Genomic DNA, 40,433 nt, shown 5'->3' on the forward strand with positions numbered 1-40,433 from the left:
TTACAACAGATTATCCAAGTTTTACCTAGCCAATTACGCTTCTCAATTGAAGTTGATTACCAAGATAAAGACCAAAACATTAAACGTGGTTTAGAAAAAACCTATGTTTCTCATCTTAGTTTAAAAGCTTTTGAAGCTGCGCTCATCGCTCACTATTTTACCAAAGCCACCCCCATTGAGTCTCTTGCCGTCCAAACAACCGTGAGCTCAGCCATGATCAATAACACAGATGAAACTTTTATTCTTAAAATCAGCCAGATCCCTTAAATCTTGGCTTTGCACTTGACAAAGCTGTGTACATTCAATATATGTCCGCACATTATGAATGACACACACCGTTTGCGAGTCATTGTTTAATAAAACATTACTCAGGCCTTAGGTGCCTTTTTAAAAGGTTATTGGGTCAAACATGTAAAAAAAACATGTTTCTAAAACGGTGGAGGATTAACCTAAAACAAAGGAAGTGATATGTCTTTATCCGTTAAGGCCCTCTTAGAGGCAGGTGCGCATTACGGCCACCAAACCCGTCGTTGGAACCCAAAAATGAAAGATTATATTTTTGGAGCACGCAATGGCATTTACATCATCAATTTAGAAAAAACCGCCACCCAATGGAAACAAGCTCGTAAAGCAATTTTAGATACTGTTGCCAATGGTAAACATGTGATTTTTGTGGGTACCAAGCCACAAGCTCAAGAAATTATTCAAGAAGAAGCCACCCGTGCGGGTCAATATTTTGTCAATCGCAGATGGTTGGGTGGTATGTTAACCAACTTTGAAACCATTAAAACCAGAATTAAGCGCATGGATGAAATCCAAGAAATTCAAGCGTCTAAAACACAAGTATTAAGCAAAAAAGATCGTGTTGATCTAGATAAAGAATATCAAAAGCTTGAAAAAAGTTTAAGTGGCATCCGTGAAATGAAAAAAACACCTGGCTTGATGTTTGTTGTTGATCCAAAAAAAGAACACATTGCTATTAAAGAAGCCAATAACCTTAACATTCCGGTGATTGCAATCACTGACACAAATTGTGATCCAGCTGGCATTGATTATGTGGTTCCTTCTAATGACGATGCGTTAAAATCTATTCGTATCTTTTTAGAAGATGCTGCTAATGCATGTTTAGAAGGCAGTAAAAATCTTGAGAAAAACATTCAATCTTCAAGCGCAAAAAAAACTGAAGCTTCTACAAATACAGACGTAAAAAAAGAAACTACCCCAGTAGAACCTCTAAAAGCCAGTGCTCCTGCTAAGCAAGAGCCTACAAAAGAAGCTGCTGCAGATAAAAAGGAACCTGCAAAAAAAGCCAGTGCTAAAAAAACTACGGCAAAGAAAACAACTAAAAAAACAACTGCTAAAAAAACAACCAAAAAAGACGGAGAGTAAGACTATGAGTATCAACATGGAACAAATCAAAAATCTTAGAGAAATGACAGGTGCAGGCATTGCGGATTGTAAAAAAGCTTTGTCTGAATCAGAGGGTTCTATTGATAAAGCTGTGGACTATCTACGTAAAAAAGGTTTAGCAACCGCTGCAAAAAAAGCTAACAGAGCAGCCAAAGAAGGCCAAATCACATCCTATATTCACGGTGCTGGCAATATTGGCGTTTTGGTTGAAATCAACTGTGAAACTGATTTTGTTGCTAGAACAGATGACTTTCAAGCTTTATGCAAAGATGTTGCAATGCATATCGCAGCCGCAGCGCCAAGCCATGTTAAACGTGAGGAAGTTCCTAACGAGTGGGTTGAGCGTGAGAAAGAAGTAGTTGCCACTCAAGCTAAAAACTCTGGCAAACCAGAGCAGTTTATTGAAAAAATCATCACTGGTCGTATGGATAAGTTTTTTGCTGAGACCTGTCTTTTAGAACAGAGCTTTGTTAAAGATCCAGAGGTCACCATCAATGAGTTGTTACAACAGTCTATTGCCAAAATGGGTGAGAACATTACCATAGCTCGGTTTTCTCGCTTTGTTTTAGGTGAAACAGCAAAACCACAAACTGAAGAAGAAGAACAAGAATCTTAATTGGTTTATTTTTAGGTAGAAATCACAAAACGAACAATGCGAGCATGTAATGTAACTATAGCGGAAAAGAGGTTTTATACCGAATTTTCGCAGAGTGGGATGAATTTGGCCAAGACCGCGTCTTGGCCAAAGAAGGTGGGACCTATCCCCCCTTGCTTGAAAATAGTTATTGATTCTTGTTCTTGTATTGACCAATTGTTTTTGCCAGCGTAGTCTCTTGCCAATGAATCATCAATACAAAAGAGTGCTCTTAAAACTTAGCGGTGAAGCCTTATGCGATGAAAATGGCTATGGCATAAGTCCTTCTATTTTATCTCGTTTATCACAAGAAATAAAAGAAGTGATGTCTACTGGGGTTGAGTTAGCCATTGTTATTGGTGGCGGTAATATTTTTAGAGGCGTGGCTGGCGCATCTAAAGGCATGGATAGAGCTTCAGCTGATTATATGGGTATGCTAGCCACAACGATTAACGCACTTGCTCTACAAGATGCTTTAGAGGCGCAAAATGTAAAAACAAGAGTTTTAAGTGCTATTTCTATGCAACAAATTGCTGAACCCTATATTAGACGTAGAGCAACAAGACACTTAGAAAAAGGCCGTGTTGTTATTTTTGCAGCTGGGATTGGTAGCCCATTTTTTACAACCGATACAACTGCATCCTTAAGGGCTATGGAAATCAACGCCGATGTTATCTTAAAAGCAACGCGTGTAGATGGTGTGTTTGATAAAGATCCTTTAAAACACAGCGATGCAGAAAAATTTGATACCTTGAGCTACCTTGAGGTTTTACAAAAAGGTTTAAAGGTCATGGACTCAACAGCGACCTCATTGTGCATGGACAATAAAATGCCAATTATTGTGTTTAATATGATGAAAGAAGGGAATATCCTAAAAGCCATCGCCGGTGAAGATATTGGAACAACTGTATCAAATGCAAGTTAAGAGGAACAAGATATAAGGAGATTACAATGCAACAATTGATTCAGCAACTCAATGAAAAGTGGGACAAAGCTATATCTGCTTTTGAAAATGATTTAAGCAAAGTCAGAACTGGTCGCGCCAATCCTGGTATGCTTGATATTATTAAAGTGGATTACTACGGAACTCCCACCCCCATTGCACAAATGGCTTCGATTACCGCCCCTGATGCTAAAACACTTGTGGTTCAACCTTGGGACCAAAGTGCCTTGGCCATGATAGAGAAATCCATTCAATCATCCAACTTAGGCTTTACCCCGCAGAATGATGGTAAAATTATTCGTATCCCTATTCCTGCCTTAACAGAAGAGAGACGAAAAGAGTTTGTTAAATTGGTAGGAAAACATGCTGAAGATGCAAAAATTGCCATCAGAAACATTCGTCGCAATGGTATGGATGAACTGAAAAAAGCCGAAAAAGACAAAGAAATCTCAGAAGATGAGCATAAACGCTTTCAAGTTGACATTCAGGAAAAAACGGACTCCAATATCAAAAAAATTGATACCTTGGCTGAGGTCAAATCAAAAGAAATTTTGGCCATATAATTTATGATACTTTTGCCTTATGTGGCCTTTTAAAAAAAACTCTCTATCCAATAATGGTGAAACAGCACCTGATACAACGCACATTCAACACTTAGCTATCATTATGGATGGTAATGGTAGGTGGGCTAAAAAAAGAAGTCTGCCTAGAATTTTTGGCCACAGAAACAGTGTAGACACCACGGAGTCCATTATTGAAGCTTGTAGGTCGTTTAACATTCCCTACCTTACTTTGTATGCCTTTTCACAACAAAACTGGCAGCGTCCACAACAAGAGGTTAGTGGCCTTATGAACTTGTTGGAACAGTTTCTTAACAGCAAACTACAAAAAATGTTAGATAATGATATTGCCTTTAACACCATTGGTGACCAGCAGTTTTTACCTGAAAAAATTCAAACTTTGATTGAAAAAACCAAGCAAAAAACTCAAGAAAAAGCTAAGAACATTAAAATGACTTTAACACTTGCTTTAAGCTACGGTGGAAGAGAAGAGATTACGCGTGCGATTCAAAAATTGGGAAAAGATCTTCTTGAACAAAAAATTACTCTTAAGGATATTAACCAAAGCTGTATCGCAAGCTATTTGGATACGCATGATTTACCTGACCCAGATCTTATTATAAGAACCAGCGGTGAATACAGGAGTTCTAATTTTTTACCTTGGCAAAGTACTTACAGTGAATACTATTTTACTCCCACCCTGTGGCCGGATTTTTCGGTTGCAGAGCTGAAAAAAGCCATTGAAGCTTTTAATCAAAGAGAACGCAGATTTGGTGATAGCAAAGCTCATAAAACCCTGGAGGTTCAAGGATGAAGTCCATCTCTATTTTAGGTTCAACGGGGTCAGTGGGTGTATCCAGTCTTGACTTGATTGATAAAAACCCACACCAATTTAAAGTACTTGCTTTAGCTGGTGGCCATAATATTGATCTTCTTAGTCAACAATGCTTAAAATACAAACCCTTATTGGTTTCTTGTCTTGAAGAATCTGATTGTAAAACATTAAAACAACGTTGTTCAGATTTGAAACATACTGAATTTATGTCCGGTGAAGACGGTGCTTGCGCTGTTGCATCTATGAATCAAGCAGATTATGTTATCTCCGCTATTGTGGGTGCTGCTGGCCTCAAACCCACCATTGCCGCCATTAAATCCAATAAAACCGTTGCTTTAGCCAACAAAGAATCTTTAGTGGTTGCTGGAGCATATGTTAATGAAGTCTTAAAACAACACCCTAAAAGTAAACTTTTACCCGTTGACAGTGAACACAGTGCTATTTTTCAATGTTTGGAGAACAAAGAAGATCTATCATACAAAAATATTCGCAGAATTATTTTAACTGCTTCTGGAGGACCTTTCTTTTTACAAAAGAATAAAGATCTAAACACAGTAACTTTAGAAGAAGCTCTCAAACATCCCAACTGGTCCATGGGCAATAAAATTACCATAGATTCTGCCACTATGATGAATAAAGGTTTGGAAGCCATTGAAGCTTATTGGTTGTTTAATGTTCCAGCAGAAAAACTAGATATTGTTATTCATCCACAATCCATTGTTCACTCTATGGTAGAGTATATGGATGGCTCTATATTAGCACAATTGAGCAAGCCAGACATGAAAGGCCCTATTGCCTATGCTCTATCCTACCCAGATAGAATTGAACAGGCTGTAGAATATCTTGATTTTTCTAAATTATCTAAACTTGAGTTTTTTGCTCCTGACACAAAGCGTTTTCCGGCAACTGAGTTAGCCATGAATAGCCTTAAAGCTGGACCTGACTACCCTGCGGTACTCAATGGCGCCAATGAGGTGAGTGTTGACGCCTTTTTAAAGCAAAAAATTACATTTACTCAGATCACTGAAATCAACGAAACCGTTTTAAACTGTTATAATGGCCAGAAAGCTGTTAGTTTGGACGACTTCTTACAAGCGGATGCTTGGGGTAGACAAACTGCCCAAGCGTGTATAAATAGGATGTAGAAATTATATATAACCCTTGGAAGAAAGGCCATGTGCCGACTCTGACCTGGGTGGAAGGGCCGCAAGCGGCATAAGTTATACTAGATCATCGCAAGGCTTTGCCTTGCTCTTCACAAGTATAGCTTTAAATTGAACCAAAAGCGTATTTTGGTTAAAATAAAAAAGGGGGGAAGATCCCCCCTTAATCAAAAAGGAAGATGTATGTTTGCAAGTGTAGTCTTACCCATCGTTTTATTTGGTGGATTGGTTTTTTTCCATGAGCTTGGTCACTTCTTAGTGGCAAAAAAATGCGGTGTATATGTTGAACGTTTTGCCATTGGTTTTGGTCCAGCTATTTTCAAAAAGCAATGGGGTGAAACCGAATACGCATTATGTGCATTCCCTCTGGGTGGCTATGTTAAAATGCATGGTGAGGAAATGGAAGCCATTCAAGGCGATGTTAAAAAAGAATTGTCTGCAGATGATCCGCGCTCTTATATGAATCAACCGGTATGGAACCGCATTGCTATAGCATCCATGGGACCCATTTTTAATCTTATTTTACCTGTTTTTGTTTATGCTATTATTTTTTGGGTTGGAACAGATACTTTAAAACCTGTAATTGGTGATGTTGAGCCCGGTCAACCTGCTGCTGTTGCTGGTCTAAAAGCTGGTGATGAAATTGTTTCTATCAATGGTGAAGCCGTCAATACCTGGAATCACTTTGTTAATATTTTAAGAACTCAGGAAGCCGGAGATATTGATTTAACCTTTAAGCGCAATCAACGTCAGCAAAATATAACCGTCAAAGCTACGCGGTCAGAGGTTGAAAATGTATATGGAGAAAAAACACAAGCCTCACAAATTGGTGTGAGTTACTTACCCTTCTTACCTATTGTTGGTATTAGCAGTGAAGATAGCGCTGCTTACAAAGCTGGTTTGCGAACAGGTGATGAAATTACAAAAATTAATGAAAAAGATATTCAATATTGGTGGCAAGTAGAGCAGTTCTTTGATCAAGAGCTTAGTCAAAATATGACCTTGCAGGTTAAACGCTATAGCACTGAAGCTTTACAAAACAACAAGCTTGATCAAGCTGAAGAAAAAACCATTGCTTTGAATGGCAAATTTCTTTCTGCTGCACATGCTGGCATAGAAAATGGTCAGCTTTACATTAGATATGTATTGCCAGACAGTGTGGCTCAAGAAGCTGGTTTACAAGTGAATGATAAAGTTGTTAGCCTCAATGGTGAAGAGCTCAACACCTGGTCTCAATTTCATCAAGGCATTCAATCAGCAGAAGAAGCTTTAAAAATTGGTATTTTAAGAAATAATATTCCTCTTACTTTAACCGCACAACCACAAGTTGTTTCTGAAAAAGATGAACTCACCCAAGATAAAAAACAATTTAAACGCTTGGGTGTACAGTCAGCTGCTTTAACAGGTATGCCTGCTTTCTTTAAAGAGCGTTACACCAACCCCTTTAAAGCTTTGCATAAGGGGGTTGAGGAAACCATTAAGTTAACCGTTTTAACGGCTAAAGGTTTAGGTAAGCTATTTATGGGTAAATTGTCTATGAATTCATTGGGCGGCCCTATTTCTATTTTTTATCTTGCTGGAACTTCTTATAAAAAAGGCGGCTTTGACGCATTTTTTAGAATGATGGCCATGCTCAGCATCACTTTGGCTTTATTGAACTTACTTCCCATTCCCATGTTGGATGGTGGGCACTTGTTGTTCTTTTTCATTGAGGTGATCAAAGGTAGCCCAGTCTCAGAAAAAGTAGTACGCATTGGTCACACTTTAGGCTTTGCATTCATTATTGGTTTAATGATCTTAACCTTCTATGTTGACCTCAACCGCTTTTTATTTGATAGAATTAGAAGTTTGTTTAACTAGATAAATTTTTTAAGTTTAAGTTAAACATGTTGCATTTAATTCTTGATAGCAGCCAACCGTATACGCATTGGGTCTTAGCAAAAAACCAGGCTGTTCTAGGTGAAATTAAAAGTGAGCAGCGTTTTGATACTGCTGAACAAACCTTAATTTTACTGCAAAACTTGCTCAAAAAGCATGCTCTTGACTTAACTGATATTACTTCTTACGCTTATATTGCTGGCCCAGGCTCTTTTACAGGTCTTAGAATTGGTGCTGCCACCCTAAAAGCTTTATCCTTTTCAAACCATCAACAAAATATTGTTGCTCTAGATCCCTGTTATTTATTAGCGCAGCAATATGTATTGAATCAAGCAGAAAAACAAGACTGTTTATTGGTTCCTGTTATTGCTTCAAGAAAAAACCATTTTTACCATTGCACCTATGACTATACGCAGAAAAACTTAGCTTTAAAACAGGCTGTCTGTGAACAAGCAATGACTGAATTAAATAACGATTATTTTATGGAAGCTAAAAACAAACCTATCATTTTTTTAGGCCCTGACTGTACGCTTTTAAATGAACAGCCCTTTTTTCAACAGCATGATAATACTAACATGACTGCACAGACCTTAGCCTATTTTGCTTATCAAGAAATCATGGCAAACAACTTTGTTGATAAAGCCAGTTTTGGTCCAAATTATATTGTTCAAAGCGTTGCCAAACCCAAACACAACAGGTAAAAGGTGTCTATGTTGAACTCTTTTCGTGCCTTGATGTTTGCTTTATTTTTAGCCCTAGTTTTTAGATTCAGTGTAGCTTCACCATACAGAATTCCAACGGGTTCTATGATTCCCAGCTTGAAGATTGGTGATTTTTTGTTTGTCAGTAAATTAAGCTATGCCGTTAAAATTCCATTTACCAACGACAACTTAATTCAACTTTCAACACCCAAACGCGGTGATGTGATTGTTTTTCCTTTTCCTGATGACCCAAAAGTAGATTATATTAAACGCGTTGTAGGCATTGCTGGCGATATCATTGAAATCAATGACAAACAACTTTATATCAATGGTCAACCTATTCCTAAAACGGAGTTTCAATCACAAAAATATTTATTTGATCATTATTTCATTGCTGATCCCACCGACTATCATCTTTATAAAGAGGATCTTTTTGGAGTAGAGCACGTGATTATGGAAAGATCTAATACTCAGCCAGAGCTTAACTATTTTGGACCTTATAAAGTACCCAATGACCATGTTTTTGTAATTGGAGATAATCGTGACAATTCTCTGGATGGTCGCTATTGGCGAAATAAATCAATTCCAATAAAAAGTATTCGTGGGAAGGCCATGTTTGTCTGGTTATCTATAGACAGCAAAAATCCTTTATTTTACTTAGGAAACTTTGCTGTACCGTCAATTCGGTCACATCGTTTTGGGATGACCATCAAATAAGGCCTTGAGTAATTGGTACTTGCGATTGTAATGAATCTAATGATAAAATAAGGATACTGTGGGAAAAATGAATAAATCTAAGCAACCCGTGAACCATGACTTGGATCTGGACCTGATTGAAAAACCAAAAATTGAGTTTAATCGAAGAATCAAAGGCGATCGACTTGAAACTTTTTTTCCAATTTATATCACCTCTTTATCCGGTGACCTTATTCAAGGTTATGCTGAATCCATCAACTTAAGTTGGTCTGGGATACTGATTGAAACCAATATACTTTTAGAAAAAGAAGATGAAGTTTTTTTAGAGTTTACCCTTCCAGAAACCGATCAGACTTTAAAAATTAGAGCCAAAGTTGTGCGCATGCGTTGTGAAGATGATATGGAATATTATGTTGTTGGTTTTATTTTTAAAGAAATGGACGTCAATGTGCGCCGCATGCTCAATGGTTATATTTTAGAACACTTGGACAGCAACTAAATCTCAAAAGGTACGGCCTACCTTTTGAGAGGCATATTTTTTGATAATACTCCTATGAACTTCAAGCTCAAAAATTTTCAAAAAAATTTAATGTCATGGTACAAAAAATATGCTCGCGATTTACCTTGGCGTCGCACAAAAAACCCTTACTACATCTGGTTGTCCGAAGTCATGCTTCAACAAACTCAGGTCAAAACGGTGATTCCCTATTATGAAAAGTTTATTCAAACCTTTCCAACACTAAAAGATTTAGCATACGCCCCAGAAGATAAACTCATGCAATATTGGCAAGGCTTGGGCTATTACAGAAGAGCCAAACATTTGCATCAGGCCGCAAAACAAATTATTGCTGAACATAACGGTCACTTACCCAAAACAGCTCAAGAGCTAATAAAACTAAAAGGTTTTGGAGAATACACCAGTGCTTCAGTTGCTTCTATTGCTTTTGGTCAAGCTATAGCTTGTGTTGACGGTAATGTAAAACGTGTCATGGCCAGATTGTTTGCTGATGATACAAACCCTGCTGAAAAATCTCAATCTTTGTTGTATGAAAAAAACCCAGGGGACTACAATCAAGCCATCATGGAATTGGGGGCAACAGTATGCACCCCAAAAAACCCACAATGTTTGTTATGTCCCGTACAAACATTTTGTTGTGCGCAACAACAAGGTCAGGTTGACTTGTTTCCTAAAAAAACAAAAAAAATTAAACAGACACATATCTATGCTGCTATTGTTTTAATAGAACATAAAGATTGTTTCTTAATGGAAAAACGTACGCAAGCTGGTCGCTGGGAAAACTTATGGCAAAATCCAAGTTTAGAAAGCAAACAACTACTATCCTCCAAAATTATTAAGCAGTGGCTAGAAGATTTAACAGGGAAAATAACAGTAAACTTATGCCCCATTGCACACATTACCCATCAATTAACCCATCAAAAAATCAGTGCCCAAATTTTACATTTAAATTTAGAAAGTACTCTAAAAAGTAAAGATCTACACTCGCAGTCGTATCAATGGGTGAAAAAAGAAGACTTATCTACATTAGGCATTTCAACCTTTCAAAAAAAAGCTTTTCAACAGTTAAACTTAATCTTTTAACTCTGCCCTAATATAGCTTTTTACCAACTCTTTTAAGTCTTTTACCTATTTCAGAAAAGTCATTGGGTTGAGAAAAATAGACTCTGGTTATTTTATACTTTATTGCACTCTTTGGAATCGAGCCATATATTCTTGAATCCATAGCATTGGATCGATAATCTGAAACCAAATAAACCTCCCCTTCTGGAACCGTATCTTGTTCAAGAGGCTTACCATATCTCATAAAACCATCATCAGGTGTATATATAATATTAAAACCATGCCACGTGTTGATCTGAACTCGCTCAATACTCAGTTGTTGGCCATAACTTTCAATTTTTGGAAGATCAAAGTCTTGAGAACTGAATTCTAAAGGTTCAGAGCCAACAAGTTTATCATTAACCAACAATCTATTGTCTTGATTAAGTTCAACACTATCTCCTGGCAGCGCTACAACTCTACTAATGAACATCGTACCATCACGTTCATATGCAACAATATCATAACGTTTGATATGATCCTGATTAAGTTTACGACCCCAGACCCAATCACCCTTTATAACGGTTGGCGACATTGCCCCGGATGGTATACGGTAGGATACATAGTTTAATTTAAAATAAACGATAAAAATAAAACCTGCTACGAATAAGCCAATAGCAGAAAATTCAAAAATTTTTCTTGTGTTTTTCATTTTCACCTTCACTTTTGTTTACTAACAACAATACTGCATTAACTTTTTTAATCATGCTCGATTGCATTGAATGATTGTGCCTAAACGTTGAAGCAACTCTATTTTTTTTTCATAAAATATTTCAGCTGGACTCTGTGCAGAAAAATCAACAAAAAATAAATTGTGGTGAGCTACAACCCCATCTAAGACATCAGCAAGCTTATCTTTATCTATATTACGATGTGCAAGCAACATAATATCCTGAATATGATTTGTTGCCAACATATGGGCAAAAAAGTCTTTGCTTTCAAGAAAAGCTTCCTTGAACACATCGTCTTCTTCTAACACAAAGACCAAAATCTTTTGTTGATTTATGTCTGTATTGATGACCATCTGCCTTTCTATACCAATTCTTAATGCCAGAGGTAAAAAGAGATAAGAGTTTAAATATGAAAATTTCTCAGTACGGGTGATATCAAAATTATCTATTTTGTTTTTCATTTCAAACTGAGATCTTGAAGGAGAAAGCAGCCAATGCTGTGAAGGCTTATAATCATAATTATTAAAATCAATGACGGGGAACCCGTCTTCTTCTGGTACTTCTCTTTCTTCAAAAAAAACACCCCTGTAATCAAAATTTGCATGGTAGCTTCCAAACAAATGCTTGTTCTGACCATAATGATCTTGCTTGGTCAGCAGCCCAAAGATGTCTTTATCTAACTTTTTATACTGATTAAATAATGCTCTTAGTGTATTTAAACGTTGTCCGCCAATTTTTTCTTGCCAAACTTTTTTTGAAAAACCTTGTTGTAAAAGAACAGTACTGTAACAAGGTAAGTCCTGAGCAATAATTATTTTTTGAATACCCAAACCTAGAAAAAACAAAACAATAAATATTAATTTTATAAGCTTCTGTTTCATTTAAATTTCACCGAAAACAATATCATTAAAAAGCTGCGGCACGCTTTTCATAATGATCTTAAATTACCCATAGGTCATTAGACTAGGGTTTAAGACAGCAAACTCTTCCATCTTTTGGCTTAGGAGCCTGAGAAGTCTGAAGAGGTTTCTTTGGATCTTTTTTACACTGAGCTGACCATGTTTTGCTGAGGAGCTTTTTAGGATCTTTAACCTTAGAATAAACTTCTAAACCTTTGTCTGTTTTTAAAAAAGTTTTGTAGACTGTTAAAGGTCTGTCTTGATGATACACCTTACCTTTAAACGTTAACTCTTCTTGATCTAACTCTTGCCCCATAGCCACAGACCAGGCATGTTTAGAACTCAAACAGATCTGTCTATAGGTTTTTTCATTGGCAACATAATCATAATAACACTGATTCTGATAGGCTTTGTCATTGTTGTAACGCATAGAGACCCATGATTTTTCCATGTCGTAATCTATGGTCATGTGATCAACATAGTTTTTTTCATCTTGAATTTTACCCAATTTATTCACTTGCTCATCAGAGTTACAGGTCCATTGTCCCATTAAATTTTGAAAGAAATGATCTGCCTTATTTTTTGTACTTTCATTGGCAAATGCATTGATCGTAAAGGCAAATGAAAATGCTAAAAACCCTACACTCAAAAAAGAAATCTGTTTTTTCATCATGCTGATGACATACCATGTCGAAAAGCACTTTGTAAAGTCTTGTTTTTAATAATTCTTCTCAAAAGGTACGGCCTTACTTTTGAGATTTTGATTGGCTATTTACCGTGGATGGTCTATAAGAAGGGCTCAATTCTAAGTGCCTGGGTGGTGGAATTGGTAGACACGCTAGCTTGAGGGGCTAGTGGGAGCAATCTCGTGCTGGTTCGAGTCCAGTCTCAGGCACCAATCGTTTTCGCAGGGAAAAAACGCTTTTTCCCTCTTGGCGAAGACGCGGTCTCCGCCAATTCACCCTTTTGCGGTCGGAATCGATATAAAATCTCTCCTCCATGCTTTGTTACCAGAAAAAAACTGTTTCCCTCGCAAGCAGCCATATAAAATAGCTGCTTTAGTTATATCCCAATATTAACTAGTTCAATTCTTTTAGGGCGCATCTTTTCTTTAAAAATCCATAAACTTTTATTGGGAGAGGATTCCAAAGTCATGTTTCCCGGAAATTTGATTTGCCCAGACTCAACAGAGTACTTAGAAATGTATTGTCTTCCTATTGAATCTTGATAATAAATTTCAATATTAGCAACTTCACTTCCTTGTTCAGAGCCAACAAAGTTCACTGTTAACAATTCAAGACCAAGAGGATTTCCCCTTTTTTTATTTTCTTTATGATTTGGAAGAAACCCAAGTGTTAAGACTTTAATTTCTTGGCTAGCGTTATCTAACAACTTTATCTGTATACTCTGAGCTGTTTCTTCGCCCATATTTATTAAAGCAATTTGTTTTATAACTCTATCTATACAACTTGCACTTGCGTGTAAGATAGGTATTTCATTTTTACTTAATGTTGGAAAGTCGGATGCTATCGAACCTAACACATCAAAAAGTATATCTATAATACTCATATTTTTTATTCTATATTGTTTTATTAAACAATAATCTAATTTTTTATTTTACCGTCTTAAGCAACTTCATGCTCTGGCAAAAAGCCGCCGGCTTGCATGCTCCATAATTTGGCGTAATGACCATTCTGTTTCAGCAGCTCATCATGGCTGCCATCTTCAATGATCTTGCCATCATGAAAAACAATGATTCTATCCAAATTGGCAATAGTGGATAAACGATGCGCCACCACAACCACAGTTCTGCCTTGCATCAAGGTATCAAAAGATTCTTGAATGGCTTTTTCTGTTACTGAATCTAAACTGGACGTAGCTTCATCCAAAACCAAAATCCGAGCATTTTTTAAAATAGCTCTGGCAATGGCAATACGCTGACGTTGGCCACCAGAAAGTTTAACGCCACGCTCTCCTACCAAAGCCTGATAGCCTTCTGGCAGTTGCATAATAAAATCATGCGCTTTGGCCGCTTTAGCCGCTGCAATTACTTCTTCATCTGTAGCATCAAGTTTACCGTAACGAATGTTTTCCAATAAAGTTCTATGAAACAACATGGGTTCTTGCGGAATCATACTCACCTGCTCACGCAAACTGTCTTGCGTGCATTTTGCAATGTTTTGTCCATCCAATAAAATTTGCCCCGAGTTCACTTCATACATGCGCAAAAGCAGGTTAATGAAGGTTGTTTTTCCGGAACCTGAAAAGCCGACCAAACCCACGCGTTGCCCTGGCTTAATCTTTACAGTAAGCTGCTCAAATACTGGTTTATTTGGCGTATACGCAAAATTCACATGATCAAAATTAATCTCACCTTGTTTAACCTTAATGGGTTTTGCATCACTTGCATCTATGATTTCATGGTTTCTAACAATGATATTCACACCATCAGAAATGTTACCCATGTATTCAAAAAACTCTAAAAAGCGTCGGCTTAGGCCTCTGGCATCATTGATGACCAACAAAGCCAAGCTGGTAATCATGGCAAATTGTCCCACGGTTATTTCTTCTAATAACCAAAACCTCAAAGCCAAAACAATAACCCCTATTTGCAAAAGCATGGTGGATAAAAATTGAAACCAGCGCATGGCTTCCATAAACCAATAGGTTTTACGTGCCGCTTTGACTTCAAGTTCAAGGTAGTTGTCCAAGTAACTGCGTTCAAAACCAAGCTTGGCAAAAATTTTTGTGTTCAATGAATTGGTCACTGCATCAACTATTTTGCCACTGACCATGCTGCGTGTTGAAGCAAAAGCTTTGGCAAGCTTTTGGCAACGTTTGGCCAGCACAAATGAAACAACGATATAAATCAAGGTCCATAAACCAAATGCAATGGCCAAGAACCGATGCGTGTCTTGCATAAGATACATGGAAGTTGAAAAACTGACAATCACCGGCCAAAAATCAAACATTACGGTCCATGTGCTGTGATTTACAGCTTGTGACATTTCAGAAATCCTATTGGCCAATGAACCAGAAAAATTACTGATAAAGAAACGCTGGGAATGAAACTGCAAGTAATTAAACACTGTTCTTCTCACCCTGCGCCGCAGAGCGGGTCCAGCCATCACCAAAATACTGCCACTGGCACGGCTAAATAGCAATACGCCTAGACTTAAACCAATAAACAAAATTAAAGCGGGTTTTAGAATTTGTAATGCTGCGCTCAAATCACCGCTTACGCTTGTTCCCGTATCAATCAATTGTCGTATGGCATAAGGAACCAAAATCTGACACAAAGCTTGTCCAGTTTCAAACACAAACATAGCCACAAGAGGCCACTTGTAAAAGCCCAAAAAATACATCACAAAAGCCCACGGTGTGTTAGGCAAATGCGGTGCTTGTGGGTCATGTCTTAGTTCTTTTTTTAATGAATTTTTCATACGATACCTATCATCTCCCACAAAATGAAATGGGGAATACTCTACTATAAATTTACTGTTTCTATCTTCTATGCAAGAAAAGTCACAATCTTTCAATCAATTTGAACAACTCTTTTATTGATTAATCCAAAAATAATCAAAGTTATTCAGTGGGTAAATAACAATATATACATTAGGCATAGCTAAACTAAGCCTGATCTTATTCATATGTTAAAATTATACTTACTAGGGTTTAGGCCTAGTAAAATTGATATCAATATAAAAATTATCTGATTTTGAAATCTCGCACTCTCTTGCTTTTATCCATTCTCCATTGAGAAGCAATAGATTAACACCTTTTCCATATTCATCAAATACAAAGTCTGCGTAAACAATTGGCACTCTTCTTTTTAAATCTAAGTTTCTATTAATTTTTTTAATTGTATTATCATCTATCCTGGTACCAAATTCTTGCGATATATCACCATTTTTTAACTCACAAGCTATATCTGTTCCTTCTTCCGGTATATTTGCAAATACCGATAAACAATATCCAGAACTACAACAAGAGGTCTTAGCTATTTCTACTGTTAGCGAAAAACTAGTCTCATCTCTTTCTGATAAAATATTTGGCCATTCTACAATATTACAATTAGATAGAGCAAAGTATCTTGGAACACCATTTTGAGCATAAGAAATAGTTGTTATATATAAAGCAAAAAGAGTAAAAAAAACACCCCTGAAATTCATATTCATATAAAGAAGAGACGTAACATTAAAAACGCTTTGCGTCAATTTTAAAAAGTTTAAGCTATTAAGCTTTTCACACACAAATGCAATGGAATAAAACCATTTTGTTGTAAAATGTTTAAACTTTTTTCATTGTTTAATACCACGCCTGCTCCCATGGCATACTGTTCATTATCTTTTAAAATCTGTGTGATATGCGCATGAATGATTTTTCTCTCTTCTTTGGGTAAACTTTGCTCTATCCAGCGGTGTGGATCTAAGGCTTTGCCCCCAAACGGTGGCCAATCAAAAATATGCATTGAGTAATGACCAACAATCACATCATTTTTATAAAACAAATATTGCGTTTTTTCTGCATAGAACTCTAGACCTTTCATAAATTTTTCCAACTGTTGTTGTTTTACCTGCAAGGGATAATCTTTTAAAACGGTATCAATGTATTGTTCTTGCCACTTTTGTATTAAAAACTCCTTTTCAGGATCTCCTAAACGATGCACTTTTTTAAATTTTATTTTATTGAGCACTTGATTAGTCATATTGGCTTGCTCAGGAAAAACTGTATGCTTTAAACGCCCGCAACCATACCAAGCATAGTATTGATGAATATCCAATACTGGCGGCAATCTTCTTTGTTGCACATGATAATCATAAGAAAATACAAATCTAATCATATCATCTTGTGCACAAGACCAAGCTTTATCCATCAAACGTAAAAAATCTTCTGCGGTTTTTTCTCGTTTCAAATTAATAGATATCTTATCTTTGACAGCAAAAATTTCTTCATCATCGAGCTCTGTTGCATGAACGCCATCATAAACATAATACAGCTGATCCATTAACATTTGTTCAAAAACGCGCATACCCATTTAAACTTATAAACAATTTCACGTTTTTTTAAATAATTTCATGGCTTGGGTCGCTTTTTCTGGATTTCTTAATTAATCAGTTTTATAAGACAGGCATGAATCAACAAAATATTACCAATATTCTTTTATCTATTATTGCAGTTTTACTTTTGGTTTTGGTCCTACAAAATCAAAAGCCTGGCATGTCTTATGATAGATCTGCGCCACCTGCTTATCCACAAGAATCTGATTATGCGCAAGATCCACACACAGGACATAATCATGCGCCTGAGGCTTCTAATGACCCACATGGCGGAGAATTTAACCCTTCTGAAATGGTTTACGCTGCTTTAAAATGTCCCAGCGATGAAACATTGCCTCTGGCTTCTCCTTCTTGTTCAGACAAAATGGCCAATGAAAGAAGAAAAGCCGTGGACAATGCTTTTGCTCAGGGCTTAACCATTTCAAAAGTGTTTGATGCTATTATTGAAAAATACGGCATGAATGCTTTAACCTTGGAAGCACAAGAAATCATTAAAGCCCGCCAACAATAAGCCCTTATTGTTTTAAATTTTTATTTTATACCAATGCACACTCATTGTTCTGAGTGTGCATTTTTTTTGCAATTTATTACCCAGAATAAAACCAAGATTTTTAAAGCCTTGAAATCATTAGTACCGTTTTAATGCTTTCAACTTCATACATGCAATATTTGCATACTTGGGCTTGATATCGGCAGTTTTTTGGGGAAATGTATTGCAGCATTATTGGATAAAATTAAGCTTAATTCTTACCGTTATCAGCTTTCAAGCGTGTACGCTTGAAAACCAAAGTATTCATGCACTCAATCAAACCCATCTTAATGATTTTGGTCCTGGTCCAACTTTACCACAAGGGCAAGAGCTATTTCCCATCAACAATTTAAATGACAGTTGTGTGTGCGATTATACGATTGATCCGCAAATCCAATTCATGGATGCACAAACAATCAATCCAGGAAGCACTGTATGCTTTGATGCTCAAGTTGCAGATGTGAGGCAACCCATGACATTTGAACATTTAAACGGTACTCAACACCATCCTATCATTGTAAAAAACTGCAATGGCTCTGTAAAATTTTTATCTACTGGCAGCCAAGCTGCGATAAAAGTTATTTCAGGATCTTATTTTAGGCTGACGGGCATTCAAAGTACAGGCAGTCTTGGTATTGTATTAGATGCGCCAAGTTCACCCCATGCTCTAGCCATAGGCAAAGCCCATCATTATGAACTTGACAACATTCATATTCAATCGTCTTCTTTTGCCGGCATTATGGCTAAAGTTGATCCTTCCTCACAAGATTGTCGTATCAACGACCGCCGGTATGATAGCTATGTTATGGATACGGTTTATGTTCATGACAACTTGGTAGAAAATGTTGCTGGCGAAGGATTTTATTTTGGTAATAGTTTTTTTACAGGAGTAAGCGATCAATACTGCGCAAGAAATTCAGCTTGCGACTTATCTCGTTGTGAAGGTATTCAATATCCTCACTTGGTCAAAAACATTCATATCTTTAATAACCATATTGAAAATACTGGCTGGGACGGTATTCAAGTGGGTTCCGCTGTAGACAATTGTAGCATTAGCCATAATACAATTAACAATTGGTCTACTCAAAACAGAAGCAGTCAAAATCATGCCATACAAGTGGGTGATGGCTCTTCTTGCACTGTTGAAAATAACCTTCTAGATGGGGGTGGCATTGGAATTCATTTGGCAGGTATCGGTGACAGTTTGTTAAAAAATAATACCATTCAAAATTTTAATGAATACGGTATCATTGTTAATCCAAGGCCGGCACCGCTTGACTCAGATTTAAATGGAAGTTTTTACAAAGGTGGATTTTCAATTATAGATAATACCCTTGTATCCAACATCAACACTGGCCCTGCCATTAGGGATGTAAACATTCCCAGCAACCCGGTTCCTACTGATGAAAACTTAATTGAAAACAACACAATTACTTCTTTAGGTTCTGTTTTCCAACTCAACGCTCGTTACAATTGGCAAGAAATCAATAATCATACTTTTTAGCTTGTATTATTTTTCTAAGCTCCAATGGCTTTAAGGCGTTGAACGCTTCTTTCTTTACCAAGAATTTCTACAATCTCCATAATACCAGGACTATAGGGTGATCCTGTTAAGGCAATGCGTAAAGGCTGTCCTAAAAACTTAAATTTGATATCCAATTGCTCTAGTGTTTGATCAAAAATAGTTTTGATATGATCATGATCAAAGGTTTGTAATGCTTCTAACTTTTCTCTAAACACTTTCATAATGGCTACTGACTCTGGGGTGATAAATTTTTCTTTTACACCCTCAAAAAAAACCAACTCATCATGAAAATAAAACCTTGCTAGCTCTGCCAATTCTTTTGTGGTCTTAGCTCTATCTCTTAAAGCATTGATGGTGGTAAACGCTTGCTCGGTATTTTTTCTATCTTCTGGAATACCAATAAAATAATCCACCTGCTCCAATAAAACATCTTGATCAGCTTCTTTAATGTAATGCTGATTTAACCAAATTAATTTCTCTTCATTAAAGATACCAGCGGATTTACCAATGTTTTCTAAACTAAAAAGATCTTCTAATTCTTGCGCAGAAAAAATTTCTTTGTCTTCATAGGACCAGCCTAAGCGCACTAAAAAATTCACCATCGCATGCGGTAAATAACCCATATCACGGTACATTTGCACGGCCGTTGCTCCATGCCGTTTGGATAAACGTTTTTTATCCTGACCTAAAATCAAGGGAACATGCGCAAAAATAGGAAGTTTCTCACCTAAGGCTTGATAAAGCAAAATTTGTTTGGCGGTGTTGTTTAAATGATCGTCGCCACGAATTACATGACTGATATTCATATCAAGATCATCAACAACATTAACAAAATTATAGGTACAGGTCCCATCGGTTCTGGCCACCACAAAGTCTTCCAGTTCTTTGTTTTGATAAACTGTTCTACCTTTAACTTGGTCATCGATGACAGTTTCACCTTCAGGGACCTTAAAACGCCAGACAAAAGGTTTGTTTTGTTCTTGATTTTTTAATTGTTCTTCTCGCCCATCATACTTTGGTGTTTTTCCAGCTGCCTTCAAAGCTTCTCTTCTGGCATCCAATTCCTCTTTGGTTAAAAAGCATTTGTAGACTGCACCGGTTTTGATTAAACGCTGTAAATATTGATCATAAATTTCATTGCGCTCACTTTGAAAAAAGGGACCTTCATCCGCATGAATCCCCAACCAATCTAAGCCTTCTAAAATGGCAGCAATGGACTCTTGGCTTGAGCGTTCTCTATCTGTGTCTTCCACACGCAGGATAAATTGGCCTTTGTGCTTCTTAGCAAATAAATAATTGAATAGGGCTGTTCTGGCACCGCCTACATGCAGGTAACCAGACGGACTGGGGGCAAATCTAACTCTCACTGACATAATACTCTTTCTTTAAAAAATGCTTGCAACGGGGAGCAATAATCAAGGGTATGGTTGTCCCCTCTGCATAACTTATTGCAAGCAAATAAGAATAATTAAAATTATCCTTATTTGCGCGTTAAGTAATATTTACAACTACTTACCAAAAAAAATAAAGATTTTCTGTATATAACACAGCCTTTAAGGATCACCAACCCAAAATAAAATAGTTAAAATGTTAACTTTTGTTTTATATGGAAACTTTTTTTACTTTTATCTTGCTTTTCGGTTTTTTTACGCCTATAGTAAAAGTATAAAAGTTACAAAAAAATACTATTTTAAATAAAAGTAAATAATTTAAAATAGTTAGAAAAGGAGGAAATTTGCAAAATACACCAAAAATCCTCATTGTTGCTGCTCTAGCTCTTTTCCATGTCCCCGCTGCCTTTGCCACTTTGGTACAATTTTTAGACACGGCTCAAATGACCCAGTTGTCTAAAGAGATTTATACAGGCAAAATCACTCGCACCTATTCAAGCTGGGATCCTGACAATAAAATGATCTATACCTACGTTAAACTTAACATCGATCAAGCCATCAAAAGTGATAAAAACGCCGCAGAAGAAAGTAAAAAAGAAGTTTTAATCCGCATACCTGGTGGAGAAACCAACGGTGTTCAAATGCGTGTGTATGGTGTAGCACACTTTAAAAAAGGTGAAGAAACTTTGGTTTTTTTGCGCCATCACCAAGGCGCGCCAACCGTTGTTGGTATGGCTCAAGGAAAGTATGTCATTAGCACAGATCCAGATTCTGGCAAAAAAATGGTCTCTAGGCAGTTACCAAAATCATTGGAGTTTGTGCAAAGCAAAGCCAAACAGCAAATTCAAGGCTTAAAAGCAGGACATACAGCTTCACATAATCACAACCTTGATCATAGCCATGATCACGCCATAACAGCAGATAGTGCGCCCATAGAGTTATCTGAAATGGTCAATATCATCCAAGAGCACATGCAAAAGGAGGTTAAATAGCCTCATGCAAAGAACGCAATTTTACCTTATTGTTAGCATTGTTTTAAATAGCCCTTGGGCCCTTGCCTTTAAAATGATCTCTTTCAACGGTAATATTGCCCGCTGGCATAACAATGTTGTTAACTATGTTATGGATTCTAGAGGCAGTGATGATTTCACCAATGGTTGCGATAGTCATGGTGCATGTGAAAGTGAGCGCCAAGCCATTGCTAAAGCCTTTGCAACTTGGGAAAATGTCGAAAATATCAACTTAAAGTTTAACGAACAAAACCCAAAAAAAATTAATACAACGGGTTATAACAATGAAAACTCCATCAAATGGATAGAGCGTAATTGGACCAGTCAATCCTTTGCTCCTGAAAGATATGCCATAGCTGTTACAGTCCAAACCTTTAAAACATCTAACAATGAAATTTTAGATATGGATATTTACGCCAATGGACAATATTTTAAATGGGCCGTTATTAATAGCATAACTGAAAACAATTTAAGTGATGCCATGGATATCCAAAATATTTTTACTCATGAAATTGGACATGGCATAGGCATTGATCACAGTTCAGAAAATTATTATGAAAGATCTAACGAGCATTATCTAGCAACCATGTTTTATTCTTCAGCAAAAGGAGAAACGTTTAGACGTGACCTAAAAAGCTTGGATATTGGTGCCGCACAACATGCCTACAGCAACATCAATTTACCAAAACCAAATGTTAGTGATATTTCACAAAACAGCTTTGATCTTACCAATCAATACATCTTTCAAGTTAATATAGAAGGCTCTAACTTTACGGACTCAACTTTAGTTTCAGTAAAAGTAGGTATTTATAATGATGATGTGCAAGCAAAAATTATTTCAAGAGATGATGACAGCATGTTGGTAGAGTTTAATTTTTTGGGCATGCCCAGTGGTAGCTATGATTTAAGAGTTGCCAACAGTTACAAGGATAGCGATTTAGACATTATACCTAACGCGATTGTCATTGAATCTCCATATGCTGCTGCGGATAAATATAGTAATACTACAGATCCATTTGCAGGTAAGCGCGGCTGCCAGTCTAATGCTTCTTCACCGTCCTTGATTATTTTGCTTTTAACCGCATTAATAGCATTTACTTTTCAAAGAAGATTTACTTTAATTCATTCTTAAAACAAAAAACAAACCCAACAATATTTTTGAAAACATAGTTTTCATTGAATAAAACTTGTATAGTATTTTTATTCAATGATTAATCATCAAAACAAAAAAAATAAGCCCATTGTTATTGTTGGTGCAGGTATTACTGGCCTGGCTTGCGCCTATTTTCTCAAAAAAACAGGTAGACCTATTTATATTATTGAAAAATCAAAACAAGCTGGCGGCTTGCTTTCTTGTTTTAAGCACAATGGCTACACATTAGAAAAATTTTATCACCATTTCTTCAATGAAGATGCTGAACTAAAACAACTGATACAACACCTTAAACTTGAGCAAAGCTTTCAATCTTTTCCAAGCAGCGTTGGCATAGAACATCAAGGACAATTCTTTCCTTTCACCACAGTCAAAGACCTCTTAAATTTCACTCCCCTTTCTTTTATCAATCGCATTCGTTTTGGTGTTTGCTCACTTATTCTTGGTAAACTATTAAACTGGAAACATTATCACCATATTTCTGCTTATGCTTGGTTTTTAAAATATGTTGGAAAGCAGGCCACAAAAATTATTTGGCAGCCCATGATGATGGGAAAATTTTCTGATGCTTATAAAACTATTCCTTTAGCTTGGTTCATAGGTAGGCTTAAGCAACGCATGAGCAGTAGAAAACAATCTGGTGCGGAATCTTTGTATTATATTATGGGTAGCATAGAAAACTTCATTACAAATTTAATCAAAGACTTAAAACAAAGTAATATCAGTATGATTTATGAAGATCAGATTCATACTATTGAAAGCCATGATAATAGTATCACTCAAATAACAACTAAAAACGGTTTAAGTTTTGATGATCCTTATCTTATCTTAACCACACCAAGCCATGTATCTGCAGACCTTTTAAAGACCGTGGATGTACAATTAAGCCAAACTCTAAAGAGCATTGAATATTATCATGCCCATTGCATGGTGCTTATTTTAAAAAAATCACTATCCCCCGTTTATTGGCTCAACATAACTGATTCCAAATCACCTTTTGTAGGCATTATTGAACACACCAATTTAATTCCAAAACACCATTACAACAATGATCATATTGTTTATTTAACCAAATACAGCTTAAACACTGACCCATTGGTGACTATGGGTGAAGACCTAGTAAAAAAGATTTTTCTGCAACACCTTAAGAAAAAATTTCCTGGTTATAACTTTAATGAAAATTTAAATACCAGCTTTCTTTTTCATAGCTCAACAGCCGCGCCTGTTTTCCCCTTAAACTTTGATCAAAGATTAAAAAATTGCCAAAGCAAGATCAAGAACTTTCATCTGTCAATGATGCCACATGTTTACCCTGATGAACGCAGTGTAAACAACGCTATACGAATTGCCTACAACACATGTAAAAAAGCAGGCTTTGACCTAGAACCCTTAGCCCAAGGCAATAACATTGCAGCAAAAATAATATAAAAAACTTATGCTTTTAAAATGACTTTTAGGTCATTCCAACGACTTTTAATCACTAAGCCCAATAAGATGCTAATGATTACAGCCATCGGTAAACCTGAAAGATCAATAAAAATATGCACCAATAAAATATTAAGCACAATTGGGCCTAAAAAAATAATTGCTAAGTTCACATAACGATTGCTTAATAAAAGCAAACCGGAAATAACCTGCAATGATTTTACCAATGGCATTAAATATCCCAATTTAAAAAAAGCACCCATTTTTTCCATAACATCTGCTGGAATATCCGTAGGCATAGGAATAAAACCAGATCCAGTCAAAACCATCATTAAACCATTAGAACCAAAAACAACGAAAATAATCCCAAGTAAAAACCTTGAAACAGTATAGACTTTGCTCATATTACACTCCTTGTTGCAATCAATTTAAAGCTATTAAAACCTAGAACAAAAATTTAGTACATTATTTTTTAAAAGCCTCAATATCTATTTTTAAACTTCTTACAAACCATAAGAAAACGGTCAAATCATCGATCTGACCCAAAAAAGGAATAAAATCCGGAAGAATATCTGTTGGCACAATAAAATACACAATTGCCAATACAAACTTTAAATAAGTCTTTCTTTGAAAGATCTTAATATTACCCTTTATGGCAAGCTGTAACATTTGCTTTAGTACTTTAAGATCTTGGATAAAGCTTTGCACAAAAGGACTTTGCCTTATTTTGCTGATAACTTGTTGTGTTTTATCTGTCATGATCCCTATTTCTATTGCTTTAAATTATTTCGCTTGCCAAACTGTTCAATCAACTGTTTTGATTTTTCATCAATTTTATTGGGTACTTCAATAACAATTTCTACAATTTGGTCACCACGATCACCGTTACTTTTATAAACACCTTTTTGCTTCATACGCATTTTGGTACCACTGGATGTCCCCGGTGGCAAGGTCATTTTACTGCTGCCATCAATGGTTGGCACATCTACGATACTGCCTAAAATAGCTTGTAAGATGTTTACTTTCACTTTGACATAGATTTTATCGTTTTTTCGCTCAAAAATATCGCTGGGTAAAATATTTATTTCAATAAGTGCATCTTGATGATTCACTGCTTTGGCTAAACGAATTTTTTGCTTATCTTTTATGCCTTTGGGAATCGTTATTTTTTTTTGACTATTTCCAATTTGAACATCAACTTCCCCACCTTTAACAGCCGTTAAAAAATCTATGTCCAGTTTATACACTGGTGTTTGTTGTTGTGATGCAGTGCTATGGGCTCGTCGCTGTTGACCAAAACCCCTACCAAATAAAGGTTCAAAAATATCTTCCAAACCTCCCATGTCAAAACGAAAGCTTTGTCCGCCATGCCCTCCTGAAGAAAACCCTCCACCACTGGCTCCAGCTTGCCTAAAAAAATCTGAAAAATCAAAATTAGAGTTAAACTGATTATGACCTACCGTATCATACTGCTGACGTTTTTTTTGATCGCTCAGTACTGCATAGGCTTCTGTTATTTGTTTAAATTTATCTTCCGCTGCTTTATCACCTTGATTTACATCAGGATGGTATTTTTTTGCCAAAGCACGATATGCTTTTTTTATTTCTTGCGCAGATGCATTTTTACTTACACCTAAAATATCATAAAAACTTTGTGCCATACTTAATACTCACACCGTACTTTATTTTTTTCGGCAATACTCCCTTGCGTGCTCTAAAATTGCCTTAGCAATGTTAATTCCCGTGCAACCTTCAATACCTTCTAAACCTGGAGAAGAGTTTACTTCAATAACCCTTGGTCCCTGATCTGATTCAAGAATATCTACCCCTGCAACTTGCAAACCTACCGTCTCACTTGCTTCGATAGCAATTTTTTCAATGCTATCGGATATATCTATTTTTGTGGTCAGCCCACCACGATGGAAGTTTGACCTAAAATCTCCTATTCGCGCCTGCCTACGCATACTACCCACTACTTTTCCACCAACAACAACCACCCTTAAGTCTTTGCCTAAAGATTCTTTAATACACTCTTGAATCAAAATATCTTGGCCAAGACTCCACAACGTATCCAATGTTGCTTCCATGGTAGTAATATTTTCAACCAACATAACCCCAATACCTTGGGTGCCGCTGAGCAGTTTTAAAATCACAGGAAATCCACCTACGGTCTTAACAGCAGCAGAAAGCTCACTAGGTTTTCTAATAATCACCGTTTTAGGAATGTCAATGTCCTTTTGACTTAAACGCTGAATACAACTAAGCTTATTTTTTGTCGTAGCTATAGAAGAATACGTATTAAGTACAGGAACTTGCATCATTTCAAACTGTGAAACAACCGATAAACCATAGTTGGTGATAGAAGCACCCAATCGTGGAATCACACAATCAACTTTAGGGAAAACTTTACCTAAACGAACAATACTAGGTGACTGTTTCCCTAAAACCATATCAAAGTCTGCAGGATCACAAATCTGTAATTTGATATCCAAGCGCTTGGCTTCTTCATGAAGGCGCTTATTAGAATAACTAAATTTATTTCTTGAAAGAATTAAAAACTTCATTACTTACTCTTGATAAAATTTTTGCCAATCAAACATTGAAGATTTTAAACTATCCTCATTTAGATGCTGAATGCTCGCATCTACTTTATACACAGAAAAATCTTGCTTGTTCTTACTTTTTTGCAAGTGTTTATAAATATCTTTGGCTTTTGCCAACAAATTGAGCATTTCAAACAAGTTTTTGGGTGTAGATCTTATTTTTTGATAAAGCAGATTAAGCTGTTCTAATTGCTGTTTTTGATTTTTGTGACTTGACACTCAAATTCTCCTTTAAACAGTTTTACCTGTAAAATATCTTGATTCTTTAAACCTTGCGTCTTACTGACAATACTTCCGTGTTGATTTTTTACAACACTGTAACCCCGCTCCAAAATTGCCAAAGGATTCAGAGCAGAAAGTTGTCCAGCTAAATTCTGAAACAAGGCTTTTTTTGGCTGTATGCACTGTTCTAGCAACAATTTCAACTTAATTGGATGATGTTCAAAAAATCTTTTTTTATCCCTTACATTTTCTTTTCCCAATTGAATTAATCTTTCTTTAAGTAGATCCAACTGTTGCACTTTCATTCCCAGTAATTGATAAGGATCCTTAAGCACCCTAGCTTTTAAAACTCTCTGTAGACGTTCTGATAAATGATTTTTTTTCAGGACTATATAATCCAACATGGCATGCATGAGCGCTTCTGCCTCTTCATAAAAACTCATCATATCTGGCACAGCCAGCTCAGCTGCTTGAGAAGGTGTAGCAGCCCTTTGATCAGAAACAAAATCTGCCACTGTAAAATCTGTTTGGTGACCAACGGCTGAGATAATGGGTATTTTGGATTCACTGATAGCACGAGCTACTTTTTCTTCATTAAAGGCCCAAAGATCTTCCATAGATCCGCCCCCTCGCCCAACAATCAAAACATCCACTTGCTCGCTGGCAACTTGATTAAACCATGTAATGGCTTGGCTGATTTCATGTTGAGCATTTTCACCTTGTACACTGACTGGGTAAAGTAAAATTTTAACATAAGGACAGCGACGCCTAACTACATGAATAATATCTCTAATCACTGCACCGGTTGCTGAAGTAACAACACCAATACTTTCCACGCTCTGTGGTAAAGCTTGCTTTCTATTTTGATCAAATAAACCTTCTTGCTGCAGTTTTTTTTTCAATTGCTCAAACCTTAAATGCAACTCCCCAATACCTGCTGGCATGACTTCTTCAATGGTAAACTGATAATTTCCACCTTTTTCCCAAAGATCTATTCTACCACCAACAACTATTTCCATGCCCTCATTTAAATCAAACTTAAGCTTAGTATTGGCACTACGAAAAAAAACACAGGTCAAGACCGCTTGCTCATCTTTAAGCTTAAAGTACATATGGCCGGACTGATGCCGTCCTCTATAGTTAGAAACCTCACCCTTAACCCAAATTTTTTTTATTCCGTAGGATTGTTTTAACAAATGTTTGATTTCAGTAGTTAGTTCGCCCACGGCGTAGATTTTTCTGGACTCCTCCTCTACTTTCTCTTCTTGCTTATTGGCTTTTTCTGCGTATTCAAATAAATCCACACCCCACGCTAAATCGACTGGGAGAATAGGTCAACTGATCTTTGCTCTTCTTTGGTATTTTTTTCAACAGCAATATCATGATTGTATAGAGTTACCTGATTGCGTCCATTGAGTTTTGACTGATACAGAGCCTGATCAGCTCTAGCAACCAATTCTTCTTTTTTCTGAGCAGTCTCTGGAAAACTCGCAAGCCCCATTGACACTGTGATTTTAAGCTTATACCCTTTTAAATTAAACTGACTTTTAGCAATATCTTTCACAATCCTTTGAGCCAATATATGTGCCTCTTTAGCGGCTGTGTTAACTAAAATTAAAGCAAATTCTTCTCCACCATACCTAAACACATAATCAACTTTACGCACTGAATCTTTAAGTTTTTGTGCTACCTTCTTAAGCACTTCATCTCCAACAGGATGCCCATATTGATCATTAAATTGTTTAAAATGATCAATATCTACTAAAACTACACTGATATCTCCGGGATGCCTTTGGCAGCGTAACAACTCAGCATCCAAAATATCCTGAAAAGATCTATGATTAAGAACTCCTGTTAAACCATCCGTTGTCGCCAAAGTTTCTAGGCGATCCACCATTTTAGCGTTTTTAATAGCTACTGCTGTATGTTGTGAAAACACTTCTAACATATGTCGTTGCTCAAAAGACAAAGCATTGTTTATTTTATGCATAATAACAATGGCTCCCATTTTTTGCTTTTGAACTTGCAATGGAACAATATAAACAGATTCATATTCATTGGGATAGTCAATATCTTGAGGAAATAATAAAGACCTCCCGCTGCGTAGCTTATAATCTGCATAATACAATGATTTTTGATTTTCAATGACCCAAGAAACCAGGTTTTGTCTAAAATCAAGCGTAAAACTTTGACCTTTGACAGTTTGTTGTAAACTCATGGCTAAGCTACACTGATCACCTTGTTCATCGTACCTAACAATGTAAACTTCATCACATTGACTCATATTTTCAATTGAACTGACGGCACTGGCATAAACTTCTTCCAAGCGAAAACAACGATTTAAGCGATTTCCAGCTTCTACATAATGTGCCAATTCTCTTTGAAAATTTTTAAACTTTTGCTTTTCTTTTAAATGATCAAACTCGTAAACAATTTGCAGTGCTAAAAATTTTAAAAAGCTTTCTACTTTTTCATGAATATCTTTTTTTTCAGAGAAATCTAAAAGCATAACTCCTAAAAAAAGACCTTCTTTTATAATAGGAACCAGCCATACACAGCCCAAGGGTAAGGGTTGTTTGTAAAGTCGGCTATCATACAAAACTCGAGTTTGAGTAATGCATGTAGGAGAGTCAATTCTTTGTGCTAGTTTAAAAATTCCCTTATTTTTTTGCAAGCGCTCATCTAAAACCAAACTGGGACTATAACCACAAGAAAAAGCAAAACAATCCTCAAAGTTTTGATAAACAAAAAAACTACCGCTTCTAGCATTACAGGCATCCACTGCCATTTTAATTAAATTTTCTAAACCTTGCTCTGCCATATCGTCTAATCTTTAAAAACAAACCTCACTTCATCGTTACCGCTAAATTTCAATTCTTCTCGAGCGTATTTCTCAATAGTACGCAAATCATCTCTAAAATAATAAATTTTTTGACTAAGATCTTTTATTTCACTATCAATTTTATGATTTTCTTGTTCTAAGATCTGTTTTTTTTGCCATAAACGATAACTTTTTAATAAACCTTGATCACCAAACAACGCTGCTACGAATAAAATGAAAATATATGATGCCATAGTATAACTAAGCCAACGATTTTGAAAGTTCAGCTTAATCCATATTTTTTTAATACGAACTTTTAAGTTTCCAGGCATGAGTTTTTATTTTACGCGGAGTATAAAAAATCATCAATATTTTAATCAATCTATACAGTAATATTGTCTTAATTGACTTTACATAGTAGTTTTATGCTGTGGCTTGGTGGTCTAGTAATCCTAAAAATGTTCCTGCGGTTGTTCTTTCTGGTGGTGGTACCCGTGGTGCCTATGAAGCTGGTGTTATTCACTACATTAGAACCGGATTGCCGCCAAAACTGGCTAAAAAGTTAAATTTCAAAGTTCAGGTTGGTGCCAGTGTAGGAAGTATCAATGCTGCGTTTATGGCTTCCCATGCCCATGACCCCATTGCTCAAGGACAATTATTACGTGATCTTTGGTCTAACATAAGGTCTGAAGATATTTATAAGCGTGGCCCCATTACTTCAAGTAAGTTTCTAATTCAAAGTTCTTTTGGCGCATTTGCCAAACTTTTTGGTGTTAAAGATCTTTACAAAGAAGATGATAAAAAGCTTGATTTCAGCTCATTATTCAACACCAAACCCTTTCAAAGCTTCTTAACCAAAAACTGTTCATTTCAAACCATCCCACAAAATATTAAAAAAGGCTTGATTCAAGCCGTTGCTGTTTCTGCCACCAATTTATCCACGGGGCAGGTAGAAATATTTGTTGATAAACATCCTGATTTAACTTTTGATTACAATTCTGATTTTAGATTTCAAAAAATTACGGCTAGACATGTGATGGCATCGGCTGCCCTCCCTGTACTTTTTCCTCCCGTCACCATTAATGGTACCTATTACAATGACGGCGGTTTACGTCTACGCACCCCATTAAAGCCTGCGCTTAGTCTAGGGAGCAATATGATTTTAGTTATTGGAACATCCTCAGCTGCTGAAGAAGAAGAAAACTCACAACCCAGTATTTCTGAAACAGAGTCAGAGGAATATGTTCCTAGACCTGGTATTGGTGATATCATGGGTAAACTTTTAGAAGCGGCTCTTATTGACAGACTAGAAGCCGACATTCAAAATGTATACAAAATCAATAAGATCCATGATGTTTCTAAAAAACTTTTAAGTGAAAAAGATTATGCTGATTTTTGCCAATCAACCAATACCCGTCCTATTCAACTTCTTAATATTGAGCCCAGTATTAATATCTCTAAACTGGTTGATGACCAACTCAAATATTCTTTTAAAAGCTTACAAAGTATTGGCACTATAGAAAGAGCTATTCTTAAACTTTTAGAAATTGATGAAAAACGAGGAACTGAATTTTTAAGTTACTTTCTGTTTGAACCCACGTTTATTAATCAACTATTACGTTTAGGCTACAACGATGCTAAGGCCAAACATGATGAACTTTGTGACTTTGCCGAAAAAGCTATTCTTTAAAAAAAATTTAAAGTAAGTTTTTAGCGATTAAGCAACTATACTTTTTGAATTTTCAAGCTCATTTTTAATGCTATAAAAATCTTCCAAAGCTTCTGGATTAGCAATGGCACCCTTATTTTCAATCAATTGTCCATGCATGATTTGCCTAACTGCAAGCTCAACCTTCTTACCACTAACGGTATAAGGAATATCACTAACTTGAAAAATCAACCTGGGAACATGCCTTGGTGAAGCTTGTTTTTTTAAAACATCACATATTTTTTGTTTGAAATCCGATGTTAAGCTTTGTTTTTCTTTAAACTTAACAAACAAAACAACCCTTACATCATTGTTATATTCTTGGCCAACGACTACACTATCTTCAATTTCATCCAATTGATTAACAACTCGGTAAATTTCAGACGTACCAATACGCACACCACCGGGATTGAGAGTAGCATCACTTCTTCCGTATATAATACAGGCATTATCTTTGAGTAAAACAATGTAATCGCCATGTCTCCATATATTTTTATACCTAGCAAAATATGCATTGATGTAACGCTCATGCTCAGGGTCATTCCAAAACATAATGGGCATACACGGTGCAGGTTGCAAACACACCAACTCTGCTTCTTTTTCATAAACAGCTTGCCCTTGCTCATCAAAAGCTTTTACATCCATTCCTAAACCTGTGCATTGCAGTTCTCCTCTGTATACTGGCCGCAATGGGTTTCCTAAAAAGAAACAAGAAACAATATCTGTTCCTCCAGAAATAGAGCATACCTGAACATCCTGTTTTACTTTCTGATAAATCCAATCAAAATTTTCAGACATTAAGGGTGATCCTGTTGAAAGAATACATCTTAAATGCTTGCCTGCACTAGGCATAAAGCCTTTTTCTTTTCCACATGCATCAATAAATTTTGCGCTGGTTCCAAAAACATTGATTTTCTCTTTATCGACAAAATCCCAAAGTCTATCCATATCTGGATAAATAGCACTACCATCATAGATGACCAACTCTACACCCAACATTAAAGCTGAAACCATCCAGTTCCACATCATCCAACCTGTGGTTGTATAATAGAAAAACTTTTCTCTGGGCTTAAGATTGGTATGCAAAGCCAATTCTTTATAATGCTGCAATAAAACTCCACCCACACTGTGCACAATACATTTTGGTTTTCCTGTTGTCCCAGAAGAAAACAAAATATAAACTGGGTCATTAAAATCTAAAGGTGTAAACTCCAAGTCACCCTCAGTGTACTGAGTAACCACATCACTCCAAGCATACCAATTATCCGCAGGGTACATATGCTTCATGGCAACTTGATGAATAATAATAACTTTTTCTACACTATCCAAAGAGTTAATCATATCCACCAATTGATCATGTTTATGATAGACTTTACCATTGTACTGATAACCATCTACCGCAATAATAACTTTGGGGTGAATTTGCTCTAAACGATCTAAGACTGTGCTTTGTCCAAACTCCGGTGAACAGGATGCCCAAATTGCTCCAATACTGGTTGTCGCTAACATGGCTACAACAGGCTCAACCGTATTTGAACAAATACCTACAACCCGATCACCTTTTTCCACGCCATGATTTCTTAAATAGTTTGCCAAAGACTTAACTTGATCAATCAACTCTTCACCCGTGATCTGACTTTTAGCGCCATTTTCTAAAAAACTACTGATGGCATGTTCATTTGGATGCGCTTGATAATAGGCTAGAATATTTTGAGCAAAATTTAACTTCAACCCTTCAAACCACTTTACACCAGGCATGATTTCTTGGCTTTTGACTGCTTTGTATTCACCTTGTGTGTTTAACTTTGAATAATCAAGTAGTGTTGTCCAAAACTGATCAATATTTTTCACCGACCACTGGTATAAATCTTCATAGCTTTGAAAATTTTCATTTTTATGTTGGTTCACATACTTTATAAAATCACTCATATTAGAAGACTGTTTAAATGCTTCACTGCCTTCCCATAATTTTACTCTTTTCATTGTTTCTCCAGTCATTATTCCGTGCTCAATACACTAATATTATTTAAACCTGCTAGTTTTATTTGATCAAGAATTTGCATTACTTTTCCATGCGCAGACACCTCATCCGCTGCTAAAATAACCGGTATAGATTTGTCTTGTTGATCCTTTAAGGTTTGTATAAGAAGATTTTGACTGATTTTTTCTTTGTTTAAAAAAACATCGTTGTTTTTATCCAGCGCAATGGCTAGTATTTTGTTTTCAGTTGATACTTCCCCTGATTCAGTTTTGGGAAGGTTAATTTGAATCCATTTATTTTGGCTAAAAGACGTAGAAATCAAAAAGAAAACCAAAATATTCAAAAACAAATCAATCAATGGTGTTAAAGATATTTCTACATCTCTTAGATTATTGCTTCTCTGGCGAAATCTCACTACTTCCTCTTTTTATCAAAAGGGGGATCTTCCCCCCTTCTTGAACCAAAAACGCGGTTTTGGTTCACATTCATAAAGCTGTACTTGTGAAGCGCAAGGCCTTTGCCTTGCGATGATTTAGCACAACTTACACCCTTTAGGGTGCCCCACCCAGGTCGACATCGATATAAAATCTCGTCTCCTTTAATAAGGTTAAGTAGAATAATTTTTTTATTACTATTCACTAATCTATAATCTCTTATCTTTCTCAGTGCTTTTAAAATGATTCAATAAACTTTGTGATAATTCTTCAAGTTTTAATCCATAATGATCAATTTTTTTATAAAAGTACCGATGCAAAACATAAGCAGGAATAGCAACCAACAAACCCGCGGCTGTATTCAATAAGGCTTCGGAAATCCCTGCTGATAGTTCTAAGGGATCCCCAACACCTACAAGCTTAATGGCCGCAAAAGTTTTAATCATCCCTGTTACAGTTCCCAACAACCCCAATAAAGGCGAAATACTGGCAATACTGCCTAATAGATTTAAATTTTTCTCTAAGCCTTCAAGTTCTAAACGCCCTTGCATTTCCACTGCATCTTTTTTTTGTTGATAATCACTGTTATTCTGACTCAGTACCAAAGCGCTTAAGCGGGTTAAAGGTACATCGTAAACTTGTGATAGCTGTGCAATACTTTGCCAATCTTTATTCCTTAAACTTTCATAAAAAGATCGCATCAAGGGTTTTGGAAAAACAACTGTTTTTTTTAGCGCTAAAAATCTTTCAATGACAATGGCAACCGCAACAATAGAGCAAAGGCCAATTAAAATCATGACTGGCCCACCTTTGGCCAAGTAATTGTATGCTTGTACTAAAGTTTCCGTCATACTTGCCACTTAGTGTATACCTTACTTGAGTATTTCTCTAGAAATAACTTCTCTTTGAATTTGACTGGTTCCCTCACCAATTTCACATAGCTTCACATCTCTGTAAAAACGTTCTACTGGATACTCAGAAACATAACCATAGCCGCCATGCACTTGAATGGCCATATTACAGGCTCTCCACGCAGCTTCTGAAGCATACAGTTTAGCCATAGATGATTCTTTTTTAGCGTATTGTTTTTTATCATGTAAACTAGAGGCTCTTCTCAACAAAACATCTGCAACCTCAAGCTCAGTTGCTGCATCTGCTAACTTCCATTGTATGGCTTGAAATTTAGAAATAGGTTTTCCAAACGCTGTGCGCTCAATAGAATACTTTGTGGCTTCTTCTAACGCTGCTTTTCCTAAGCCCAATGCCATTGATCCAATCACCACACGACCTTTATCCAAAATCTTTAAAGCATCTTTAAACCCTTCACCTACTTCACCCAAAAGATTAGCTTTTGGAACACGCACATTATCAAAACTGACAGATGCGGTATCACTGGATCTTAAACCAAGTTTATCTTCTGGCTTGCCGGGTGTCAGTCCCTTGCTATTTCTCTCAACAACAAACGCTGAAGGGCCTTTATTTTGGCCATCTATGATTGTATTGGCCAACACAACATAAGTCTGAGCAACAGTACCCTGGGTAATAAACATTTTTGAACCGCTAATTATGTATTCATCACCATCAAGTGTTGCTGTTGTTTTCATGGCCAAGGCATCAGAACCTGAACCGGGTTCTGTTAAACACCATGCTCCTAAATGTTCTGCCGATGCAAGCTTAGGCAAATATTTTTGCTTTTGTTCATCATTACCGGCAAGACTGATATGTCCGCAACATAGACCATTATGAGAAGCAATGGTCAATGCCAATGAACCATCAACCTTAGCCACTTCTTCAACCACAATGGCAAAGCTGGTGACATCCATCTCTGAACCACCAAATTTTTCTTCCACGGTAAGACCCATCAAACCCAATTCACCTAATTTTTTACAAATCTCCATAGGGAATTCTTTGCTTTGATCACGCTCAGATGCCCCTGGTTTAATTTCATTTTGTGCAAACTCACGCACCATGTTTTGAATCATTTTGTGATTTTCTGATATGTCAAAATCCATTGCATTCTCCTTTCTCAAAAGGTAGGCCGTACCTTTTGAGATTTTCCCGCTTCGCTCTTTTCTTTAGAGGGTCTCACGACCCTCTCAAAAACGCAAACGCGGTTTCCGTTTTTTCACTCCCGTGAGCTGTTTATCAACTCATTCCTTTCGTTGATTTTACGTTCTCTCTAACCCAGTTGGTGATTTCCTCCAGAGAAACACCCGGTGTAAAAATTTTAGCTACCCCTTGCTCATACAGTTTAGGAATATCTTCATCTGGAATAATTCCACCACCAAAAACGGCTATATCACCAGCATTTTTTTCTTTAAGCAACTTGATCACTTCAGGAAACAAAAACATATGTGCCCCAGATAAAACCGACATACTCACTGCATCTACATCTTCATCAACTGCTGCATCCACAATCATTTGTGGCGTTTGATGCAAGCCGGTGTAAATCACTTCAAATCCAGCATCTCTTAAGGCTCTGGCTACCACCTTTGCACCTCTATCATGACCATCAAGACCGGGCTTGGCTACCAATATTCTTAACTGACTCATTCGTCTTCTCCTTATAGGGGGATCTTCCCCCCTTCTTAAACGGGCTTTGCATAAGATGTTCTAGTTCGTTCCTCACAAGAACATCTAAAAAGCGCGGTTTTCATTTAATTTAAAGCTATGCTTGTGAAGAGCAAGACTTTGTCTTGCGATGATCTAGCATAACTTATGCCGCACTTGTGTGGCCCTCCCACCCAGGTCAGAATCGCTACAATGAGCTCTCTTCCCTACTTTTAATATTTAACTTTTTTCTAATCATTTTTGCTATCTTTCAAATTATAACCACTTAGGATCGTGATACTCACCAAAGTTTTCTCTAAACACATCACAAATTTCACCCAAAGAGGCATAATTGCGAACAGCCTCAATAATATGTGGCATCAAGTTTTCTTGGGTTTTACTAGCTGCATTGAGTTTACGTAAACTTTCTTCTACTTTTGCATTATCTCTTTTTTGCTTAATGCGTTTTACATTTTCAATTTGCTCAGCTTCAACCTTTTCAGCCACCACCAAAGTTGGAATATCTTCTTCTTCATCAACCAGATATTTATTCACGCCAACCACTATTTTTTCACCACTTTCTACTTGTCTTTGAAATTTATAAGCAGAATTACCAATTTCCCGCTGTGGGTAACCTTTTTCAATGGCTTCTATCATACCGCCCATGGCATCAATCTTTTCAATGTAAGCCAAAGCTTCTTTTTCAATGCTGTCGGTCATGGCTTCCACAAAATAACTACCCCCCAAAGGATCAATGGTTGAAGCTACACCGGATTCTTCTGCAATCACTTGCTGAGTGCGCAATGCTAAACGTGCTGTTTCTTCTGTAGGTAAAGCAAGGGTTTCATCAAGAGAGTTGGTATGCAAGGATTGTGTGCCCCCCAAAACCGCTGATAAGGCTTGCATGGTGGTTCTAACCACGTTGTTGTATGGTTGTTGCGCCGTTAAGGAACAACCCGCAGTTTGTGTATGAAAGCGACACATCAAACTTTTTGGATTTTTGGCTCCAAAACGTTCTTTCATGATACGAGCCCAAATTCTTCTTGCGGCTCTGAACTTGCCAATTTCTTCAAAAAAATCATTATGAGCATTAAAAAAATAAGATAGGCGTGGCGCAAAATCATCTACATCCATGCCTCGTTCAATCCCTGCTTGCACATAGGCAATACCATCTGCCAAGGTAAAGGCCAACTCTTGGGCTGCTGTAGAACCTGCTTCACGAATATGGTAGCCAGAAATAGAAATTGTATTCCAGCCAGGCACTTCTTTGCTGGAAAACTCCATCATATCCACAATCAAACGCATGGAAGGTTTAGGTGGGTAAATCCATGACTTCTGAGCAATGTACTCTTTTAAAATATCATTTTGCGTAGTTCCGCGTACTTTGCTCCAAGGCACACCTTGTTTTTCTGCCACCACCAAGTACATGGCGTATAAAATAGTGGCCGGAGCATTGATGGTCATGGAGGTAGTCACTTCATCCAGAGGAATTCCTTCAAACAAGGTTTCCATATCTTCTAGCGTATCAATAGAAACCCCGGTTTTTCCTACTTCACCCCGTGAACGATCATGATCAGAGTCATAGCCCATAATAGTGGGCATATGAAACGCAACTGACAGACCTGTTTGCCCTTGACTTAATAAATATCTAAATCGTTTATTGGTGTCCTTGGCTGTACCAAAACCAGCAAACTGGCGCATGGTCCATAGTTTGCCTCTATACATGGTTTCATGCACACCTCGTGTGTATGGATACTGACCAGGCAATGCCAAGTCCTTTTCTAAATCAAGATCTTCATTATCCAACGGTGTATACAAGCGTTTGACCGGTTTATCGGATAAGGTATAAAACTCTTCTTGGCGTTCAGGACGTTTTTCTAAAACTTTTGCAAGCTCATTGTTTTCCCAGTCTGCAAATGCTTGTTTTAAACTTTTGTTTTTATCAGCAGCCATTCGCTTTACACTCCTTCATCATTTCTTACTTATGCATACTCTTTAATAAGACGGTTGGCAATCACCAAACGCTGGATTTCACTGGTGCCCTCATAGATTTCAGTGATTCTAGCATCTCGTAAAAAACGCTCCACCGGATACTCTTTGATGTAACCATAACCGCCATGAATCTGTAAAGCTTGGTTGCAAACCCTTGATGATACTTCAGATGCAAACAGTTTGGCCATGGCCGCATGTTTAGCATAATTTTGATTTTTCCATTTTTTAAAGGCCGCTTGATACACCATCAAGCGCGCAGACTCAACATCCGTAGCCATATCCGCCAGCATCCAACGAATTCCTTGAAACTGACTTAGACTTTGGTCAAATTGTTTTCTTTGTTTAGAGTACTTAATGGCTTCCTCTAAAGCGGCTTGCGCAATACCCAAAGCTTGCGCACCAATACCAATACGGCCATTGTCTAGCGTAACCATGGCTATTTTAAAACCTTCTTTTTCTTCTCCTAAGCGTTGACTGACGGGCACCCTCACTTCATTAAAACTGATGGTGCAGGTTCCAGAACCTCTGATTCCCATTTTATCTTCATCTTTACCAATTTCTACACCTTGAGTTTTAGTTGGAATGATAAAAGCGGTAATTCCTTTATTGCCCAACTCGGGTTGCGTTAAACAAAATAAAATAAGGGTATCACTTTGTGGACCGTTGGTGATCCAATTTTTTGCGCCGTTAATAATATAATCATCCCCATCACGCACAGCAATGGTTTTTTGATTGCCAGCATCTGAACCAGATTGCGGTTCCGTTAAACAATAGGCCCCCAAATGCTCCCCTTTAGCCAATGGAATCAAGAACCTTTGCTTTTGCTCTTCAGTACCAAAATTTTTAATGACTTCAGAAACCAATGAGTTGTTTACCGAGGTTATTACAGATGTAGAAGGACACACTCTGGCCAACTCTTCAATCACAATCGCATAAGAAATAGGATCCATACCAGAACCGCCGTATTCCGTAGGAATACACACACCCATCAAACCCATCTCACCCAACTGTTTCACTTGTGCCGCTGGAAACCTATGTTCTTGATCTGTTTTTTGGATAATCGGGCGTAACTCTTTTTCAGCAAAGTCACGGACTAAATTTTTTATTTCTTGTTGCTCTGTTGTTAATTCAAAGTTCATCGATGAAACTCTGCCTTTCTTTTATTAATGAATGCATCCATACCTTCTTGTTGCTCCTTGGTTTCAAAACAGGACGCAAACATATCTCTTTCTAAATCACAACCGTCTTTAATACTGAGTGCATAGCCTTGGTCAATGGCTTTTTTAGTTAAACTTAAAGCACGTGGTCCTTTGCTTAACATTTGATCCACAATTTTTTGCACTTCTGCTGCAAATTCATCAGCAGCAAACACCTCACAGACCAAGCCTAAAGCTTTTGCTTCTTCTGCATCAATCATCTTACCAGTAAATAAAAGCTCTTTGGCTTTGACAATGCCAATAGCTCTGGGTAAACGCTGAGTTCCACCAAAACCGGCAATCACACCTAAGTTCACTTCGGGTTGACCAAACTTGGCTTTCTCTGAAGCATAAATCAAATCACAGGCCATGGCCATTTCACAGCCACCACCCAAGGCAAAGCCATCAACGCAAGCCACAGTAATCTGTGGCATGGTTTCTAAGGCATAGCCAATGGATTGTCCTAAAGCCGCCAAGCTTTTGGCTTGAGCTTGCGTCAATTGTGACATCGCTTTGATATCCGCCCCGGCAATAAAAGCTTTGTCACCTGCTCCTTTTAAACAAACAACACCAATTGTTTTATCTTGTGCAATTGTTCTTAGATGCTCTAACAAAGTCTCTAAAACTTCTTGGTTTAAGGCATTGAGTGCTTCTGGCCGATTAAACGTTAAGGTAACCTGACCCTGATTTTGTTCTTTTAAAATAACAGACATAACTAGCAATTTTTCCTATCTTCAAACTTTTTTATTGTTTTCTCCTGCTCAAACATTGCAAATATAAAAAAGAGTTTCGTACAGCGAGTTTTGCTTGGCAGAGCCAAGCATC

General features: G+C 36.9%; 42 protein-coding genes and 1 tRNA gene (1 of these 43 only partly in view). 19 read left to right on the plus strand and 24 right to left on the minus strand.

Going from position 1 to position 40,433, the window contains the following annotated elements:
• The 12 genes from PKC21_06320 to mutY all read left to right on the plus strand — a co-directional run.
• On the plus strand, positions 1–267 hold the final stretch of the coding sequence (locus PKC21_06320; protein HMR24950.1) for a hypothetical protein. 441 nt of this gene lie to the left of the window's left edge; the window shows 267 of its 708 coding nt (coding positions 442–708); the start codon falls outside the window, past its left edge; the stop codon is at positions 265–267.
• Between the two features lie 201 nt (positions 268–468).
• Positions 469–1,389, plus strand: a complete 921-nt coding sequence (gene rpsB, locus PKC21_06325; GenBank protein ID HMR24951.1) for a 30S ribosomal protein S2 — start codon at positions 469–471, stop codon at positions 1,387–1,389.
• Positions 1,390–1,393: 4 nt separating this feature from the next.
• Positions 1,394–2,026 (plus strand): translation elongation factor Ts, encoded by a 633-nt coding sequence (gene tsf, locus PKC21_06330; GenBank protein HMR24952.1) that lies wholly within the window; start codon positions 1,394–1,396, stop codon positions 2,024–2,026.
• 223 nt (positions 2,027–2,249) lie between these two features.
• Entirely contained in the window at positions 2,250–2,969 is a 720-nt protein-coding gene (gene pyrH, locus PKC21_06335) for a UMP kinase (protein ID HMR24953.1), read from the plus strand.
• 26 nt (positions 2,970–2,995) lie between these two features.
• A complete protein-coding gene (gene frr, locus PKC21_06340; protein ID HMR24954.1) occupies positions 2,996–3,550 on the plus strand; it encodes a ribosome recycling factor in 555 nt (184 codons plus the stop codon).
• 19 nt (positions 3,551–3,569) lie between these two features.
• Entirely contained in the window at positions 3,570–4,361 is a 792-nt protein-coding gene (locus PKC21_06345) for an isoprenyl transferase (GenBank protein ID HMR24955.1), read from the plus strand.
• Positions 4,358–5,527 (plus strand): 1-deoxy-D-xylulose-5-phosphate reductoisomerase, encoded by a 1,170-nt coding sequence (gene dxr, locus PKC21_06350; protein ID HMR24956.1) that lies wholly within the window; start codon positions 4,358–4,360, stop codon positions 5,525–5,527. Before PKC21_06345 ends, dxr begins: the two co-directional genes overlap by 4 nt.
• A gap of 201 nt (positions 5,528–5,728) precedes the next feature.
• Positions 5,729–7,405: an RIP metalloprotease RseP gene (gene rseP / locus PKC21_06355; GenBank protein ID HMR24957.1), complete on the plus strand. Its 1,677-nt coding sequence runs from the start codon at positions 5,729–5,731 to the stop codon at positions 7,403–7,405.
• Between the two features lie 26 nt (positions 7,406–7,431).
• Positions 7,432–8,124: a tRNA (adenosine(37)-N6)-threonylcarbamoyltransferase complex dimerization subunit type 1 TsaB gene (gene tsaB, locus PKC21_06360; GenBank protein ID HMR24958.1), complete on the plus strand. Its 693-nt coding sequence runs from the start codon at positions 7,432–7,434 to the stop codon at positions 8,122–8,124.
• Positions 8,125–8,133: 9 nt separating this feature from the next.
• On the plus strand, positions 8,134–8,841 hold the full coding sequence (lepB, locus tag PKC21_06365) for a signal peptidase I (protein HMR24959.1): 708 nt from the start codon (positions 8,134–8,136) through the stop codon (positions 8,839–8,841).
• A 67-nt stretch (positions 8,842–8,908) separates the two neighbouring features.
• On the plus strand, positions 8,909–9,319 hold the full coding sequence (locus tag PKC21_06370; protein ID HMR24960.1) for a PilZ domain-containing protein: 411 nt from the start codon (positions 8,909–8,911) through the stop codon (positions 9,317–9,319).
• A gap of 54 nt (positions 9,320–9,373) precedes the next feature.
• On the plus strand, positions 9,374–10,420 hold the full coding sequence (gene mutY / locus PKC21_06375) for an A/G-specific adenine glycosylase (GenBank protein ID HMR24961.1): 1,047 nt from the start codon (positions 9,374–9,376) through the stop codon (positions 10,418–10,420).
• A gap of 7 nt (positions 10,421–10,427) precedes the next feature.
• Here mutY and lepB (PKC21_06380) read toward each other — a convergent pair whose 3' ends face one another.
• The 3 genes from lepB (PKC21_06380) to PKC21_06390 all read right to left on the minus strand — a co-directional run bounded on the left by lepB (PKC21_06380) (position 10,428) and on the right by PKC21_06390 (position 12,681).
• The gene (gene lepB / locus PKC21_06380) at positions 10,428–11,090 is read right to left on the minus strand and encodes a signal peptidase I (GenBank protein HMR24962.1); all 663 of its coding nucleotides are present in this window, start codon (positions 11,088–11,090) and stop codon (positions 10,428–10,430) included.
• Positions 11,091–11,141: 51 nt separating this feature from the next.
• Positions 11,142–11,990, minus strand: a complete 849-nt coding sequence (locus tag PKC21_06385; protein HMR24963.1) for a hypothetical protein — start codon at positions 11,988–11,990, stop codon at positions 11,142–11,144.
• 82 nt (positions 11,991–12,072) lie between these two features.
• Positions 12,073–12,681, minus strand: a complete 609-nt coding sequence (locus tag PKC21_06390; GenBank protein ID HMR24964.1) for a hypothetical protein — start codon at positions 12,679–12,681, stop codon at positions 12,073–12,075.
• A gap of 138 nt (positions 12,682–12,819) precedes the next feature.
• Between PKC21_06390 and PKC21_06395 the strand changes: the two genes are divergently transcribed.
• Positions 12,820–12,906 (plus strand) — tRNA-Leu (locus PKC21_06395).
• Positions 12,907–13,070: 164 nt separating this feature from the next.
• Here the strand turns inward: PKC21_06395 and PKC21_06400 are convergent.
• From PKC21_06400 to PKC21_06415, 4 genes are all read right to left on the minus strand, one after another.
• Entirely contained in the window at positions 13,071–13,577 is a 507-nt protein-coding gene (locus PKC21_06400; protein HMR24965.1) for a hypothetical protein, read from the minus strand.
• A gap of 56 nt (positions 13,578–13,633) precedes the next feature.
• Positions 13,634–15,451 (minus strand): ABC transporter ATP-binding protein, encoded by a 1,818-nt coding sequence (locus PKC21_06405; protein HMR24966.1) that lies wholly within the window; start codon positions 15,449–15,451, stop codon positions 13,634–13,636.
• Positions 15,452–15,676: 225 nt separating this feature from the next.
• On the minus strand, positions 15,677–16,186 hold the full coding sequence (locus PKC21_06410; protein HMR24967.1) for a hypothetical protein: 510 nt from the start codon (positions 16,184–16,186) through the stop codon (positions 15,677–15,679).
• Between the two features lie 50 nt (positions 16,187–16,236).
• A complete protein-coding gene (locus PKC21_06415; GenBank protein ID HMR24968.1) occupies positions 16,237–17,040 on the minus strand; it encodes a hypothetical protein in 804 nt (267 codons plus the stop codon).
• Between the two features lie 101 nt (positions 17,041–17,141).
• On the opposite strand from PKC21_06415, the gene PKC21_06420 reads away from it, so the two are divergent.
• Positions 17,142–17,579, plus strand: coding sequence for an antitoxin VbhA family protein (locus PKC21_06420; GenBank protein HMR24969.1), 438 nt, complete (start codon positions 17,142–17,144; stop codon positions 17,577–17,579).
• Between the two features lie 172 nt (positions 17,580–17,751).
• Entirely contained in the window at positions 17,752–19,101 is a 1,350-nt protein-coding gene (locus PKC21_06425) for a right-handed parallel beta-helix repeat-containing protein (protein HMR24970.1), read from the plus strand.
• A 14-nt stretch (positions 19,102–19,115) separates the two neighbouring features.
• Here the strand turns inward: PKC21_06425 and gltX are convergent, their stop codons facing one another.
• Positions 19,116–20,498, minus strand: a complete 1,383-nt coding sequence (gene gltX, locus PKC21_06430) for a glutamate--tRNA ligase (GenBank protein HMR24971.1) — start codon at positions 20,496–20,498, stop codon at positions 19,116–19,118.
• A gap of 359 nt (positions 20,499–20,857) precedes the next feature.
• Here gltX and PKC21_06435 point away from each other — a divergent pair, with 359 nt between their 5' ends.
• From PKC21_06435 to PKC21_06445, 3 genes are all read left to right on the plus strand, one after another.
• Positions 20,858–21,505 carry a hypothetical protein gene (locus PKC21_06435; protein ID HMR24972.1) on the plus strand — a complete coding sequence of 216 codons (648 nt, stop codon included), beginning with the start codon at positions 20,858–20,860 and terminating at the stop codon, positions 21,503–21,505.
• A 4-nt stretch (positions 21,506–21,509) separates the two neighbouring features.
• Positions 21,510–22,655, plus strand: a complete 1,146-nt coding sequence (locus PKC21_06440) for a matrixin family metalloprotease (GenBank protein HMR24973.1) — start codon at positions 21,510–21,512, stop codon at positions 22,653–22,655.
• Positions 22,656–22,730: 75 nt separating this feature from the next.
• The gene (locus PKC21_06445) at positions 22,731–24,104 is read left to right on the plus strand and encodes an FAD-dependent oxidoreductase (GenBank protein ID HMR24974.1); all 1,374 of its coding nucleotides are present in this window, start codon (positions 22,731–22,733) and stop codon (positions 24,102–24,104) included.
• 5 nt (positions 24,105–24,109) lie between these two features.
• On the opposite strand, the gene PKC21_06450 is transcribed toward PKC21_06445, so the two are convergent.
• The 8 genes from PKC21_06450 to PKC21_06485 all read right to left on the minus strand — a co-directional run bounded on the left by PKC21_06450 (position 24,110) and on the right by PKC21_06485 (position 30,079).
• Positions 24,110–24,505 (minus strand): hypothetical protein, encoded by a 396-nt coding sequence (locus tag PKC21_06450; GenBank protein ID HMR24975.1) that lies wholly within the window; start codon positions 24,503–24,505, stop codon positions 24,110–24,112.
• 61 nt (positions 24,506–24,566) lie between these two features.
• Complete coding sequence (locus tag PKC21_06455) at positions 24,567–24,860, minus strand: DUF1232 domain-containing protein (protein HMR24976.1); 294 nt, start codon at positions 24,858–24,860, stop codon at positions 24,567–24,569.
• A gap of 11 nt (positions 24,861–24,871) precedes the next feature.
• Positions 24,872–25,762, minus strand: a complete 891-nt coding sequence (locus tag PKC21_06460) for a DnaJ domain-containing protein (GenBank protein ID HMR24977.1) — start codon at positions 25,760–25,762, stop codon at positions 24,872–24,874.
• A 21-nt stretch (positions 25,763–25,783) separates the two neighbouring features.
• A complete protein-coding gene (locus PKC21_06465) occupies positions 25,784–26,665 on the minus strand; it encodes a RimK family alpha-L-glutamate ligase (GenBank protein ID HMR24978.1) in 882 nt (293 codons plus the stop codon).
• 3 nt (positions 26,666–26,668) lie between these two features.
• Positions 26,669–26,923, minus strand: coding sequence for a hypothetical protein (locus PKC21_06470; GenBank protein HMR24979.1), 255 nt, complete (start codon positions 26,921–26,923; stop codon positions 26,669–26,671).
• A complete protein-coding gene (gene xseA, locus PKC21_06475; GenBank protein ID HMR24980.1) occupies positions 26,890–28,230 on the minus strand; it encodes an exodeoxyribonuclease VII large subunit in 1,341 nt (446 codons plus the stop codon). Before xseA ends, PKC21_06470 begins: the two co-directional genes overlap by 34 nt.
• 8 nt (positions 28,231–28,238) lie before the next feature.
• The gene (locus PKC21_06480) at positions 28,239–29,747 is read right to left on the minus strand and encodes a sensor domain-containing diguanylate cyclase (protein ID HMR24981.1); all 1,509 of its coding nucleotides are present in this window, start codon (positions 29,745–29,747) and stop codon (positions 28,239–28,241) included.
• Between the two features lie 5 nt (positions 29,748–29,752).
• Entirely contained in the window at positions 29,753–30,079 is a 327-nt protein-coding gene (locus PKC21_06485) for a septum formation initiator family protein (protein ID HMR24982.1), read from the minus strand.
• A 98-nt stretch (positions 30,080–30,177) separates the two neighbouring features.
• Between PKC21_06485 and PKC21_06490 the strand changes: the two genes are divergently transcribed.
• The gene (locus tag PKC21_06490) at positions 30,178–31,437 is read left to right on the plus strand and encodes a patatin-like phospholipase family protein (GenBank protein ID HMR24983.1); all 1,260 of its coding nucleotides are present in this window, start codon (positions 30,178–30,180) and stop codon (positions 31,435–31,437) included.
• A gap of 27 nt (positions 31,438–31,464) precedes the next feature.
• Here PKC21_06490 and PKC21_06495 read toward each other — a convergent pair whose 3' ends face one another.
• From PKC21_06495 to PKC21_06530, 8 genes are all read right to left on the minus strand, one after another.
• Positions 31,465–33,453: an acetoacetate--CoA ligase gene (locus PKC21_06495; protein HMR24984.1), complete on the minus strand. Its 1,989-nt coding sequence runs from the start codon at positions 33,451–33,453 to the stop codon at positions 31,465–31,467.
• The gene (locus PKC21_06500; protein HMR24985.1) at positions 33,453–33,851 is read right to left on the minus strand and encodes a biopolymer transporter ExbD; all 399 of its coding nucleotides are present in this window, start codon (positions 33,849–33,851) and stop codon (positions 33,453–33,455) included. Before PKC21_06500 ends, PKC21_06495 begins: the two co-directional genes overlap by 1 nt.
• Before the next feature lie 228 nt (positions 33,852–34,079).
• The gene (locus tag PKC21_06505) at positions 34,080–34,721 is read right to left on the minus strand and encodes a MotA/TolQ/ExbB proton channel family protein (GenBank protein ID HMR24986.1); all 642 of its coding nucleotides are present in this window, start codon (positions 34,719–34,721) and stop codon (positions 34,080–34,082) included.
• A gap of 21 nt (positions 34,722–34,742) precedes the next feature.
• Positions 34,743–35,882 carry an acyl-CoA dehydrogenase family protein gene (locus tag PKC21_06510; GenBank protein HMR24987.1) on the minus strand — a complete coding sequence of 380 codons (1,140 nt, stop codon included), beginning with the start codon at positions 35,880–35,882 and terminating at the stop codon, positions 34,743–34,745.
• Positions 35,883–36,015: 133 nt separating this feature from the next.
• Entirely contained in the window at positions 36,016–36,423 is a 408-nt protein-coding gene (locus PKC21_06515; GenBank protein ID HMR24988.1) for a cobalamin B12-binding domain-containing protein, read from the minus strand.
• Positions 36,424–36,696: 273 nt separating this feature from the next.
• Entirely contained in the window at positions 36,697–38,373 is a 1,677-nt protein-coding gene (locus PKC21_06520; protein HMR24989.1) for a methylmalonyl-CoA mutase family protein, read from the minus strand.
• A gap of 29 nt (positions 38,374–38,402) precedes the next feature.
• Positions 38,403–39,551: an acyl-CoA dehydrogenase gene (locus tag PKC21_06525; protein ID HMR24990.1), complete on the minus strand. Its 1,149-nt coding sequence runs from the start codon at positions 39,549–39,551 to the stop codon at positions 38,403–38,405.
• Positions 39,548–40,321: an enoyl-CoA hydratase-related protein gene (locus tag PKC21_06530; protein HMR24991.1), complete on the minus strand. Its 774-nt coding sequence runs from the start codon at positions 40,319–40,321 to the stop codon at positions 39,548–39,550. Before PKC21_06530 ends, PKC21_06525 begins: the two co-directional genes overlap by 4 nt.
• Positions 40,322–40,433: the final 112 nt, after the last annotated feature.

The sequence above is a fragment of the Oligoflexia bacterium genome, from assembly GCA_035326705.1.
Taxonomy (GTDB): Bacteria; Bdellovibrionota_G; JALEGL01; order JALEGL01; family JALEGL01; genus JALEGL01.

What these genes read in the sequence shown, in the direction of transcription:
- rpsB (HMR24951.1), top strand. Translation starts at nt 469, where the DNA reads ATGTCTTTATCCGTTAAGGCCCTCTTAGAGGCAGGTGCGCATTACGGC.
- tsf (HMR24952.1), top strand. Translation starts at nt 1,394, where the DNA reads ATGAGTATCAACATGGAACAAATCAAAAATCTTAGAGAAATGACAGGT.
- pyrH (HMR24953.1), top strand. Translation starts at nt 2,250, where the DNA reads ATGAATCATCAATACAAAAGAGTGCTCTTAAAACTTAGCGGTGAAGCC.
- frr (HMR24954.1), top strand. Translation starts at nt 2,996, where the DNA reads ATGCAACAATTGATTCAGCAACTCAATGAAAAGTGGGACAAAGCTATA.
- PKC21_06345 (HMR24955.1), top strand. Translation starts at nt 3,570, where the DNA reads ATGTGGCCTTTTAAAAAAAACTCTCTATCCAATAATGGTGAAACAGCA.
- dxr (HMR24956.1), top strand. Translation starts at nt 4,358, where the DNA reads ATGAAGTCCATCTCTATTTTAGGTTCAACGGGGTCAGTGGGTGTATCC.
- rseP (HMR24957.1), top strand. Translation starts at nt 5,729, where the DNA reads ATGTTTGCAAGTGTAGTCTTACCCATCGTTTTATTTGGTGGATTGGTT.
- tsaB (HMR24958.1), top strand. Translation starts at nt 7,432, where the DNA reads ATGTTGCATTTAATTCTTGATAGCAGCCAACCGTATACGCATTGGGTC.
- lepB (HMR24959.1), top strand. Translation starts at nt 8,134, where the DNA reads ATGTTGAACTCTTTTCGTGCCTTGATGTTTGCTTTATTTTTAGCCCTA.
- PKC21_06370 (HMR24960.1), top strand. Translation starts at nt 8,909, where the DNA reads ATGAATAAATCTAAGCAACCCGTGAACCATGACTTGGATCTGGACCTG.
- mutY (HMR24961.1), top strand. Translation starts at nt 9,374, where the DNA reads ATGAACTTCAAGCTCAAAAATTTTCAAAAAAATTTAATGTCATGGTAC.
- lepB (HMR24962.1), bottom strand. Translation starts at nt 11,090, where the DNA reads ATGAAAAACACAAGAAAAATTTTTGAATTTTCTGCTATTGGCTTATTC.
- PKC21_06385 (HMR24963.1), bottom strand. Translation starts at nt 11,990, where the DNA reads ATGAAACAGAAGCTTATAAAATTAATATTTATTGTTTTGTTTTTTCTA.
- PKC21_06390 (HMR24964.1), bottom strand. Translation starts at nt 12,681, where the DNA reads ATGATGAAAAAACAGATTTCTTTTTTGAGTGTAGGGTTTTTAGCATTT.
- PKC21_06400 (HMR24965.1), bottom strand. Translation starts at nt 13,577, where the DNA reads ATGAGTATTATAGATATACTTTTTGATGTGTTAGGTTCGATAGCATCC.
- PKC21_06405 (HMR24966.1), bottom strand. Translation starts at nt 15,451, where the DNA reads ATGAAAAATTCATTAAAAAAAGAACTAAGACATGACCCACAAGCACCG.
- PKC21_06410 (HMR24967.1), bottom strand. Translation starts at nt 16,186, where the DNA reads ATGAATATGAATTTCAGGGGTGTTTTTTTTACTCTTTTTGCTTTATAT.
- PKC21_06415 (HMR24968.1), bottom strand. Translation starts at nt 17,040, where the DNA reads ATGCGCGTTTTTGAACAAATGTTAATGGATCAGCTGTATTATGTTTAT.
- PKC21_06420 (HMR24969.1), top strand. Translation starts at nt 17,142, where the DNA reads ATGAATCAACAAAATATTACCAATATTCTTTTATCTATTATTGCAGTT.
- PKC21_06440 (HMR24973.1), top strand. Translation starts at nt 21,510, where the DNA reads ATGCAAAGAACGCAATTTTACCTTATTGTTAGCATTGTTTTAAATAGC.
- PKC21_06445 (HMR24974.1), top strand. Translation starts at nt 22,731, where the DNA reads ATGATTAATCATCAAAACAAAAAAAATAAGCCCATTGTTATTGTTGGT.
- PKC21_06450 (HMR24975.1), bottom strand. Translation starts at nt 24,505, where the DNA reads ATGAGCAAAGTCTATACTGTTTCAAGGTTTTTACTTGGGATTATTTTC.
- PKC21_06455 (HMR24976.1), bottom strand. Translation starts at nt 24,860, where the DNA reads ATGACAGATAAAACACAACAAGTTATCAGCAAAATAAGGCAAAGTCCT.
- PKC21_06460 (HMR24977.1), bottom strand. Translation starts at nt 25,762, where the DNA reads ATGGCACAAAGTTTTTATGATATTTTAGGTGTAAGTAAAAATGCATCT.
- PKC21_06465 (HMR24978.1), bottom strand. Translation starts at nt 26,665, where the DNA reads ATGAAGTTTTTAATTCTTTCAAGAAATAAATTTAGTTATTCTAATAAG.
- PKC21_06480 (HMR24981.1), bottom strand. Translation starts at nt 29,747, where the DNA reads ATGGCAGAGCAAGGTTTAGAAAATTTAATTAAAATGGCAGTGGATGCC.
- PKC21_06485 (HMR24982.1), bottom strand. Translation starts at nt 30,079, where the DNA reads ATGCCTGGAAACTTAAAAGTTCGTATTAAAAAAATATGGATTAAGCTG.
- PKC21_06495 (HMR24984.1), bottom strand. Translation starts at nt 33,453, where the DNA reads ATGACTGGAGAAACAATGAAAAGAGTAAAATTATGGGAAGGCAGTGAA.
- PKC21_06505 (HMR24986.1), bottom strand. Translation starts at nt 34,721, where the DNA reads ATGACGGAAACTTTAGTACAAGCATACAATTACTTGGCCAAAGGTGGG.
- PKC21_06510 (HMR24987.1), bottom strand. Translation starts at nt 35,882, where the DNA reads ATGGATTTTGACATATCAGAAAATCACAAAATGATTCAAAACATGGTG.
- PKC21_06515 (HMR24988.1), bottom strand. Translation starts at nt 36,423, where the DNA reads ATGAGTCAGTTAAGAATATTGGTAGCCAAGCCCGGTCTTGATGGTCAT.
- PKC21_06520 (HMR24989.1), bottom strand. Translation starts at nt 38,373, where the DNA reads ATGGCTGCTGATAAAAACAAAAGTTTAAAACAAGCATTTGCAGACTGG.
- PKC21_06525 (HMR24990.1), bottom strand. Translation starts at nt 39,551, where the DNA reads ATGAACTTTGAATTAACAACAGAGCAACAAGAAATAAAAAATTTAGTC.
- PKC21_06530 (HMR24991.1), bottom strand. Translation starts at nt 40,321, where the DNA reads ATGTCTGTTATTTTAAAAGAACAAAATCAGGGTCAGGTTACCTTAACG.